The 56,678-nt window shown below is 68.2% G+C and carries 53 protein-coding genes and 2 pseudogenes (1 of these 55 running past the window's edge); 20 read left to right on the forward strand and 35 right to left on the reverse strand.

The genetic code is table 11. The features are described from left to right. From ACFXHE_RS19295 to ACFXHE_RS19305, 3 genes and pseudogenes are all read left to right on the forward strand, one after another. Positions 1-842 (forward strand): annotated as a pseudogene (locus tag ACFXHE_RS19295) (DNA-directed RNA polymerase subunit beta); the annotation flags it as partial. A gap of 100 nt (positions 843-942) precedes the next feature. After that, positions 943-1,857, forward strand: a complete 915-nt coding sequence (locus ACFXHE_RS19300) for an ADP-ribosylglycohydrolase family protein (protein WP_379384781.1) — start codon at positions 943-945, stop codon at positions 1,855-1,857. 280 nt (positions 1,858-2,137) lie between these two features. After that, positions 2,138-2,395 (forward strand): hypothetical protein, encoded by a 258-nt coding sequence (locus tag ACFXHE_RS19305; protein WP_379384783.1) that lies wholly within the window; start codon positions 2,138-2,140, stop codon positions 2,393-2,395. Positions 2,396-2,460: 65 nt separating this feature from the next. Here ACFXHE_RS19305 and ACFXHE_RS19310 read toward each other — a convergent pair whose 3' ends face one another. The 3 genes from ACFXHE_RS19310 to ACFXHE_RS19320 form a co-directional block, all read right to left on the reverse strand. Continuing rightward, positions 2,461-3,057, reverse strand: coding sequence for an alpha/beta fold hydrolase (locus ACFXHE_RS19310; protein ID WP_379384785.1), 597 nt, complete (start codon positions 3,055-3,057; stop codon positions 2,461-2,463). Positions 3,058-3,257: 200 nt separating this feature from the next. Continuing rightward, the gene (locus ACFXHE_RS19315) at positions 3,258-3,641 is read right to left on the reverse strand and encodes a response regulator transcription factor (protein WP_379385371.1); all 384 of its coding nucleotides are present in this window, start codon (positions 3,639-3,641) and stop codon (positions 3,258-3,260) included. Continuing rightward, on the reverse strand, positions 3,604-6,003 hold the full coding sequence (locus ACFXHE_RS19320; RefSeq protein ID WP_379384787.1) for an AAA family ATPase: 2,400 nt from the start codon (positions 6,001-6,003) through the stop codon (positions 3,604-3,606). The genes ACFXHE_RS19315 and ACFXHE_RS19320 overlap by 38 nt, the downstream gene beginning before the upstream one ends. A 542-nt stretch (positions 6,004-6,545) precedes the next feature. Here ACFXHE_RS19320 and ACFXHE_RS19325 point away from each other — a divergent pair. Continuing rightward, on the forward strand, positions 6,546-8,615 hold the full coding sequence (locus tag ACFXHE_RS19325; protein ID WP_379384789.1) for an SDR family oxidoreductase: 2,070 nt from the start codon (positions 6,546-6,548) through the stop codon (positions 8,613-8,615). 209 nt (positions 8,616-8,824) lie between these two features. Here the strand turns inward: ACFXHE_RS19325 and ACFXHE_RS19330 are convergent, their stop codons facing one another. Continuing rightward, entirely contained in the window at positions 8,825-9,475 is a 651-nt protein-coding gene (locus tag ACFXHE_RS19330; RefSeq protein ID WP_379384791.1) for a cutinase family protein, read from the reverse strand. A 268-nt stretch (positions 9,476-9,743) separates the two neighbouring features. Between ACFXHE_RS19330 and ACFXHE_RS19335 the strand changes: the two genes are divergently transcribed. Next, positions 9,744-11,144 carry a wax ester/triacylglycerol synthase family O-acyltransferase gene (locus tag ACFXHE_RS19335; protein WP_379384793.1) on the forward strand — a complete coding sequence of 467 codons (1,401 nt, stop codon included), beginning with the start codon at positions 9,744-9,746 and terminating at the stop codon, positions 11,142-11,144. Positions 11,145-11,160: 16 nt separating this feature from the next. On the opposite strand, the gene ACFXHE_RS19340 is transcribed toward ACFXHE_RS19335, so the two are convergent. Together ACFXHE_RS19340 and ACFXHE_RS19345 are read right to left on the reverse strand one after the other, a co-directional pair. Continuing rightward, complete coding sequence (locus tag ACFXHE_RS19340; protein ID WP_379384795.1) at positions 11,161-12,084, reverse strand: alpha/beta fold hydrolase; 924 nt, start codon at positions 12,082-12,084, stop codon at positions 11,161-11,163. A gap of 84 nt (positions 12,085-12,168) precedes the next feature. Beyond that, a complete protein-coding gene (locus ACFXHE_RS19345) occupies positions 12,169-13,014 on the reverse strand; it encodes an expansin EXLX1 family cellulose-binding protein (protein WP_379384797.1) in 846 nt (281 codons plus the stop codon). 281 nt (positions 13,015-13,295) lie between these two features. On the opposite strand from ACFXHE_RS19345, the gene ACFXHE_RS19350 reads away from it, so the two are divergent. Beyond that, a complete protein-coding gene (locus tag ACFXHE_RS19350) occupies positions 13,296-14,153 on the forward strand; it encodes a cyclopropane mycolic acid synthase family methyltransferase (protein WP_379385373.1) in 858 nt (285 codons plus the stop codon). On the opposite strand, the gene ACFXHE_RS19355 is transcribed toward ACFXHE_RS19350, so the two are convergent. Next, positions 14,137-15,150, reverse strand: a complete 1,014-nt coding sequence (locus ACFXHE_RS19355; RefSeq protein ID WP_379385375.1) for a zinc-binding alcohol dehydrogenase family protein — start codon at positions 15,148-15,150, stop codon at positions 14,137-14,139. The genes ACFXHE_RS19350 and ACFXHE_RS19355 overlap by 17 nt on opposite strands. A gap of 264 nt (positions 15,151-15,414) precedes the next feature. Between ACFXHE_RS19355 and ACFXHE_RS19360 the strand changes: the two genes are divergently transcribed. Further along, positions 15,415-17,001, forward strand: a complete 1,587-nt coding sequence (locus ACFXHE_RS19360; RefSeq protein ID WP_379384799.1) for a glycosyltransferase family 39 protein — start codon at positions 15,415-15,417, stop codon at positions 16,999-17,001. A 102-nt stretch (positions 17,002-17,103) separates the two neighbouring features. Here the strand turns inward: ACFXHE_RS19360 and ACFXHE_RS19365 are convergent, their stop codons facing one another. The 18 genes and pseudogenes from ACFXHE_RS19365 to ACFXHE_RS19450 form a co-directional block, all read right to left on the reverse strand. After that, positions 17,104-17,856, reverse strand: coding sequence for an SDR family NAD(P)-dependent oxidoreductase (locus ACFXHE_RS19365; protein WP_379384801.1), 753 nt, complete (start codon positions 17,854-17,856; stop codon positions 17,104-17,106). A 92-nt stretch (positions 17,857-17,948) separates the two neighbouring features. Next, positions 17,949-18,563: a class I SAM-dependent methyltransferase gene (locus ACFXHE_RS19370; RefSeq protein WP_379384803.1), complete on the reverse strand. Its 615-nt coding sequence runs from the start codon at positions 18,561-18,563 to the stop codon at positions 17,949-17,951. 118 nt (positions 18,564-18,681) lie between these two features. Then, positions 18,682-19,320 carry a TetR/AcrR family transcriptional regulator gene (locus ACFXHE_RS19375; RefSeq protein WP_379384805.1) on the reverse strand — a complete coding sequence of 213 codons (639 nt, stop codon included), beginning with the start codon at positions 19,318-19,320 and terminating at the stop codon, positions 18,682-18,684. After that, positions 19,317-19,727 carry a hypothetical protein gene (locus ACFXHE_RS19380; protein WP_379384807.1) on the reverse strand — a complete coding sequence of 137 codons (411 nt, stop codon included), beginning with the start codon at positions 19,725-19,727 and terminating at the stop codon, positions 19,317-19,319. Before ACFXHE_RS19380 ends, ACFXHE_RS19375 begins: the two co-directional genes overlap by 4 nt. Positions 19,728-19,775: 48 nt before the next feature. Continuing rightward, positions 19,776-20,021 (reverse strand): annotated as a pseudogene (locus ACFXHE_RS19385) (helix-turn-helix domain-containing protein); the annotation flags it as partial. Continuing rightward, a complete protein-coding gene (locus tag ACFXHE_RS19390; RefSeq protein WP_379384809.1) occupies positions 19,961-20,650 on the reverse strand; it encodes a hypothetical protein in 690 nt (229 codons plus the stop codon). The gene ACFXHE_RS19390 and the pseudogene ACFXHE_RS19385, both read right to left, overlap by 61 nt. A gap of 14 nt (positions 20,651-20,664) precedes the next feature. Continuing rightward, positions 20,665-21,615, reverse strand: coding sequence for an MlaD family protein (locus ACFXHE_RS19395; protein WP_379384811.1), 951 nt, complete (start codon positions 21,613-21,615; stop codon positions 20,665-20,667). Next, entirely contained in the window at positions 21,616-22,641 is a 1,026-nt protein-coding gene (locus ACFXHE_RS19400) for an MlaD family protein (RefSeq protein ID WP_379384813.1), read from the reverse strand. After that, entirely contained in the window at positions 22,638-23,567 is a 930-nt protein-coding gene (locus ACFXHE_RS19405) for an MCE family protein (protein WP_379384814.1), read from the reverse strand. Before ACFXHE_RS19405 ends, ACFXHE_RS19400 begins: the two co-directional genes overlap by 4 nt. Next, positions 23,568-24,581 carry an MlaD family protein gene (locus ACFXHE_RS19410; RefSeq protein WP_379384816.1) on the reverse strand — a complete coding sequence of 338 codons (1,014 nt, stop codon included), beginning with the start codon at positions 24,579-24,581 and terminating at the stop codon, positions 23,568-23,570. Further along, positions 24,581-25,588 carry an MlaD family protein gene (locus ACFXHE_RS19415; protein WP_379384818.1) on the reverse strand — a complete coding sequence of 336 codons (1,008 nt, stop codon included), beginning with the start codon at positions 25,586-25,588 and terminating at the stop codon, positions 24,581-24,583. The genes ACFXHE_RS19410 and ACFXHE_RS19415 overlap by 1 nt, the downstream gene beginning before the upstream one ends. Continuing rightward, positions 25,585-26,613, reverse strand: coding sequence for an MlaD family protein (locus ACFXHE_RS19420; RefSeq protein WP_379384820.1), 1,029 nt, complete (start codon positions 26,611-26,613; stop codon positions 25,585-25,587). Before ACFXHE_RS19420 ends, ACFXHE_RS19415 begins: the two co-directional genes overlap by 4 nt. A 3-nt stretch (positions 26,614-26,616) precedes the next feature. Further along, the gene (locus tag ACFXHE_RS19425; protein WP_379384822.1) at positions 26,617-27,486 is read right to left on the reverse strand and encodes an MlaE family ABC transporter permease; all 870 of its coding nucleotides are present in this window, start codon (positions 27,484-27,486) and stop codon (positions 26,617-26,619) included. Further along, positions 27,486-28,316: an MlaE family ABC transporter permease gene (locus tag ACFXHE_RS19430; protein WP_379384824.1), complete on the reverse strand. Its 831-nt coding sequence runs from the start codon at positions 28,314-28,316 to the stop codon at positions 27,486-27,488. The genes ACFXHE_RS19425 and ACFXHE_RS19430 overlap by 1 nt, the downstream gene beginning before the upstream one ends. Positions 28,317-28,615: 299 nt before the next feature. Further along, on the reverse strand, positions 28,616-29,905 hold the full coding sequence (locus tag ACFXHE_RS19435; protein ID WP_379384826.1) for an NAD(P)/FAD-dependent oxidoreductase: 1,290 nt from the start codon (positions 29,903-29,905) through the stop codon (positions 28,616-28,618). Beyond that, positions 29,902-30,084, reverse strand: coding sequence for a rubredoxin (locus ACFXHE_RS19440; RefSeq protein WP_354849896.1), 183 nt, complete (start codon positions 30,082-30,084; stop codon positions 29,902-29,904). Before ACFXHE_RS19440 ends, ACFXHE_RS19435 begins: the two co-directional genes overlap by 4 nt. Then, positions 30,081-30,266: a rubredoxin gene (locus ACFXHE_RS19445; RefSeq protein WP_379384828.1), complete on the reverse strand. Its 186-nt coding sequence runs from the start codon at positions 30,264-30,266 to the stop codon at positions 30,081-30,083. Before ACFXHE_RS19445 ends, ACFXHE_RS19440 begins: the two co-directional genes overlap by 4 nt. After that, a complete protein-coding gene (locus ACFXHE_RS19450) occupies positions 30,266-31,504 on the reverse strand; it encodes an alkane 1-monooxygenase (RefSeq protein ID WP_379384830.1) in 1,239 nt (412 codons plus the stop codon). The genes ACFXHE_RS19445 and ACFXHE_RS19450 overlap by 1 nt, the downstream gene beginning before the upstream one ends. 108 nt (positions 31,505-31,612) lie before the next feature. On the opposite strand from ACFXHE_RS19450, the gene ACFXHE_RS19455 reads away from it, so the two are divergent. Continuing rightward, complete coding sequence (locus tag ACFXHE_RS19455; protein ID WP_379384832.1) at positions 31,613-32,221, forward strand: TetR family transcriptional regulator; 609 nt, start codon at positions 31,613-31,615, stop codon at positions 32,219-32,221. A gap of 46 nt (positions 32,222-32,267) precedes the next feature. Here the strand turns inward: ACFXHE_RS19455 and ACFXHE_RS19460 are convergent, their stop codons facing one another. Continuing rightward, complete coding sequence (locus ACFXHE_RS19460) at positions 32,268-34,217, reverse strand: GMC family oxidoreductase (RefSeq protein ID WP_379384834.1); 1,950 nt, start codon at positions 34,215-34,217, stop codon at positions 32,268-32,270. Positions 34,218-34,341: 124 nt separating this feature from the next. Between ACFXHE_RS19460 and ACFXHE_RS19465 the strand changes: the two genes are divergently transcribed. The 5 genes from ACFXHE_RS19465 to ACFXHE_RS19485 all read left to right on the forward strand — a co-directional run bounded on the left by ACFXHE_RS19465 (position 34,342) and on the right by ACFXHE_RS19485 (position 44,012). Continuing rightward, positions 34,342-34,821 (forward strand): pyridoxamine 5'-phosphate oxidase family protein, encoded by a 480-nt coding sequence (locus tag ACFXHE_RS19465; RefSeq protein WP_379384836.1) that lies wholly within the window; start codon positions 34,342-34,344, stop codon positions 34,819-34,821. A gap of 114 nt (positions 34,822-34,935) precedes the next feature. After that, positions 34,936-35,601 carry a respiratory nitrate reductase subunit gamma gene (locus ACFXHE_RS19470; RefSeq protein ID WP_379384838.1) on the forward strand — a complete coding sequence of 222 codons (666 nt, stop codon included), beginning with the start codon at positions 34,936-34,938 and terminating at the stop codon, positions 35,599-35,601. A 103-nt stretch (positions 35,602-35,704) separates the two neighbouring features. Further along, a complete protein-coding gene (locus tag ACFXHE_RS19475; RefSeq protein WP_379384840.1) occupies positions 35,705-40,009 on the forward strand; it encodes a TIR domain-containing protein in 4,305 nt (1,434 codons plus the stop codon). Then, positions 40,006-40,890, forward strand: coding sequence for a DUF4231 domain-containing protein (locus ACFXHE_RS19480; RefSeq protein WP_379384842.1), 885 nt, complete (start codon positions 40,006-40,008; stop codon positions 40,888-40,890). Before ACFXHE_RS19475 ends, ACFXHE_RS19480 begins: the two co-directional genes overlap by 4 nt. A 110-nt stretch (positions 40,891-41,000) precedes the next feature. Beyond that, a complete protein-coding gene (locus tag ACFXHE_RS19485) occupies positions 41,001-44,012 on the forward strand; it encodes an alpha-mannosidase (RefSeq protein WP_379384843.1) in 3,012 nt (1,003 codons plus the stop codon). 54 nt (positions 44,013-44,066) lie between these two features. Here ACFXHE_RS19485 and ACFXHE_RS19490 read toward each other — a convergent pair whose 3' ends face one another. The 4 genes from ACFXHE_RS19490 to ACFXHE_RS19505 all read right to left on the reverse strand — a co-directional run bounded on the left by ACFXHE_RS19490 (position 44,067) and on the right by ACFXHE_RS19505 (position 47,345). Then, on the reverse strand, positions 44,067-44,498 hold the full coding sequence (locus tag ACFXHE_RS19490) for a hypothetical protein (RefSeq protein ID WP_379384845.1): 432 nt from the start codon (positions 44,496-44,498) through the stop codon (positions 44,067-44,069). A gap of 652 nt (positions 44,499-45,150) precedes the next feature. Then, on the reverse strand, positions 45,151-45,501 hold the full coding sequence (locus ACFXHE_RS19495) for a hypothetical protein (RefSeq protein WP_379384847.1): 351 nt from the start codon (positions 45,499-45,501) through the stop codon (positions 45,151-45,153). A 91-nt stretch (positions 45,502-45,592) separates the two neighbouring features. After that, on the reverse strand, positions 45,593-45,850 hold the full coding sequence (locus tag ACFXHE_RS19500) for a hypothetical protein (protein ID WP_379384849.1): 258 nt from the start codon (positions 45,848-45,850) through the stop codon (positions 45,593-45,595). 115 nt (positions 45,851-45,965) lie between these two features. After that, positions 45,966-47,345, reverse strand: a complete 1,380-nt coding sequence (locus ACFXHE_RS19505; protein WP_379384851.1) for an ABC1 kinase family protein — start codon at positions 47,343-47,345, stop codon at positions 45,966-45,968. Positions 47,346-47,515: 170 nt separating this feature from the next. Between ACFXHE_RS19505 and ACFXHE_RS19510 the strand changes: the two genes are divergently transcribed. Then, positions 47,516-49,066 carry an acyl-CoA carboxylase subunit beta gene (locus ACFXHE_RS19510; RefSeq protein WP_379384853.1) on the forward strand — a complete coding sequence of 517 codons (1,551 nt, stop codon included), beginning with the start codon at positions 47,516-47,518 and terminating at the stop codon, positions 49,064-49,066. Between the two features lie 16 nt (positions 49,067-49,082). Here the strand turns inward: ACFXHE_RS19510 and ACFXHE_RS19515 are convergent, their stop codons facing one another. Both ACFXHE_RS19515 and ACFXHE_RS19520 read right to left on the reverse strand, forming a co-directional pair. Next, entirely contained in the window at positions 49,083-50,462 is a 1,380-nt protein-coding gene (locus ACFXHE_RS19515) for a lipase family protein (RefSeq protein ID WP_379385377.1), read from the reverse strand. Between the two features lie 182 nt (positions 50,463-50,644). Next, complete coding sequence (locus tag ACFXHE_RS19520) at positions 50,645-51,478, reverse strand: acyl-CoA thioesterase domain-containing protein (protein WP_379384855.1); 834 nt, start codon at positions 51,476-51,478, stop codon at positions 50,645-50,647. 145 nt (positions 51,479-51,623) lie between these two features. Between ACFXHE_RS19520 and ACFXHE_RS19525 the strand changes: the two genes are divergently transcribed. The 3 genes from ACFXHE_RS19525 to ACFXHE_RS19535 all read left to right on the forward strand — a co-directional run bounded on the left by ACFXHE_RS19525 (position 51,624) and on the right by ACFXHE_RS19535 (position 53,109). Beyond that, the gene (locus tag ACFXHE_RS19525; protein ID WP_379384857.1) at positions 51,624-52,211 is read left to right on the forward strand and encodes a hypothetical protein; all 588 of its coding nucleotides are present in this window, start codon (positions 51,624-51,626) and stop codon (positions 52,209-52,211) included. Positions 52,212-52,281: 70 nt separating this feature from the next. Then, positions 52,282-52,527 (forward strand): hypothetical protein, encoded by a 246-nt coding sequence (locus ACFXHE_RS19530; protein ID WP_379384859.1) that lies wholly within the window; start codon positions 52,282-52,284, stop codon positions 52,525-52,527. 333 nt (positions 52,528-52,860) lie between these two features. After that, on the forward strand, positions 52,861-53,109 hold the full coding sequence (locus tag ACFXHE_RS19535) for a hypothetical protein (RefSeq protein ID WP_354849849.1): 249 nt from the start codon (positions 52,861-52,863) through the stop codon (positions 53,107-53,109). Between the two features lie 123 nt (positions 53,110-53,232). Here ACFXHE_RS19535 and ACFXHE_RS19540 read toward each other — a convergent pair whose 3' ends face one another. Together ACFXHE_RS19540 and ACFXHE_RS19545 are read right to left on the reverse strand one after the other, a co-directional pair. Continuing rightward, a complete protein-coding gene (locus ACFXHE_RS19540; RefSeq protein ID WP_379384861.1) occupies positions 53,233-54,120 on the reverse strand; it encodes a helix-turn-helix domain-containing protein in 888 nt (295 codons plus the stop codon). An 86-nt stretch (positions 54,121-54,206) separates the two neighbouring features. Then, the gene (locus ACFXHE_RS19545) at positions 54,207-54,437 is read right to left on the reverse strand and encodes a DUF397 domain-containing protein (RefSeq protein WP_357002634.1); all 231 of its coding nucleotides are present in this window, start codon (positions 54,435-54,437) and stop codon (positions 54,207-54,209) included. A 496-nt stretch (positions 54,438-54,933) separates the two neighbouring features. Between ACFXHE_RS19545 and ACFXHE_RS19550 the strand changes: the two genes are divergently transcribed. Continuing rightward, positions 54,934-55,125 carry a hypothetical protein gene (locus ACFXHE_RS19550; protein ID WP_379384863.1) on the forward strand — a complete coding sequence of 64 codons (192 nt, stop codon included), beginning with the start codon at positions 54,934-54,936 and terminating at the stop codon, positions 55,123-55,125. 135 nt (positions 55,126-55,260) lie between these two features. After that, positions 55,261-55,554 carry a hypothetical protein gene (locus tag ACFXHE_RS19555; RefSeq protein ID WP_379384865.1) on the forward strand — a complete coding sequence of 98 codons (294 nt, stop codon included), beginning with the start codon at positions 55,261-55,263 and terminating at the stop codon, positions 55,552-55,554. Between the two features lie 79 nt (positions 55,555-55,633). Here ACFXHE_RS19555 and ACFXHE_RS19560 read toward each other — a convergent pair whose 3' ends face one another. Then, positions 55,634-56,410, reverse strand: coding sequence for a GntR family transcriptional regulator (locus ACFXHE_RS19560; RefSeq protein ID WP_379384867.1), 777 nt, complete (start codon positions 56,408-56,410; stop codon positions 55,634-55,636). Between the two features lie 174 nt (positions 56,411-56,584). On the opposite strand from ACFXHE_RS19560, the gene ACFXHE_RS19565 reads away from it, so the two are divergent. Continuing rightward, on the forward strand, positions 56,585-56,678 hold the 5' end (the start) of the coding sequence (locus tag ACFXHE_RS19565) for an APC family permease (RefSeq protein WP_379384869.1). Its footprint extends 1,913 nt past the window's final position; the window shows 94 of its 2,007 coding nt (coding positions 1-94); its start codon is at positions 56,585-56,587; the stop codon falls past the right edge of the window.

Genomic DNA, 56,678 nt, shown 5'->3' on the forward strand with positions numbered 1-56,678 from the left:
TCCCGCAGGAGGACATGCCGTTCCTGCCCGACGGCACGCCGGTCGACATCATCCTGAACACCCACGGTGTGCCGCGTCGTATGAACATCGGCCAGATCCTCGAAACCCACCTCGGGTGGATCGGCAAGGCGGGCTGGAACATTCGGCTCACCGACGGCATCCGCCCCGACTGGGCGCAGCGTCTGCCCGCGGAACTGCTGTCCGCACAACCGGATACCAACCTCGCCACCCCGGTCTTCGACGGCGCCCGCACCGAGGAGCTGACCGGTCTGCTCGGCTCGACTCTGCCCAACCGCGACGGCGAGGTCATGGTCGGCGAGGACGGCAAGGCCACCCTCTTCGACGGCCGCACCGGCGAGCCGTTCCCCTACCCCATCGCCGTCGGCTACATGTACATCCTCAAACTCCACCACCTGGTCGACGACAAGATCCACGCGCGTTCGACCGGTCCGTACTCGATGATCACGCAGCAGCCGCTCGGAGGTAAGGCGCAGTTCGGTGGTCAGCGCTTCGGTGAAATGGAATGTTGGGCCATGCAGGCGTACGGCGCGGCCTACACCCTGCAGGAACTCCTCACCATCAAGTCGGACGACGTTGTCGGCCGCGTGAAGGTGTACGAGGCGATCGTCAAGGGCGAGAACATCCCCGAACCGGGCGTCCCCGAATCCTTCAAGGTCCTGCTCAAAGAACTCCAATCCCTCTGCCTCAATGTCGAAGTCCTCTCCGCCGGCTCCGCCATCGAACTCCAGCAACCCGACGACGACTTCGACCGTGCGGCCACCAATCTCGGAATCACCCTCACCCACAACGAATCCGCCACCATCGCCGACCTGACCAGCTGATCCGCCCTGCCGTGTGCCGCGTCCCGGCTCCCCGGGACGCGGCACACGCGCTGCTTCCAGCATTGCGACGGCTCAACGCGGTTGGCAGGATGTCCGCCGTATGTCTTTTCATTCGAATAGTGCCCGGGACAGTCTCGAAGGGCTGTCCGTCGGGGATGCGTTGGGGGCGCAGTTCTTCGTGCCCGGGCGTTCGGTGCCCGAATTGATCGCCGGTCGGCCACCGGCCCCGCCGTGGGAATGGACCGATGACACCGAGATGGCCTGCACGGTTTTCGATGAGATCCGGGCGCGGGGCCGAATCGACCGCGATGCGCTGGCGGCGGCGTTCGCCGATCGGTGTGAGCCCTATCGGGGATACAGCGGCGGTACCGTCGCTCTGCTGCACCAGATTCGCGATGGCCGGCCGTGGGCCGAGGCGGCGGGTGCGCTGTTCGACGGGCGCGGGTCCTGGGGCAATGGCGCGGCGATGCGGGTTGCCCCGCTCGGGGCGGCGTTCCCCGGGGAACTGGACCGGGTGGCGGCGCAGGCCGCGTCCTCGGCCGAGGTGACGCATCGGCACCCGGAGGCGATCATCGGCGCGATGGCCGTTGCCGTCGCGGCGAGCCACGCGGCGGCCACGCGCGGAACACACTGTGCGCCACACGAATTGCTCGACGCTGTCGAGCCGTATCTGGTCGACGGCCGTACCGCCGACGGCGTGCGCCGGGCGCGCAAGCTGCTGGGCCGATCGGTTGCCGAGGCGGCGTACGACCTCGGCAACGGCGCACAGGTCACCGCCCACGACACGGTGCCGTTCACACTCTGGACCGCCGCGACCTTCCTCCGGGACTACCCGGCCGCGATCACCGCGTGTGTCGAGGCAGGCGGCGACGCCGACACCACGGCCGCCATCGTCGGCGGAATCGTGGCCGCCCACACCGGCATCGGCACCGACGGCGACCTGCGCGGAGTGCCCCGCGAATGGCTGTCGGCGCGGGAACCCCTGCCCTCCTGGGTGACGACACCCGCACGGTAGTCGTCGAGAGGCACGGATCACACGGACCGGGGCCGCGAGCATTCGTCGATCCGGAAGTCGTCGGCGGCCGCGCGGTGTGACCGGGCTCATGCCGGCGCGGGGGCGAGTTCCCGGTCGCGGCAAGTGTGATGCTTGTCGGATTCCCTCGGCGGTAGACCGATCGTCATACTTGATCGTGGTTTCGTGGCGAGTCGTTGCTCGCCGTATCGATCAGATGCTGGGGACCGCCCAGGGGTGCGGTTCGAAGAGTTCCCGGCAGTTCTGGAGATCAGGAGGGTTGATGGATAGCCGTCGAGTGGCAATCGGGATTGTTGTCACCGGTCTCGCGTTGAGTGCTCCCATTGTGGCGGTGGGCGCGGGCTCGGCCGGGGCGGCACCGGTGACGGAGGGATGCCACAGCGGTACCCGGGTTCCCACCGAGGACCCGCACGAGTACGACTCGTGCATCGCGGGTGAGTGGGGCAATGTGCGGCGGTGTCCGCCGTTCACGATCGTCGATCAGACCGTGGACGGCGACGTCCGCTGCGTGGACGAGTGACGTTCGCGCCTGCGGCACACGGGTTCCGGGGATCGGCCTCGGGCGCCGTGCACACCTGACGGGCGCTAGCCGGCGGGGACCGCGCGGGGCGCGGCAAGGCATTCCTCGACGAGTCGGACCGCCTCGGGCAATTCGATGTGGTCTTCCGGGTAGGCCCCCAGATGTCCGCCGTCGGGGAGGACGGTGGCGACCGCGCCGAGCTCGCGAATCAGAACGCCCACGTGTTCGAGTGGGTCGGGCGCGTTGACCGGGTCGTCGATGGCCTGGAGCACCCGGAACTGCTTGGCGGCGGCGCGGATTCGCGTCCAGTCGAAGTCACCCGCGAAGAAGCCGGCGAGCAGGTCGTAGCCGACCTCGTGGACCGACGCCGAGACCAGGACGACACCGGCGAAGACCCCCGCGGCCGGATCGTGCGCCTCGAGCACGCGCAGCACATTGACCGCGCCGATGCTGTGGCCGACCAGCACGGTGTCCTCGGGCCGGCTCGCGGCGGCGGCCGCCGCCAAGGCCTCGCGCCACGGATCACGCTGCGGCGCATCCGTATTCGGCAGGTTGGGGATGACGACCTGATGCCCCCGGCCGGTCAGCTCGGCGCGGAAGGGGGGAAACCAGACGCTGTCCGCGCGGGCTTGCAGTCCGTGCGAGACCACGATGGTGCTCACTGCTCGATAGTCCTCTCGTTGTCGTTCCGACCATCGAGCCTGCACGACGACACTGGCATTCGACTGGCAAGGCCCCCGCCGCCGGTGTCGGGCCAGTAAGGCGGCGTCGGCGTCGGACAGGTCGCCGGCGAGGGAGGCGTGGAAGCCGGGTGGAAGCCGGGCGAGGGAGGCGTGTAAGCCGGGCGAGCGCCGGGAATCCGTCAGATGACGTACGTATGGCGTTGCAGGGCATCACGCAGCGCACCGCGGCGGGTGATCCCGAGTTTGTGGAAGACGCGCTGGAGGTGGGTGGAGACCGTTCTGGACGACAGGAACAGCTGCTCGCCGACCTGCTTGTTGGTCAGCCCGGCGGCGGCGAGTTCGGCAACGGCCAGCTCGCGCGCGGTCAGCGGATTCGGCCCGCCCGCAGTGGAATTCGCGCGGGCGGCGCTGAGCTCGGTGCGGGTGCGCTGCGACCATGGTTCGGCACCGAGTTCGGCGAAAATCCTTGCGGCCGTGTCGAGATGCGTCTTGGCCGCGACGGTGGCGCGATCGCGGCGGAGCTGCTCACCATAGAGCAGTTCGATGCGCGCACGATCGAACACCCACCGCTCGGCGCCGGGCGTGGCCAGCGCCTGTTCGAACAGCGCGCTGCCGTCCTCGGGATGCGCGACCGCCAGCGCGGCGGTGGTGATCATCGCCAGTCGTGGCGAAAGCTCGCCCAGCCCGGCCGCTTTCGCCGCCCGCATGCGCCCGCGCCTCGTCCGCGCGTCCGATGCGGGCCGCGGCTTCGGTCAGGTCGAGCACCAGCCACAGAGCGTGGGGTGTGTGCGGCAGGAAGGCGCCGGGCGGGTTGATCGAGGCGGCGTGCCGGTAGGCATCGGTGAAGGCCGAGGTGGCGAGGGCGTGCATGCAGCGGATGTGGGAGGCGTAGTGGGCCAGCGCCAGCAGGTTGCGCGGAGCCGCCCACATGAGCAGTTGCTCGCTGAGCTGTTCGAGGGTCGCGACCTCCCCGCGGGCGGCCGCGACCAGGCCGCGCAGGAACTTCCCGGGCCCGGCGGTGGTCAGATAGCCGAGCTGGGCACACAGCCGCAGCCCCTCCGCGGTGACCTCGATCAGGTGATCCCAAGCGCCACTGAAGAAGTCGTCGTTCCCGAGCAGGAACAACGCGTCGATGGCCCGCGCCACCGCGCCACCGTCGCGGCCGTCGTCGATCACCCGCTGCAGCGGTTCCCGGACCCGTCCGGCCCGATCCAGATACGCGCCGGCGGTCGCGACGCGCACGATGTGCACCGGATCGGCGCAGAACCGCAGCTGGTCCAGAGCCGCATCGAGATCCGCCAGGGCCTTGGCCCCGGCGTGCGCGGGATCGACGAACGGCCCGGCGAGCAGTGACAGGGCATCGGACGGGTCCGGCAGCACGCGGTCGAGCGCGGCCCGGATCTCGGGCCACAGCTCCTGGCGGCCGCTGTAGAAGCCGATGTACAGCAGGGTGTGCAGGGCCTCCACCACGGTGTCCGGGTCGGCGGGTGCGTCGTCTGCGGTACGTAGCGCGGCCAGCAGCAGCCGGCTCGCGGTCGCGACATCACCCTCGCTGTTGAGCAGTTGGAAGGCCGCGGCGAGCGCCACCTCCAGCGAATGACCGCCGGTCGCGGATTCGCGGGCGCCACGCAGCAGGCGGCCGGTGTCGGAGAGGTCGCCGGTGACGAGGGAGCCCAGGTAGGCCGCCCGCGCGGTCCGGCGGGCCCGGTCGCCCGCGGCCGGGCTGAGTTCCGCCGCGCGCAGCATGGTCGCGGTGGCCCGCGCACTGTCGCCGTCGTGCAACATGCGCTGGGCGACCGCCTCGAGCAGGCCCGCCACATCCTCGTCGGGGCCGGTCGCGGCCTGGCCGAGGTGCCAGGCCGCGCGCTGCGGCGAGTCCGCGGAGGCGTCGGCGAGGGTGCGGTGCACGGCCCGGCGTTCGCCGCTCGTCGACAGCTCCACCACGGCCGACCGAATCAGCGGATGCCGGAATTCGAGGCGGCCGGTCCGCGGATTCGCCCGCACGATTCCCGCCCGCTCGGCCGCCGCCAGATCCCCCGCACCCCGCGGGAGCGCGACGCCGTCGGCGAGGCTCATACCCTGGTCCGCGCCCCCGAGCACGACGACCAGCAGCGAGCGCCGGGTCTCCGGCGGCAAGGCCTCGATCCGGGCGGTGAACACGCGCTGCAGGCGCCGGGTCAACGGCAGCACCTCCGGCAAACACCCTGTGGCACTGTGGGTTTCGAGGGCGATGGGCAACTCCAGCAGTGCCAGCGGATTGCCTCGGGCATCGGTGCGCAGCCGGCGCCGCACCGGGGTCGGGAGGGCTGGAAACTCCGATTCCAGCAGTTCCTCGGCGCTGTGATCGTCCAGCGGCGCGACCTCCCGGATCCGAAACCCGCTGCGCGTGAACGCATCACCGGCATCGGAGCGCACCGCCGCCAGCAGCCGGATATCGGTGTCTCCCACGCGGCGCAGGGCGTAGATCAGCACCATACTGCTGGCCAGGTCCAGCCATTGCACGTCGTCGATCACCAGCAGCACCGGACCGCCCGCGGCTCCGGCCCAGACCCGCAGCAGCGCAAGGGTTGCCGAGCCGGCGAGCAGGGTCGTGGGCAGGCTCCCCGGCTCCAGCCCCATGATCACGCGCATGGCATCCCGGTGCGATGCCTCGAGCCGATCGACGTATCCGGCCATCGGTTGCAGTAGCTGGTTCAAGGCGCCGAACCGCATGCCCGCCTCGAATTCCAGGGCGGCCGCACGCAGCACCCGGGTCCCGTTCCAGGCCGCGATCCCGGCGGCCGCGTCCAACAACGCGGTCTTGCCGACCCCGGCTTCACCGCTGAGCACCAGCACGGTGTCATCGCCCGGAACGCCGGTGACGAACGCGGAGAGAACCTCGATATCGACCGCCCGCCCGACCAGCATCCGCCACCACTCTCCCACCGCACCACACCGTCCCGATCATTCTGACTACGCGGCATTCCAGGCCCCGCGCATTTCGGGGAATACCCGCCGAATCCGCCCACTCAGTGGGCGCAGGTGCGAGCCGGGTGCGGCCCGCGAATTGCACGGCGGGCTGGGCGGCGATGGTTCGGCGGGTGAGGCGGCAGAGGCGGGCAATTCCGACCGCCGTAACCGGGCGCTGACCGGGCAAACCCCCAGAAATCCAACAAGTGAGCGCACGCTCAGGACATTTGACCAGTTGCCTGCGAATTGCCAAGGGGGCCGATAAGTTACATCAAACCCTTTGTTACACACATCAACTCGAATAGCCCCGAGGTGACCATCCCCACAGCACCGAAACGGCGATTCCGGTTGAACGCCCAACCTGGAATCCGTAAAGTTACTCACTAGTTAGGCACGAAGGTGTTCCTACCTCGGCCCAACATTCTGCTAGGGGGCCAATCGCATACCGTCCGCATCCACCGACGCATGTCGGACGAACACCGTTGGATACCAACAGGTTCGTATTTAAGGAGGGGACGATGGTTTCCTACATCGTCACGGGCGGTACCGGATTCCTGGGCCGGCGCGTTGTCGCCGCGCTGCTGGAGCGCGACCCGGAGGCCGTGGTCCACGCACTGACGCGTGAGGCCTCGGTGGCCAAACTGCGCGAGCTGGCGGCGGGCTGGGGCGCCGAGGATCGGGTGTTCCCACTGGTCGGAGACCTGGCCGCGCCGGGACTGGGCCTGCCGGAGGGCGCCGACAGCCGCTTCTCGGAGGCCCCGCGGGCCGATCACATCATCCACCTCGGCGCGGTCTACGACATGACCGCCGACGCCGAGGTCACCTACGCGGCCAATGTGCAGGGCACCCGGTCGGTCATCGATCTGGCCCTGGAACTGGGCGCGGTGCTGCACCACGTCTCGTCGGTCGCGGTCGCGGGCGATCACAAGGGCAAGTTCTTCGAGGACGACTTCGACCTCGGCCAGGGCCTGCACTCCCCCTATCACCGCACCAAGTTCGAAGCCGAGAAGATGGTCCGCGAGGCCGCGGGCCTGCGCTGGCGGGTCTACCGCCCGGCCATCGTGGCCGGCGACTCCCGCACCGGCGAGATGGACAAGATCGACGGGCCGTACTATTTCTTCCCCGCCATCGCGGGGCTGGCGGCACTGCCCTCGGAGCTGCCCATGCCAATCCCCGACCTGGGCGCCACCAATATCGTTCCGGTGGACTACGTGGTCGACGCCATGGTCGAGCTGATCGGCAAGCCCGGGCTCATCGGCCGCACCTTCCACCTCACCAACCCGGAACCGCAGCCGTTCACCGAGATCTACAACGCGCTCGCCCGCGCCGCCGGCGCGCCGACCGCCATCGGCACCGTGCCGGGCTCGCACACCGCGCTCAACGCCCTCGGCGGGCTACCGGGCGTGCCCGCGATGCGGGACTTCCTGCTGGAGCGCTTCGGCATTCCCGCCGAGGTGGCCCCGCACACGTCCTTCGAGTCGACCTTCGTCTCCGAATCCACCCGTGCGCAGCTGCGTGGCAGCGGCATCGAGGTGCCGGCGTTCGAGGACTATGCCGCCGCCCTGTGGAAGTACTGGCGCGCCAATCTGGATCCCGATCGCGCCCGCCGCATCGCGGGCGATCGTCTCGCGGGCCGCATCGTGCTGATCACCGGCGCGTCCACCGGCATCGGCCTGGCGACCGCGCACGCGGTGGCCAAGCGGGGCGCGACCGTGCTCATGGTGGCGCGCACCGAGGAGGACCTGAACGCCGCGGCCGCCGAGGTGCGGGCGGAAAGCGGTGCGGCGCAGGCGTACATCTGCGACATCACCGACGAGAAGTCGGTGGAGCTGCTGGTCAAGCAGGTGCTGGCCGATCACGGGCACGTCGACTACGTGGTGAACAACGCGGGCCGCTCGATCCGCCGCTCGGTGCTCAACTCCACCGATCGCATGCACGATTTCGAACGGACCATGGCGGTCAACTACTTCGGCGCGGTGCGGCTCATCCTGGCGCTGCTGCCGTCCATGCGGGAGCGCCGCTTCGGGCACTTCGTGAACATCTCCTCGATCGCGGTGCAGACCAAGGTGCCGCGCTTCGCGGCGTACGTGGCCAGCAAGTCGGCGCTGGACAACTTCAGCGAGATCGCGGCGGTCGAGAACGCCGACGCCGGAATCACGTTCACCTCGGTGCGCATGCCGCTGGTGCGCACCGCCATGATCGCGCCGACCGACCTGTACAAGTCCATCCCGGTGCACAGCCCGGATCAGGCGGCCGACATCGTGGTGCGGGCGCTCGAGCACCGGCCCAGCCGGATCGACACCCCCATCGGCACCTTCGCCCAGGTCGTCGACACGGTCATGCCCTCGGTGAAGCGCGCCATCCTGCACCAGGGCTTCCGGATGTTCGGCGAGTCCAAGGCGGCACGCACGCCCGCGCCGGTCGCCCCGGTGACAGCCGAAACCGCCACGGTGGACACCGAAACCGCCACGGAGAAGCCGGAATCGCGCAGCCCGCTGCTCGCGCTGGCCCCGATCGTGCAGCCGCTCATGGGCCTGCCCGCCCCGGCCGCGCGCATCACCAACCGCATTCCGGGCCTGCACTGGTAAACAGCCCGTCCCCCAACATGGTTCGGCCCGGTGTGGAACAGCACACCGGGCCGGCCGTTGTTCGGTATCCGCGGGCCGGTGGTGGGCGAGGCCCCAAGTGCCGTGACACCTGACGCCCCCCGAACCGCGGATACCCGGACCCCGCTCCGGGGTCTCGTCAGCAAGTCCACGAGACCGCCCGGGAGCCGGGCCCTTTCCCCTCCCCGGGGTCAGATGCGGTCCGCGGCGAAGTTCGCCGCGTCCACCAGATCGCTGCCGTAGGCGACGTGCGCGTTGGCGTCGATGCCGGAACCGCAGATGGGATCGCCGCCGGTGCACCAGTCCCCGGTACGGAACTGGTACGCGCCGGGCACATTCCAGCCCAGGCCGCGCATGGGGTCACCGAACAGCAGCACCGCGGCGACGCGCTCGCCGAGGTAGCCCGGCAGCTGCACCCGGCCCGGATACCAGGACACCACGCCGGTGCCCAGTGCCGCGTGCACGACCGCCGCGCCCTGCGAGTAGCCGACCAGGACGAACTCCTGGCCCGGGCAGGCCGCGGCCGCAGCGGCCAAGTGCCCCACCAGATCCGCGCTCCCCGCGCCCACAGCGAACGAGTAGTCGGCGGGGTAGTTCACGCGATAGGAACTCGTCGAAACGGGCAACCGGTCCTGCAGCATGCCGTAGAGCGGATCGCCGATCTCGTCGCCGAGCCACCCGGGTTCGCCTGTGCCCCTTGCCACTACGACATCCACTGCGGCGCATCCCGCGTCCGCGTGGGCCCTCGATGGTGGAACGAACACGGTCGCGATCGTCAGCATGATCGCGAGCCCCCAAGCCGTACGCCACTTTCCGGGCAGCAATACCTTCCGGTCGCCCATTGTTCTCACCTCTCACGTCGTTGTGAGAAGCCCAGTGACTCTTGTCATTGACTAGAGACCGATCACCGGGCCATGTGACCCAAGGTAGGAATGGTCCAGGAGGGCGGCAACGAATTCTACTGGAGAGACACCTGATTGGTACCCAAACGTTTCATCATGAAACTTGTTATCTACGTGCTACTTTGGGGCTACGAATCGGCCACGGACGGGATCCGGACCACACCGCGAACCGCGCGCAAAATGGAACTAGTTCTCATAGTGTGTTGGTATGGAACGACTTACCGGGCTCGATGCGAGCTTCCTCTATCTCGAAACAGACACCCAACTACTGCACGTCTGCGCAATGCTGATACTCGATCCCGCCGCCGACGGGGTGAGCTACGAGCACGAGGCCTTCAAGGCCGAGCTCGGACGGCGGCTGCACCTCATCCCGGCCATGACCCGGCGGCTGCACGCGGTGCCGCTGAACCTCGATCATCCGGTCTGGGTGCGGGATTCGAACTTCGACCTGGACTACCACGTGCGCCGGCTCGCGCTGCCCGCCGGGGCCGGGGATCGGGGACTGGCCGAACTCGCCGCCGACATCGCCGGGCGCCCCCTCGACCGCGCCCGGCCGCTGTGGGAGATGTGGGTGGTCGAGGGCCTGCCGCACGGCAAGGTGGCGGTCATCTCGAAGTATCACCACGCCATCGTGGACGGCATCACCGGCACCAACATGATGATGCACCTGTGCGATGTGCAGCCGGGTGTGTCCTACACCCCGCCCGCCGAGATCGGCCCGGCCGAAACGGAACCCAATGATCTGCAGCTGGCCGGGGAGGCGCTGCTGAAGCTCCCGGGCCGGCTCGGGATGGTCGGGATGGTGCCCAAGACCGTTGGCATTCTGGGCGGTCTGGTGCAGCGGCGGCGCGGCAACGGAAGCCGCGGCATGCCCTTGCCCTTCACCGCGCCGCGCACGCCGTTCAATCGGGCAATCACCCAGCATCGCGCCATCTCCTTCGTGCAGACCGAGCTGTCGGATATCAAGGAGATAAAGACCGCCTTCGGGGTGAAGGTCAACGACGTGGTACTGGCGGTGGTCGGCGGCGCGCTGCGCAGTTACCTCGAGGTGCACGACGAACTGCCCGAAACCTCGCTCATGGCCTCGGTTCCGGTGTCCACGCACGAGACCTCACGCCACGAGGAGGGCACCAACAAGGTGTCGACCATCTTCGCGCGGCTCTACACCGAGATCGAGGATCCGGTGGCGCGGGTGCTGGCCATCGCCGAGGACAATCGCGGAGCCAAGGAGGAGCACAATCTGATCGGCGCCGACTTCCTCCAGGACTGGGCGAAGTACGCGCCGCCCAACACCTTCCAGCTGGCCGCACGGGCGTACTCGTCGCTCAAGCTGGCCGAGCACCACCCGGTGGTGCACAACCTGGTGGTGTCGAATGTGCCCGGGCCCAACTTTCCCATGTACTTCCTGGGGGTCCGGGTGGCGTCGATGTATCCGTTCGGGCCGGTGTTCCACGGCGCGGGACTCACCGCCACCGTGATCTCCAACAACGGGCACCTGGATTTCGGGTTCATCGCCTGCAAGGAACTGGTGCCGGACGTGGACGCCATCGCCGACGCCGTCCCCGAGGTGATCACCGCGCTGCTCAAGGCCGCGCGCGAAAAGGCCTGACCCGGGCCCGAATTCGCTACACCCGATCCACCACCGATTGAACGGCCTCGAGGAACACCGGGACAAAGACGTCCGCCTCGAGTGCACAGGCCGCGTGACCGGCCTTGGCGAGGAAGATCTCCGCTCCCGGAATCGCCTTCGCCATCTCCAGCTGACGGAAGACGGGCAGCGCCCGATCCCGCGTGGTGATCACCACCGCCGTCGGCACTTTCAGCGTCGGTAGCCAGTCCGACGCATCGAAACGCCCCAGCACCGCGAGCGCCTGTGCGAGCGCCCAGCCGCTGGTGGCCCGCAGTTCCGCCATTGCCCAGCGATCCATCCGGCCCACCGGCCACGAGGATTCCGGCAGCGTGGGCAGTTTGTCGCGGCGCAGTTCGGCGCGGCGGAAGGACCATTCGGAGAACAGTGTGGCGGTGGCCGACCAGCCGCGGTGGAAGGCCCGCTCGCGCCACTTCTCCTGGAAGCGGTACGTGGTGGCGGCCAGTACCAGCCCGCCCACGCGATCCGGGTGCCGGTGCGCGGTCAGCTGGGCGACCACGCCACCCATGGAATAGCCTGCGAGAATGGGGCGTTCGACGCCCACCGCATCGGCGACGGCGACGACGTCATCGGCGAGATCGTCGAGATCGAAACGCTCGGAACGGATTCCGTGACCGTGCCAGCGCTGATCGAACAGGACCACGCGGTAGCGCTCGTTGAGTTCGCGCAGGCACGGGAACCAGTTGAGCATGGCGGTGGTGGCCATGCCGTGCAGCAGCAGCACGGTCGGCGAATCCGCGGCCGGGCCCGGCAGGTCCACCACGTAGGTCGAGCCGCGGCCGGGCAGCTCCACCATCGCGCCCTGCGGCACCTCGGTCAGCCGGGAGATGCGCGGCGAGAGCCGCCGGCCACGGCGGGGCGCGGCGGCGGGCGTGGTCAGGTCCGAGCTGGGGTTCGTCATCGAAGGCCTCCCGGCGCACCGCCTCGGCGGTCGAAATGGAACACGTTCCACTTTATGATGCCATACCGGGGACGGACCTGCGGGTTACGGCTCGCAGACGTCCGGGGCGGCGACGACCGTGGTCACGACCACCGGAGCGTCCGGCGCGGGCGGGGTGGTGGGCGGGTCGGCGGGAATCTCATAGAGGTGAATTCCGGTGCGGCGCACCTGCCCCGGCTCCAGGGTGACATCCGAGACGAAGGCGGCGTGACCGTAGATATCGATCACCTCGGCCGTGAACGGGCCCGGGCCCAGACCGGAGAGGTTCCAGTAGTTGTCGTTGCCGCGCCGCAGGGGCCGGTAGTCACCGCCCGAGGCGGGGCGCAGCGCGACCTGGCGGATGGGATTTCCGGTGCCGGAGAACAGGATTCCGATCCAGCTGGGCGAGGAGCTCGGCTGCACGCGGTAGAAGAGCTCGGGCGCCGGATCGGGGTCGCGCACCTGGCTGATCCGGATCGGCGCGACACCGTCGGTGGCCTCGGCGATGACTTCGAAAGCCGAACGGCTCAAATCGTATTGGTCCGGGCCGCAACCGGGGCAGCGGTCCACGACCAGGGCGCGGACGCTGCCGAGCGGGCCGTCGATGTCGACGTAGGAGCCGCAGGGGGCGGAACCGTCGTACTGACCGGTCGGGACCCCGACGTAGTAGCCGTCCAGCGGCAGACCGGGCAGCGAGCACGCCGCCACGCCCTGATCGAAGACGTAGAACCGGGCCTCACCCGGTTCCGGGGCCGGTTCCGACTCCTCGATTTGAATCTGCTGCGGAGTAACCGAACTCAGTGCAGCAGCCGCGGGAAGCGTGATGACGGTTGTGGTGGGTGAGGCCGTACTACAGCTGAGGGACTGCGGTCTTATCCACCACGTGGCCAGTCCCACCACCACCGCTCCCACCAGAATCGTCCACAACCATGGCCTGCCAGAATGGACCTCTTCGTGCCCGGTGCGGTGCATGGCCGGTCCCCAACCCTCCGTATTGTGTTTGCTGAAGCGATGCTGCACTCCATATCAGGAAAACAGCCGACGCCGTTTCGCCGGGCTCGAATCGGAAAGTCGGCGGGAAAACGGCGGCGTGTTGTCGGTGTGTCCTGGAGTTAGAACCGCAGGCCACGGCGCTTCGTATGTCCGGGTATCCCGCATCTCCGGATGCCCGCTCGCCTCAGGAGACCGCCGCCATGGCCCAGCTCGCGCCCTTCTACCGGCAGGTGCAGTCCCACTACGACCTGTCGGACGCCTTCTACGCGCTTTTCCTCGACCCGACCATGACCTACAGCTGCGCCTACTTCGACCGCGCGGGCATGAACCTGGAGGAGGCCCAACTGGCCAAGATCGATCTGGCCCTGGGCAAGCTGGGACTCGAGCCCGGGATGACACTGCTCGACGTCGGCTGCGGGTGGGGGTCGACCATGATCCGGGCGGTGCTGACCTACGGGGTACGGGTGATCGGACTGACCCTGAGCCGCAATCAATTCGAGTCGGTCCAGACCCGGCTGCGGGAACTCGGCATCTCCGAAGCCGAAGTGCGGCTGCAGGGTTGGGAGGAATTCGAGGGCACCGCCGATCGGATCGTCAGCATCGGGGCCTTCGAACACTTCCGCAAGGAGCGGTACGCGGAATTCTTCACCCGGTGCCATCGGATGCTGCCCCCGGACGGCCGCATGCTGCTGCACACCATCATCGGCCGCACCCTGGCCGAGCTGCGGTCCGCCGAGATCCCGGTCACCCGCGAGGATGCGCTGTTCCACATCTTCGTCAAGCGGGAGATCTTCCCCGGAGGCCAACTGCCGCAACCCGATACGGTCCCGCGGGAGGCGGAGGCGGTGGGCTTCCGGACCTCGCGGATCCAGTCGCTGCGGCCGCACTACGCCAAGACCCTCGACCTGTGGGCGGCGGCGCTGGAGTCGCATCACGACGAGGCGGTCCGGATCACCTCCGAGGAGGTCTACCAGCGGTATATCCGGTACCTGACCGGGAGTGCGCACTACTTCCGGGCGGGCCACCTGGACGTCGTGCAGTTCACCCTCCAGAAGTAGGCACCAGGACCGCTGCGCCCGCGAATCGCCCGTGGGCCAGATCCCGGAGAGCCTGATCGGCGGCCTCGAGAGGGTAGGGATGGACGGTCACCTCGAGGCGATGGCCGCCCGCGAAGGCGAGGAAATCCCTGGCGTCCCGCCGGGTATTGGCGGTGACGGATCGAATCTCCCGCTCCTGGAACAAATGCCGCTGGTAGTTCAGCGGCGGAATGTCGCTGAGGTGGATTCCGGCGATCGACAGCACCCCACCGCGATCCAGCGCCGCCAGGGCGGGCAGCACCAGATCACCCACGGGCGCAAAGAGAATCGCCGAATCGAGCGGCTCGGGAGGTGGGTCGGCGGCACCCTGCGCCGAGGCCGCGCCCAGCTCCAGCGCGAGCTCACGGGCCTCCTTGTCGCGGGTCATCACATGGACTTCCGCGCCCTGCGCCAGCGCCACCTGCGCAGCCAGATGGGCGCTCCCGCCGAATCCGTAGATACCGAGACGTCCGCCCTGCGGCAGCGCCGCCCGTCGCAACGCCCGGTACCCGATGATGCCCGCACACAGTAGCGGCGCGAGCTCGGCATCGGTGTATCCGCCGGGCAGGGGTAGCGCGTAATCCGCTGGCACGGTGGCGAATTCGGCGTATCCGCCGTCGGCGTCCCAGCCGGTGTAGCGCGACTCGGGACACAGGTTCTCGTCGCCCCTTCGGCAGAACCTGCACACTCCACACGTGTGCCGCAGCCAGGCGATCCCGACCCGATCGCCCACCCGGATCTCGCCGTCCACCCCCTCCCCCACCTGCACGACCTCACCGACGACCTCGTGTCCGGGGACCACCCCGGGCCGATGCACCGCCAGATCCCCCTCGGCGACGTGCAGATCGGTCCGGCACACCCCGCATGCCAGCACCCGGACGAGCAACTCCCCGGCGGCGGGTTCGGGTACGGACATCTGTTCGAAGATCACCGGCCGCTCATCGACCGGGCCCGGCCGCTCGACCCGCCACGCTCTCATCGTCGCCATTCCCCCAGTTTCCTCCCGCCGGGCTCGCGGTCGGGAGAAACCGCCCTGATTCCAGGGCGTCGCCAGGGCCGCCATCAGAGGTTGACCCGGGGTTTCGGCGTGGACATCGTGGGCGACCGGTAGCGCCCGGGCAAGCCCCGGAAAAGAATGGGGCGACCAAACCGGCGGAAACCAGTTATTCTGCAGCCTGATCGACGCCCGGCCTCGCCGAAAATTCGGTGTTGCCGGGCGTTTTTTCGTGGTCCGGGAGGATGGATGTCAACGATCGACGCGGCGCCCGAGGTGGACGCCGCCGAAGCGGCAGCCGATCCGGTGCCGTTCGCCTGGCGCGGCGTGCTCGCCGTGTCCCTGGGCTTCGCCATCGTGCTCGGAGTACCCGCAGCGCGGGTCAATTACTTCGGCGATGAGCTGTACTTCCTGGCGGCCGGTCGGCGGCTGGCGTGGGCCTATCCGGATCAGGGGCCGCTGGCGCCGTTCGTCGCGCACCTCATGGATGTGATCGCGCCGGGTTCGGTGCTGGCGCTGCGGATTCCGGCGCTGTTGCTGATGGCGGCCGCGGCGGTGGTGGCGGCCGCTACCGCGCGAGAGCTGGGGGCGGGGGCGCGGTATCAGGTGCTCGCCGCGGCGGCCTACGCGGTCTCGCCGCTGGCGTTCAACCAGATGCAACTGATCACGCTGACCTTCGACATTCCCCTGCAGGCGGCGATCGTCTGGCTGCTGATTCGCTGGGTGCGGACCCGGCAGGACTGGCTGCTGATCGTCGCCGGCGTGGTAGCGGCGGTGGCGTTCCAGGCGAAGTGGATGATGCCGGGTGTGTGGGCGCTGCTGGGTCTGGGCGTGCTGATCGCCGGACCGCGCGAGTTGCTGCGCCGCCCGGCGCTGTACGTCGGCACGCTGATCCTCACGGTCTCGATGATTCCCGGCATCCTGTGGCAGATGGATCACGACTGGGTGGAATCCAAGATGACCGAGATCATCGCCCAGGAGCAGTACGCCGCCCACACCGGACCGCTGGTCTGCGCGGTGGAGATCGCCGTCCAGTGCGGCCTGCTCGGCGGCCTGCTGAGCATCCTGGGCCTGTGGGGCCTGGTGCGGCTGGAGTCGTTGCGGCCCTACCGTTTCGCTCTGATCGCGGGCGTGGGACTGCTGGTGATCGTCCTCGTCGAGAACGGCCGCTCGTACTACGTCGCGGGCTTCTGGCCGGCCCTGATCGGCGCGGGCGCGTTCGCGCTGAGCACGGTCGAGGCGCGGCGTCAGGTGCGCAAGGCGGTGAACGCCGTGGCGGTGCTGTCGGCCGTCCTGTTCACGGTGTGGATGTGCGCGATCCCGGTGCCGTACAGCTGGGCGTGGGCCCGGGACTTCACCGGGATCGATCGCCCGATCACCGACCAGGCCCAGTACTGGCAGCGCGAGTCGCTGACCGGCCCGGCCGGCTACGAAACCTTCACCAAGGCGGTCGCCGACGCGGTGGCCGGACTACCCGAATCCGAGCGCCGCGACACCGCGGTGGTCGCGACCGCGTACGTGCAGGCCAGCGCGCTGGAGGAATTCGGCCGCGCCTACCACATGCCGCCGGTCTACAGCCCCAACCGTGGCTTCGGCTACTTCGGCCCGCCGCCGGACTCGGCCCGCACCATCGTCTACCTCTCCGTGGACGGCGTGGGCGACAAGGAGTTCCTCGCCAAGTTCGCCTCCACCACCCGGGTCACCCGCCTCGACGACCCCAACGGCCTCCCCGGCCTGGAACGCCTGGTCACCGTCTACGTCTGCCACGACCCCCTGCAACCCTGGTCCGGGGTCTGGCCGGGCCTGATGACCCTCACCTTCCCCAGCGGAATCTGAGCTACCCGAGCCGGTGTGCGGCCGCGGCGTCACCCGCCGCGGCCGTACTCGTTTCGCTGCCGGACGGCTTGCGGCGACTGATTCCGGGGTCGCGGGGTGGGGTCAGAGGGACATCTTGCCGTTGTCGACGGTGTAGATGGCGCCGTGGACCGCGGAGGCTTCCTCGGAGCAGAGGAAGGTGATGACGTTGGACACCTGGGCCGGGTCCATGAGGCCGCGGGCGGACGCGGTTTTCATGATAAGGGTGTAGTCGGGGTCCGTGGGGAAGGTGAAGTTCTCCAGGAGGGGCGTGGTCATGCCGCCCGGGCAGACGGCGTTGATCCGGATTGCGCTGCTGTCGAATTCGAGGGCCATGGCCCGGGTGAGCCCGATGAGGCCGTGTTTGGCGGCGCAGTAGCCGGCCGAGTAGGCCTGGCCCTCGAGGCCGGCGATCGAGGCGACGTTGACAATGCAGCCGCCGCGCTCGAGCAGGTGCGGGAGCGCGGCGCGGGAGAGGAAGAACGGCGCGCTGAGGTTGACGGCCAGGTCGTACTGCCACTCCTCGTCACTGACCTCGGCGGTGTGCCGCATGGTGTGCGCCCCTGCCGCATTGACCAGAATGTCGATCCCGCCGAATCGCTCCGTACACGCCCGCACCACCTCCGCGGACGCACCCGGATCAGTGAGATCCGCTGCCAGCCAGCTTGTTTCGTCCCCTTCGAGTGCCGCCTGCAACCGTGCCTCGTCGCGCCCCGCCCCGAACACCCGGGCCCCGCCGTCCCGCAGCGACTGCGCCACGGCCCGCCCCAACCCGGAGGATGCCCCGGTCACCACCGCGACCCGGCCCTCGAACCGCCCGGCACCATTGCCTGCCATACCGTCTCCATTCCATCCCCGGGCAGCCACGAAACCGCCACCCGCTCGAGCGGCCTCCAAAGTAGCTCAGTCGGCAGCGAGGACCGACTGCCTCATCGCGACCTGTCGAAGACGAACAGGTCGCGCCCGCCGAAGGGCGCCGGCCGGCGGTCCGGGCCGAAAGCGATCTCCCGTAACCCGGCCGCCCGCGCTGCGGCTCGGACATCGTCGCGGGACAGCACGCGCCGCACCTGGAGGGCGATACCGGCCGCCATACCGGAATCCACGCAGCCGACCAGCCGGGAGAGTTGAAAGGCCAAGCGGCCGAAGAAGAATCCGCGCACCACCAGCGACGCGCGGCCCAGCCGGCCGCCGGAGGTGGACTGGAGCACGATCACGCGCGACGCCACCCGGGCCGTCTCACCGAGCACGGCCGCGGGATCGGCGGGGAACTGCAAGACGTGCAGGACCAGCGCTGTCTCGAAGGCGTCACTGGGAAACGGCAGCACGCCGTCCGCGCACAGCACCGGCCCGTGCCCCACGACATGCATGTCCACGACATCGGTTTCGATCACGTCGAGCCCGGTGATCGTGCGCAGCAGGTCCGCATTGTGGCCGGTCCCGGAGCCGACATCGAGCACCCGCCCGGCCGCGGGCAGATAGGGTGCGATCCGTTCGGCGATGCGCGCCGCCCGCTCGCCGGCCGCCCGCTCGAGCCGGGCCTTCACGCCACCCGCCCCGGATCGTAAAACAACCCGGTCACCTCGACGCCCACGGTTGATCTCCTCCCCACCCGGCGAACATAGCACCGTCCCCGGACGGCCCTGGGCAACCGCGCGAGCGAGGTCATTCCGGGTCGCCGGCGAGTGCAATCCGAAGGAAGGAGACCAGTTGGTTGCGAACGCGGTCCTGGGTGAGCCCGTCGGATCCGGCGCGTAGGGCCGCCAGCAGCGCCGAGACCAGGATCGAGAGCAGGACCTCCCCCGCGATCTCCGGATCGAGCGAAGGATCCAGGTACCCGTGGGCAATCCCGCGCCGCACCACCTCGACCGATTGCGCCCCATAGGCGCGCGCATGGTGCAGGCAGCGGTCCAGGACTCGATCGTCGATCGAAGAGGCCTCCAGCAGAAAGAAATTCACCAGCCCGCGTTCGGTCTCGACCAGGTCGTAGCAGCGGTCGACGACGCGGGCGTAGCGCGCGCAGAAGGCGTCGAGGGTGGCGGGGATGTCGTCCCCCTCGGGCCCCAGCAGGCGGGCGCGAATGAGGGTGAAGCAGTGGTCGATGACGGCGTCGAGAATGTCGCGCTTGTTGGCGAAGTAGTTGTAGAAGGTGCCGTGGCTGACCCCGGCGGCCGTGGCGATGTCGTCCACGCCGATGCCGCGGAAGCCGCGCGTGAGCACCAATTCGTAGGCGGCGCCGACCAATTCGGCCCGGCGCTGTGCGGCGCGCGGGTGGCGGCCGCGCTCTGCCCGGCCGGCTGTCACGGCGGGGCGCTCCGGGGGCGCAGGGTCTTGTCGAGGACGTCGATCACCGCGGTCATGCTGCGCTCCCGGATGCCCGGATTGCCCGCGCCCAGCAGTTCCCGCATGAGCCACGGCCCGACCATGGTGAGGATGGTGTGCCCCAGCACGTCCGGGTCGATATCGGGACGAATCCACCCTTCCTCCCTGCCGCGTGTCAGTTCCCCCGCGATGAGCGAGGCGGTCAGCGCCTCCAGCCCGAGCAGCCGGTGCGCCAGCTCCGGATCGATGGCCCCGGCCTCCACCACCAGCAGCCGCAGCACCTGCGGCTCCCGTTCGAGCAGGTCCCAGAGCCGGTCGAGGGCCGCTCGCACCGCCGCGACCAGCTCGCCGACCTCGCCCGCGGCGCCGAGGACGGTGTCGAGTTCCATGGCGTCGGTCACCTTCTCGATGCCGAGATCGAGGACGTGGTCGAGGATTTCGCGCTTGCTGCCGAAGTAGCGGTAGACGGTGCCCTGTCCGATCCCGGCCCGGGCGGCGACCTCGGAGATGGCGGTGGCCTCATAGCCGTTGGCGGTGAAGACCTCGAAGGCGGCCTCGATGATCTGCCGGCGGCGCCGCGACGGCAGTTCGGGCTGCGGCGGCCGCCCGATGCGTCGCGAGGTTATTTCGCGGCCCCGCCCTTCTGGCCGAGATCCTTGGGGCCGTAATCGGTGACCAGCCAGTCGCCGCCGCTCTTGGCCACGGTCAGCACCAGCAGGTTCGGCACGGTCGCCGGGTCGGTCTGCTGCACGTTCTGGGTCTTCTGGGTGGCGTAGACGGTGACGGTGTACTGGTCGTTGCCCTTGCCCTCCACCGAGCTGCCGACCACATCGCCGGTCGCCACTACCTGGGCGTCGGTCATGATCTTGGCCAGGGTGTCGTGCACCTGGGTGTACCTGTCGCGCAGCGCATCCGAGGTGCCGCGCTCCACGCCGTCGAAGAAGGCGGGCAGGTTGCGGTAGTCGTAGGTGAGCGAGCGCAGGGTGTAGTCCTTGGCCACCTGCGCGGCGCGGTCGCGGTCGGCCTGGCCGTTCCGCAGCGCGCGGTAGTCACCGGAGGAGTTGTGCCAGAGCACGCCGAGGACCACGGCCACCACCGCGAGCACGGCGGCGGCGACGGTCACCGCCGGGTAGGCGCGTTCGCCGAAACTCTTGGCGGGCACGGCTTCCGAGGGCGCCGGGACCGGAATCGAGATCGGTTCCGCCGCGCCGGTCGGCTCGGTTGCGCCCGTCTGCTCGGTTGCGCTGGTCTGCCCGGTTGCGCTGGTCTGCTCGGTCTCGTCGTTGTGCGCGGTGTTCTCGTTCTCACTCACGAATTGCCTTCTCTCTAGCGAGGAATGTCGATGGCCACATGGGCGGCGCCGTCGCCGGGGAACACCGTGGACAGCAGATCCACGATCGAGCCGGCGTCGACGCGCAGCGGTTTGATCGCGCTGGTCGCGGGTTTCAGGACGGTGGCGATATGACTCAGGTCGGGCCCGATCAGCTGCAAATAGTCATTGATCTTGGTGACCAGCGGCCCGATCGGATCGTCGTAGATCTTCTCGCCGATGTAGGAGTAGTTCTGGAAAGCGGCGATGATGTGCAGCAGCTCCGGCAGCGCGGTGTCGATGTCCCCGGCGGCCGCGCTCAGGGTGGGGGCGCGCCCGTCGAACTTGTCGCCGAGGTTCTGCACGTTCGCGTACAGCCGCGCGATGGCATCGTGCTTGTCCCGCAACAGGTTCGCGGTGCCGACCAGCGCCCTGGTCAGGTTGGCGACATCGGCGTCGCGGCCCTCGAAGCCGGCGGCGACCGTGGTGGCCAGGTTCTGCAGCTTGGCCGGATCCAGTTGCGCGGTCAGTGCATCCAGCTCGGCGAGCGCGTCACCGACGGTGGTCGCGATCTTCACCTGCCGGTTCGGCACCACGCTGCCGTCGTGGAGGAACGGCCCCTGGGTGCCGCTCGGCCGGAAGTCCAGGAATTGCTCCCCCGCCGCCGACAGGTTGGCGATCTGCACCACGCTGTCCACGGGAATCCGGTATTTCGAGTCGTATTCGAGAGTGACGGCCAATCCGCGTCCGGTGGCGCCGATATCGCGGACCTTGCCGATGGGCAGGCCGCGCAGCGTCACCTCGGAGGTCTTCATCAGGCCGCCGGAACTGTCCAGCAGCACGGTGACGGTGTTGTGCTGGCGGCGCGGGTCCAGATTCAGCACGCCGACGGCCATGTAGCTGCCGCAGACCAGGGTGAGCACCAGCAGCATGACCAGCGAAACCGGCCCGGAGAGTGAGAGTTTCATCTAGGGAACCATCCCGATCGAGCGCAGTGTGGTGATCAGCTGGTCGGCCTGCACATCGGCGGACACCCTCTGCACCTTCACATCCGGGGTGCTGAGGAAGGGAATGATCTTCTCCTTCAGCAGGGTGTGGAAGGTGTCGAGATCGGCCGCCAGGGTCAGGTCGGCGTATCCGGCCGTGACCGCGGTCGGTGCGAGGATCGACACGATCGAGCGGAAGTCGCCGACGTGCGGCAGCAGCAGGTCGCCGGCGTTCTTGGCCAGCGGGCCGCCGCTGATGATCAGGTTGACCACCGCCAGCAGCACATCCGACAATCCGGCGGCCCGGTCGGGCCCGAGCGTGAGGATCTGGTCCACCGCCCCGCGGCCGGATTCCAGCTTGGCGGTGATCTGCTGGGCCGAAGTGAGGATGCGATTCAGATCGTCGGTGTGCGAGGCCATGTCGTGCAGCGCCGCGCGGCCCGCCGCATTGATCCGGTCCAGCTCGGCCGGATCCGACGGGAACGCCGCGTTCACGTCGGTCACCAGCTTCTGGATATCGGACCAGCGTCCACCGGTGATGATGTTGGACAATGCCCGCAGAATGTCCTCCACATTCGTGGCGGGAATGGTCTGCGACATCGGGATCACATCACCATTGGCGAGGAACGAGCTGTCCGCGTGCTGGGGCGCTTCCAGCGCGATGTGGATATCGCCCAGAATCGTGGACTGCCGCAATTCCGCGGTCGTGTTCTTCGGCAGTTTGGCGTCGGTGTGCAGTTTCACCGTCGCCACGGCGGCGGTGCCGATCAGATCGATGTGATCGAGCATGCCGACCTCGACGCCGTCGGCGATCACCTTGGCGCGGTCGGGCAGGTTCAGCACCGAGCCGAATTCGATTCGCACGGTATAGGTGTCGCCGGAGGGATAGGTGCCCGGAATCGGGATGTCGGTGGCCTTCACCCCGCAGCCGGTCAGGACCAGCGTGGCCGCCGTGATGAGCGGCGCCAGCCGGATCGCGGTGCGTCTCAGGACCGGTGCGCGCCTCATTTCGCACTCACCTGCGGGAGTTGCGCGGCCAGTGGCGGCAGGGCGGCCAGCAGCGAATTGATATCACCCTCGTGCTGCTGGACGAAGGTGTGCGCCTGCGGCAGTACCGCATCCAGCAGGCCGTAGATCTGCTGATCGTATTTGCCCACATTGCGGGCGATCACCGGGAGGAACTCCACCGCGATATCCACCGCGCCGGAGAATTCGGCCGAGAACTGCCCGATCAGCTGGAGCCCGGCGCGCAGATTGTTCAGCACCTCCGCCATATCCGGCCAGTTGGTCACGAACATGGTGGTGAGCTGGTCCAGATTGTCGACCAGCCGCCGGAAGACGGCATCCTTCTGGGTGGGATCGCCGATCACCGCGGACAGCCGCTGCAGCAATTGGTTCCACTGCTGCCCGGTGCCGTCGATGGCATTGTTCGCCGCGGTGAGGGTGTCGTCGAGCAATGTGTCGGGTTTGCCGCCGGTACCGCCGCCCCCGGTCAGGTCACCAGCGAGCTTTCCCATGGCGTCGAGCGCCTCGCTGATGCCGATCGGCGTCCTGGTCCGCTCCAGCGGAATGCATTGTGAGGTGTCGAATCGGGTGCCGCCGGTATACGGCTTGGTGAGTTCCACATGCCGGTCGGTCACAATGGAACTCGACATGGTGACGGCCTGGATATCGGCCGGGAGTTTCACCGAATCCTTGACACTCATGGTGACCCGCACGCGGTCGCCCATGGCCTCGATCCTGGCGACGGTGCCGACCTCGACGCCGAGCATGGTCACGCTATTGCCCTGGTACAGGCCGACGGTATCGGTGAATTCCGCGCACACGCTCTGTTTCGGATCGCGTTTCGAATTCGCCCACGACACCCCGGTCACCCCGGCGGCCACCACCGCGACGGCGACCCCGGCGGCGAGTGCTGCTCTGCCCCATTTCATTCAGCACGCCTTGCCTTCGTAGGGAATGCACAGCTGGACTCCGGCGGCCGGCTGATCCACTTTCAGCTGGGTGCCCAGCATCCCGTTGAGCCGGTTGATGACATCGCGCATCCCGTTGACGACGGTGTCGATCCGATCCGGGTCCGCGGTCACCTTGGACACCAGCTGCTCGAATTGCGTCACCGACGGCTCGATGCTGTCGCTGTAGGCCATGATCGGCCGGTGCAGGATGACCAGCAGCCTTTTGAGCAGGTTGAACATGCTCACGATGTCGTCCTTGCGATTGCCCAGCTGGTCGGCCACGGCGCCCAGCTGTTTCACGAAATCCGCGAGCAGCGCCTTGTCGTCGGCAATGGCGGCGATGTACTCGTCGGACACATCGAGCGCGCTGTTGAGCTGGTCGGTGCGTTCGGCGAGCAGCCCGGTCAGCTCATCGGCATTCCCGATGACCCCGCGCAGCGCGTCGGGCTGTTGCGCCAGCGCCGAATTCAGCTGCCCGAGGGTGCCGCGCATGGTGGCGGCGTCGACCTTGCCGAAGATCGGGGTGCCCTGGTCGAGAATGTCGCTCAGCTCGAACGGGGTGGCGGTTCGCTCCGGCGGAATGTGCTTCGCGGCAAGCTCCTTGTCCCCGGCCGGGGACAGCGCCAGGTAGTGGCCGCCGATCGGGGTCAGCATCTTGACCTCGACCGCGGACCGATCCCCCACGCGCACACCGTGATTCACCGTGAAGCTGACCTCGACATGGTCGCCGACCAGGTCCACGGCGCGGATCTTGCCGACATTGATGCCGGCCACCCGCACCTCGTCCCCCGAGCGCGCACCACCGGAGATTCTGAAGTCGGCCACGTAGGTGCGCTGCCCGAACGGGATCACATACAGCGCCCCGGCGATGGCCAGCGCGATCACGCACACCACGACACCGGCCATCCCCCAGCGCAATTGGGTGTTCTGGTCCCCGCGCCCGGTGAGCACGTCCCGAATCAGCTCGCCGGCATAGGCGATCAGTGCTCTCATCAGTTGCACACCACCAGTTTCTGGTTGGACAGGATGACGCCGACCACGGCCGGGAGCGCGGCCTCACCGTGCGAGCACGTGATGCGCGGCTGGTAGCCCTGACCCGGCACCGATTGGTTCAGCCCGGTCACCAATTGCGGCGTGAGGGCCAGGATCCGGGTGAGCTGATCGGTCTGCGGCACCAGCCGCCGTAACAGCCCGTCGACCGGTCCGTAGCCGGTGTCGTAGGCGTCGCGACCCTCCTCCAGGATCGGAACCATCGGCCCCAGCACGCCTTTCGCGGTGTCGACCGCGCTCAGCATGGTCCGGGTCTTGGCCGTGAACTGGTGCAGGATGCCCGAGAGCTGCTGCACCAGATCGCCCACCGCCTTGGATTTGCCGCCCAGGGAATCGGCGACCATCCCAAGATTCCGGATGAGCAGCACGATCACGGCCTCGCTGTTGCGGGCGTGCCTGGTGAGTGTGTCCAGATCCGCCAGCACCGGCCCGATACCCGAGCCGTCGCCCTGGATGACCCGCAGCAGGTTGGTGCCGAACTGGTTGAGCTGCGCCGGATCCAAGGTGTCGAACATCGGCTCGAAGCCGTTGAACAGCTTCGACACATCGAAGCTCGGGATCGTCCGCTCGACCGGAATTGTCGCTCCGGCAGCCAGTTTCGCTCCACCCTGCCCCTCGGTGAGCAGCTCGACATACCGCTGTCCGATGAGGTTCTGGTAGCGCACCGCGGCCTTGGTGTTGTCGTACACCGGCCGCGTCCGATCCACCGTGAAGCGGACGCGCGCCCGAGTACCGTCCAGCGACACCGACTCCACCTTGCCGACGGCGACGCCGGACATGCGCACCGAGTCGCCGGCGAAAAGCCCGGAGACATCGGTGAACACGGCATCGTAGGTGACCTTGTCACCGGGAATCGGGGTGCGCAGCGCCGTCACGATGAAGGTGGTGCAGGCGGCCACGACCACCAGGAAGACCGTGAGCTTGAGCGCCGATTTGGTGATGTCGCTCATTTCGACCCTCCCGCCAGCGAATCGGCCAGGTACGGCATGGTTTTCGCGATCAGCTCGAGCTGCAGCTGGACCCGGCCGTCCACCACCGGGAAGGCGCCGTCCATGGCCTGCAGCAGATTCGGCACGCGGTTGTAGGCCGGGGCCACCGACCCCACCGACACACTGATCGGCACCGCCAGGTCCAGAATGCTGTCGAGGATCTTCTCCAGATCCGGGTTGTTCTGCTGCAGCAGATTCGAAAGCCCCACCAGCACCGCGTCGTTCACGCCATTGGTGGACTTGTTGGTGCGCGCCTGGTTCTCCGGATCGCCGAAGTAGGCGCTCTGCTCGAGCACGGCCAGGATGGCGTGCCCGGCCGAGGGGGTCAGGTCCCGAAACGCCCCGGTCATGTCCCCGCCGATGCGCAGGTAGTGGGCCAGGGTGTTCTGCTGACCGTCGGCCAGCAGCTTCGCGGTCGCGAAGAACGACTGCAGTACCGGGCCCATGCTCGAGGCATTGTCGAGCAGCAGGTCGAACAGCCGGTGCATCGCCGCCGAATCCAGCACCTGGGTCAGGCGCGCGGCGCGCCGGAAGACCCCGGCCACGGTGGCATTGGTGGCGTTCGCCCCGATCTGCAACACCGTGTGCTCGCGCAGCTTCCTGCCGTCGGTGCCCGGCACCAATTCGATGGCGCTGGAACCGAACACGTTCGACGAGGTGAAGCGTGCGCTGACGTCGTCGGTGAGGGCGTCGGCCTGGCGGCGCTCGATCGCGAGATCGATGCGCTGATGCCCGTAGCCGACGGTCTCGACCTTCTCGACGGTGCCGATGGCGTAGCCGCGGAACTTCACCTCCGCGCCCGGGGCCAGGCCCTCACCCAGCGTCGCGGCATCGATGGTGACCTCGAACCGGTCCGAGAAACCGCCCCGCGCATAGGAACTCACGACAATCGTCACAGTGACGAGCACGATGGCGACCACCAGGCCGCGCGCCCGCAATATCCAGGGACCGGCGCTACGGCCGGAATAGTCCTTGAACACGGCCATGTTTCACCCCGAGATCCGGATGCCGACATCCAGGCCCCAGATCACGATCGTGAGGATCATGTCCAGGATGACCACCAGCACCAGGCTGGCGCGAATGGCCCGGCCCGAGGCCCGGCCCACGCCCTCCGGGCCGCCCGAGGCGTAGAAGCCCTGGTAGCCGTGGATGAGAATGATGACGACCACGAAGATCGTCGCCTTGACCAGCGAGGCCAGCACATCGCCGGGCTGCAGGAAGGCGTCGAAATAGTGGTAGTAGGTGCCCGAGGACTGCCCGTGCAGCACGTTCACCACGGTCGCGCACGAGAGGTACGACAGGATCAGCGTGAGCAGGTGCAACGGCACGATGGTGATCACGCCCGCGATCACACGGGTGGTCACCACGAAGGGCATGGGCCGGATGCCGATGGCCTCCAGCGCGTCGATCTCCTCGGAGATGCGCATGGCCCCGATCTCGGCCGTCATGCGGCAACCCGCCTGGGCCGCAAAGCCGATGGCCGCCACCATGGGCGCCATCTCGCGGGTATTGGCATAGGCGGAGACGAACCCGGTGAGCGGGCCCATGCCGACCATGTTCAGCGCGGTGAAACCCTCCACCCCGATGGAGCCGCCGACCGCGATGCCCAGGAATGCCAGCACCGCGACGGTACCGCCGCCGACGATGATCGCCCCGGAGCCCCAGGTGATGTCGGACAGGATGAGCATGGTCTGGCGCCGGTAGATCCGCAGCGTGTGCGGGATGGCGGCGAGCACCTCGTAGACGAAAGTCGCCTGGTGGCCCAGAGATTCGAAAACGGACAGGGGCGCCTGCGCGCTCGCGCCGATGACCCGGCCCGCCGTCCCGAGCGGCGCGTATCTGGCTGGCACCTGTGTCATCAGCCCACCTGCGTCGGGATGAACATCGAAACCAGCTGGGTGATCACCAGATTCACGCCGAAGGCGGCGATCACGCCGATCACCACCGCGGCGTTCACGGCATTGGCCACCCCGCGCGGGCCGGCCGTGGCCTCGAGTCCGCGCTGACAGGACACCACCAGCACGATCACCCCGAAGACGATCGACTTCGCGATGGCCACCCACAGGTCGGTCAGCTTGGCGAAGGCCGCGAACGCGGACAGGTAGGAGCCGGGCGTCACGCCCTGGAAACCGACGGCGATCACATAGCCGGTGAACACGCCCATGAAGATGATCAGCATGCACAGCAGCGGCGTGAGTGCGATCATGGCCGCCAGCCGAGGCGCGACCAGCCGGCGCACCGGGTCGATTCCCATGACGCGCAAGGCATCCACTTCGTCGCGAATGGTGCGCGCACCCAGATCCGAGGCGATGGCCGAGCCGGCCGCGCCGCCCAGCAGCAGCGCGGTCACCATGGGCGCGCCCTGCCGGATCACGCCCAGGCCGCCGGCCGCGCCGGACACCGAACTCGCGCCCACCTGCTGGGTCAGGCTCCCCACCTGCACCGCCACGATGACGCCGAACGGAACCGACACCAGCACAGCGGGAATCGCCGTCACGCTGACGATGAACCAGCCCTGCTGTAGCGTGTCACGCCACGGATGGCGCAGTGTGACGATATCGACGACCAGAAACCGGAATGCTGCGATCGCCAGCTGAATGGTGCGTCCGAATGTCCGCAGCCCCGAGAGAACGAATTCGATTGCCTGCCGTACCAACGGTTCCGGCCCCCGAACAGCCTTGTCGACCAATGTTCACCACCCCACAGCCCCACTGTTGGTCGATGCCGACCGGTCCCTCTGCTGACCGGTTCGAACTGACCGAGACAGTAATACAGATTTCGGACTGACGTGTCAGTCTTCACGGAAATACTCGCGGGCTTGACAGGGGGCCACCGGTCGGGGAAAGATGCGCGCGCCGCGCGAATAGCATGTCCTACCAGCAGGTTTCAGCAATGAGTCGGCAAATGCGAAATGCCACTGAACCATTCGACTGGTCCAGCGGCATTTCGGATTTTGCGGGCGGTTAGCTCAACTGCGGGCGCATGCCCTCACGACTGTCCGGACAGTGCGACCGCCTCGGCCAGCGGCCGGGATTCGTCCACGCAGGCACCGGGATCCAGCACCGCGCCCCGCCCGATCAGGTCCCTTGCCGCCCGGAACTCCGCCGGCCGGGCAATGGCCACCGCACCGGTCGCGCGGCCCTCGCGCAGCGCGAGCACCGTCGCGTCCCCGGCCTCGACCCGGCCCCGCACCACCAGCTCGTCACCGGCGTGAATTACGCCCGCGAACTGCACGTTCCGGCCATACTGCATCGACCAGCCCCAGGGAACCTCGGCAGCCGCGGCGGGCAGTCCGAGCATCGATCGGGCCGCCGCCGCACCCTGGGACTGGGCGCTGTTCCAATGCTCCTCGCGTCGATACCCGCCCGACACTGGATCGAATCGGGCCACGGCGTCACCGGCCGCATAGACCCCCGGCTCGGATGTCCGATAGTGCTCGTCCACCCGAATCCCGTCACCAACCGCGAGCCCGGCAGCCTCGGCGAGCCGAGTGTCCGGGACAGATCCGATCGCGACCAGCATCGCGGCCGCTGTCCAGGTGCTGTCATCGGCGGCCACGGCGACCACCTCCGCACCGTCCTGGGCGAGATGCGTCAGCCGGACGTCGGTGTGGATCGCGACCCCGTTGTCCGCGTGCAGCTTCCGGAGATAATCGCCGATCGGGCGTGGCGCGACGCGCTCGAGCGGCACGGCCGCCGCGTCCAGCACCGTGACCTCCGCGCCGAGCCCCCGTGCGGTTGCCGCGACCTCGCACCCGATCAGCCCGGCCCCGATGATCAGCAGCGATCCACCCTGTGCGATCGCCTCCCGCAAGACCTCCGCATCCGCCCGGCCGCGCAGCGTGTGGATCCGCTCGCCCGTGTCGGGACGCCGTCCCCCGATCTCGACACCCCTGCGGTCGAGATCGGGGCGGACCGGCGTGGCAGCCGTCGACAATGCGCGCGGCCGGGCTCCGGTAGCCAGTAGAAGGGTGTCGTAGCCGATCGCCGTGCCGTCGCCCAGCCACACCAGCGCCGGGCCCGGGTCGATGGATTCGACCGTGGTGCCGGGGCGCAGGTCGATCCGGTGGGTGTGCCAGAAGTCCCTGGGCTGCAACAGGGTCCGGCGGTCCTCGACGGTTCCGGCAAGGAGTTCCTTCGACACCATGGGGCGGCGGTACGGGTGTCCGGGTTCCGCGCCGAGCAGCACGATCTCGCCGGTGTAGCCCTCGGTGCGCAGGGTGCGGGCGGCGGTGGCACCCGCGACGCCCGCGCCCACGATGACAATGCGGCCGCTCACGCGCGGCTGACCTCGACCATCTCGAAATCGCTCTTGGCAGCGCCGCAATCCGGGCAGGACCAGTCGTCGGGGATGTCGTCCCAGCGGGTGCCGGCGGCGATGCCGTCCTCGGGCCAGCCCAGGGCCTCGTCGTATTCGAAGCCGCACTGCAGGCAGCGGAAGAGTTTGTAGTCGCTCATGAGTGGTGTCCTGTCGAGGTGGAAGTGGGTTCGAAATCGACCTTTTCGCGCACCCCGCAGTCGGGGCAGCACCAGTCGTCGGGGACGGCGGACCAGGGTGTGCCGGCCGGGAAGCCTTCCCGCGGCGCGCCTTTCGCCTCGTCGTAGACGTAATCGCAGACCGGGCAACGGTAGGACGACATCACGCCACCCCGTACTTCGCCAGCACGCGCGCCCGCTTGCGGGGCTGGATGTTCACCTTGGTGATGTCGCCCGAATAGTGCTCGAGCACCCGGTGATCCATCACCCGCCGCCACAGTGGCGGGAAGTAAGCCAGCGAGATCATGCTGGCGTATCCGCTGGGCAGGTTCGGCGCGCCGTCCATACTGCGCAGTGTCTGGTAGCGGCGGGTGGGGTTCGCGTGATGATCGCTGTGCCGCTGCAGGTGGTACAGGAAGATATTCGTGACGATGTGGTCGGAGTTCCAGCTGTGCTCCGGGGTGCACCGCTCGTAGCGGCCGCTGGCGGTCTTCTGCCGCATGAGGCCGTAGTGCTCGAGGTAGTTGACGGTCTCGAGCAGGGTGAAACCGTAGATCGCCTGGATCACCAGCCAGGGCAGCACCGCCGGGCCGAAGACCGCGGCCAGCACGCCCCACAGCACCACCGACATCAGCCAGGCATTGAGCACGTCGTTGCGAATCGTCCACGGGCGCTTGCCCAGTCGCTCCAGTCGCTTGGCCTCCAGCTCCCACGACGAGCGCAGGCTGCCCCACACGCTGCGCGGCAGGAAGGACCAGAAGGTCTCGGCGAAGCGGGCGCTGGCCGGATCCTCGGGCGTGGCCACCCGCACGTGATGGCCGCGATTGTGCTCGATGTAGAAGTGGCCGTAGAAGGTCTGGGCGAGCGTGATCTTCGACAGCCAGCGCTCCAGTTCGTCCTTCTTGTGGCCGAGTTCGTGCGCGGTGTTGATGCCGACGCCGCCCATGACACCCATGCTCAGCGCCAGGCCGATCTTGGAGACCACGCCGAGGCCGCCGTCGATGCCCAGCCAGGACAGGTCGCTCGCGGTCCACAGGTAGCAGGCGACGGTCAGGCTCAGCAGCTGGAAGGGAATGTAGGTGTAGACGCAGTACCGGTAGTACTTGTCGTTCTCCAGGTACTCCATCACCTCGTCGGGCGGGTTCTGGCCGTCCGGGCCGAAGAAGCGGTCCAGCACCGGCAGCAGCCCGTACACCAGCAGCGGGCCGATCCACCACCAGACCGGGGCGACGACCGACCAGCCGAGCTCGTTGAACGCCCACACCAGCACCATCGCCACGAACAGGGCGGTCGGGGGTACGAGACCGAACAACCACAGATACCGCTTGCGGTCACGCCACTGGGGGCGGGCCGAAGCCTCCGACTCCCGGCTGCGTCCAACTCGAGAACGAGACGTCGTCATTGCCGTACTCCTTGCATTTACACTTTCCGAAGAACTGTATTCATTAGATACACTGTTATCCAGTCTGTCAACGACGGGACGAAAGTTGAGCTCATGTACCATCAGGACGTGGTTGAAGCGCCGAACTTCCAGACAGAGATGCGGCAGTTGCTGCGTGAGCGGATCATCGAGGCCGGGCGGCGCATAGTGATCACCGAGGGCTGGGGCGCGGTGAACATGTCACGGCTGGCCAAGGAGGTCGGCGTGAGCCGGCCGGTGCTCTACAAGGAATTCGCCAACAAGCACGAGCTGGCCGAAGTGGTGATCCAGCAGGAGGTCGACGTCTTCCTGGTCGGCATCGCCGAGAGCCTGGCCGCGCATCCCGCGGACGTGGCGGCCGGCATGACCCAGGCGGTCGACTACACGCTGCGCACGGGCGCCGACAACACCCTGCTCAAGGCGGTACTGGCCGGGCGGTCGGAGACCGACACCGCCCTGCTGCCGGTGCTGATGACCGAGACCGAGCCGGTCCTGGGCCGCGCGATCACCGCGGTGTCGGGCGCGCTTCGCACGCAGTACGGGCTCGACGATATGAGCGATGCCGAGCTGACCTCGATGTCGGAGGTCTTGGTCCGGCTCGCCCTGAGCCATCTGTTCCAGCCGACGGGCCCGATCGACCGGGCCGTCGGCCAGATCCATCGGGTGATCGTCGGCGCCTTCGGCGCGGCGCTGGAATAGGCTGCCGCGCAAGCGGATCGGGCTGTCTCGCCACGTCGGGAAGAAATCAGGCCAGGCGCGCGGCGAGCCTTGTGGCGTTCATGTGGGCGATGGCCTCGATGCTCACCATCGGGTTCACGCCGGAGGCGGTCGGGAAGCAGGAGCCGTCGGCCACCACGATATTCGGGACGTCCCAGGTGACACCGTCGGGATTGGTGGCCGAATCCGCGGGTGAGCCGCCCATGCGGGCCGAGCCCATGATGTGCAGCGCGCCCATCGAGCACCGGCCCGGCGCGTAGCCGGCCGCGGCGGCCTGCGCGGCGAACTCCTCGTGCGAGCCGCTCGCGCCGGGCTCGTAGCCGACGCCGGCCTGATGGCCGGAGAAGATCCGCTCCGCCCCGGCCGCCTCCAGAATGCGTGCGGCATTGACGATTCCGGTGTGCATGTGGGCGGCGTCGCGGGCGGAGATCCGGTAGCGCACCACCGCCTCACCGCGGCGGTCGGTCTCGACCGAGCCGTGGTCGCGGTCGCGGGTGATCACGCCGACGGCCACGGTATTGGCGAGCTTCAGCATGCGGTCGCGATGGGTGACCGCGCCGGTCCAGGCCTGGAAGCCGACCGACATGCCCGGGGTCATGGGGCCGGTCTCGTAGATCACGCCGTATCCGTTCCCGTCGAGGTCACGGTCCTGCTTGGAATACCGGGTCTGCATGCCGCCCTCCCAGGGGCGGATGTCCTCGTCGAAGACCCCGAAAACCGCTGTGGCCGGATGCAATCGGAGGAAGTCGCCGATATTGCGGTTGCCCAGTCCGGAACGTCGCAGCAGGGCGGGAGTCTGGATGGCCCCGGCGGCGACCACCACCGCGCGGGCCCGCACCCAGACCGAACGGCCCTCGGCCGTCACGGCTTCCACGCCGGTGGCGCTGCCATTGGCGACCACGATGCGCCGCACATCGGTGCCCACGAACAGGCGCGCACCCGCCTCGGCCGCGTCCGCCAGCCAGGTCTTGACCACCGACTGCTTCGCGCCGATCCGGCAGCCGAAACCGCAACGCCCGCATTCGATTCCGGCATCGCAGTGGGTGACATTGCGGGGCAGCGGCTCGACGTGCCAGTCCAGCTTGCGCAGGCCGCGCTCGAGAATCTCGTCGCGGTGCGAGGCGGGTGAGTGATCGAGGTTCACCCCGAGGCGCGACACCACGGCCTCCAGGGCGTCGGTGTACTCCTGCTCGGCGAATTGCCGTGCGCCCAGCTTGGCCCATTCCGCGCGGACGTCGTCCGGGGTGCGGAAGGAGGTGGTCCAGTTGACCACGGTGCCGCCGCCCAGCGCGGTCCCCGCCACCAGCCCGAGCTGACCTTCGGCGGTGGCGGCCGGGCCAGGGGCGTACAGCTTCAGGAAGCCTTCCTTCTCCCCGATGCCGAAATCCGGATCGTCGTAGTACTCACCGCGTTCCAGCACCACCACATCGAGCCCGGCCCGGGCCAGCACCGCCGCGGCCGTGCCGCCGCCCGCGCCCGACCCGATGACGACCACATCGCACACGACGGTGGTGTCGGCATCCGGACGCTGCGGGCTGAGCCCGCGCTGCGCGCCCTCGACCGGCCCGAAGGCGGGCGGAATGCCGATCCGATCCCACACCGGATTGATCCCGGAGGGCCCGGGCGTCAAGTAATAGGAGGTGACCGCCGCCCCCTTCAATGCCTGGAACAGCGCCCGCTTCTGTTCGAGCCGCGAATTGGCCATCCCCAGCAGCCATCGCTCCCGGTCCTCGGCGCTCAGCCGCGAGAACTTGCGCCAGCCCGCGCCGTTGAGCAACCCGAACAGCCGTGAATCCCATACGCGCATCAGCAGTTCGAACTGCCGACGTTCCGTGTCCCGCGGATTGCGCCCGAGTAGTTCGGTGACGGTGTCGACCACCCCCAGCTCGGAGGCCGCCGGCAGGTCACCCCCGGCCCCCGGCGCGAAGCTGTCACACACCATTCCGAGTACGGCACGCCGCGCCGCGTCTGAAGCCATGCCGCCATCATGCGCCACACCCCCGCCGCTGTCCCGGCAAATGCGGCACACCGCCCTCACTTGTCTCGCCGGAATCCGGTTACCCTCGAATCGCCCCATCCGTTCGAACCGGTCAGGACCACGCGTGACACTCGATCAGAACTGGGATCGCATCCGCGACACCGTATCCCGCGCCGGACACTGCGCGATCGCCTCGGTGAATGCGGACGGTTCGCCGAATGTCACGCCGATCGGCACGGTCTTCCTGGGCGACACCGGGACCGGGTTCTATTTCGACCAGTACACCGAGGCGCTGGCCCGCAATCTGGACGCCGATTCCCGGGTGTGCGTGCTGGCCGTGGACAGCAGTCCGCTGTTCTGGTTCCGGTCCTTGCTCACGGCGCGCTTCCCGGCCCCGCCCGGGGTCCGCCTCTACGGCACGGTGGGCGCGAAACGTCCCGCCACCGACGACGAACTGCGGCAGGTGCGGAATCGGGTGCGAATTCCCGTGCGCCTCAAAGGTGGCCGACTGCTGTGGTCGGATTTCAGCCACGTCCGGGATCTCACCTTCACCGACTATCGACCGGTTCGGTACCCGCACATGATGTCTCATCTCTGGCAGTAGTGGGGGCCGAGCCGGTTCGCCGGGTTGGCACGATTCGACACTTCTCTGCAGGCGTCGGGCGTGCGAAAGTTGCTCGGCGAGTGGTGCGGATACCGATCTCCGTGAGGTGAGGGCATGATGATCGCGTTGTGGGTGGCGCTGCCTTACGCCGCCATCCTGTCGTGCGCGGTCGGGCATGTCTGGCGGTATCGGCGCGACGGGTTCCGCGGGTATCTGTATGGGCCGCACATCGATCGAGCGCAGCGGGCCGGGATCGCGGCGGTACGCGCCGGCTTCCCGATCGTCTTCGTGGTGCGGGTCGTGGAAATGCTTGCGTCCGGGCCGCATTCGCGACCCGGCCACGGTATCCAGCTGGTGCTGGCGGCCATTCAGATCGTCGCCGTGCCGGTGACCATCGCGGGGGTGGCGCTCATCCTGATTCCGCCGCTGATCGACGCCGATGTCCGGCAGCGGGTGACACCGGTGGACCGAATCACGCTGCCGCTGCTGGCGGCGGCACTCATGTCGGCCGTGCTGGTGACCTTCGACGGCGGGTCCACCGACGGCCGATACCGCACCGCCGAAACGCTTTTCACCTGGGCACGCTCGCTGATCGCCCTGCATCCGGATCCGGCGGTCATGGACCACGCCCCGATCCTGTACCAGGCGCGCGGACTCATCGTGGTGCTGATCGTCGCGGTCTGGCCCTACACCCGCCTGGCCGGCATCCTCACCGTCCCCGCGGTGCGCGTCGTCCGCCAGGTCGCCGCCACCCCCTACCGGTCCGCGCCGTCGGTCTGATCCTCCCGGGACCGCGATTTCCGGGAGGTTGCTCCCATTCCCTGAGCAATTCGAGTAATGCGGTACTCAGGACGCGGCCGCCGGAGTTGGCAACACTCGGGCAATGGCGCGCATTTTCCTCAGCCATTCCAGCCGGGACAACCGGCAGGCTATCGCGCTGAAGGCCTGGCTCGTCGAGCAGGACCCGGCTCTGGTCGACGAGATCTTCCTCGACCTGGATCCCGACACGGGTATCGCGCCCGGGGTCCGCTGGAAGGATGCCCTGGTCCGGGCCACTTCCCGGTGCGAGGCCGTGATCTGCCTGATGTCGGAGACATGGGATTCGTCGGCGGAATGCCGCACCGAGGTCCGGACGGCGGAGAACCTCAACAAGCGAATTTTCGCCGTGCGTCTGGAACCGTTCGTGAGCCGCGAGTCCACCCGGGAGTGGCAGCAGAGCGATCTGTTCGGCCCCGGCCCCATGACAGCGATCCCGGTGCCCGGAGGTCCGCCCGTCGAATTCGCGAGCGAGGGCCTGCGGCGGCTGTGGCGCGGGTTGCGCGAAGCGGGTATCGGGGCCGAATACTTCGAGTGGCCGCCGCCGAATGATCCCGGGCGCGCGCCCTATCGCGGATGGGAGCCGTTCGAAGCGATCGACGCGGCCGTGTACTTCGGCCGGGACGCCCAGATCGTGCGCGGCCTGGACATGATGCGCGGCATGCGGGCCGCCCGCGTCGAGAACCTGTTCGTCATCCTCGGCCCTTCGGGCGCCGGCAAGTCGTCGTTCCTGCGAGCCGGACTACTCCCCCGGTTGCGCCGGGACGACCGGCATTTCCTGGTGCTCGACATCGTCCGGCCCGAACGTGCCGCGGTGACGGGTCCGATCGGCCTGGCCGCAGCACTGTTCGAGGTGCGGCAGCGGCTGGGGCTCACCCGCCCCACCCTCGGTGCGATCAAGGCGGCATGCGCGTCCGATCCGGGGCAGGTCACCACCTGGCTGCGGGAGGCGCAGGCGGCCGCGACGGACGGCCTCCCCGAGTCGAACGACATCGCGCCGCCGACCCTCGTGCTCCCGGTGGATCAGGCCGAGGAACTGTTCGGCGGTGAGGCCGGACCCGAGGCCGGGTTGTTCCAGTCGATTCTCGCCCGGCTCGTCGCCGACGGCCTGGATCTCATTGCCGCACTGACCATTCGGGCCGACCGCTACGAGCCGCTGCAGACCTCGCCCGCGCTGGCGGCCGTGAAGAGCGTGGTGTTCGACGAATTGCGGCCCTTGCGGCCCGCGCGGTTCGCCGAGGTCGTACAGGGCCCGGCGGAGCGCGCGACCGCGGCCGGCAATCCGCTCGTGGTGCGCGAGGACCTCGTGGAACGGCTGCTCGCCGACTGCGCGGACAGCGCGAATCCCCTGCCGCTGCTGTCCCTCACGCTGTGGCGGCTGTACCTCGACTACGCCGCCGCCGGAGAACTGACCGTCACCGACTACCAGGCGATGGGCGGGATGGCGCACGTGGTCGAGTCGGAGATCGATTCGATTCTCACCCAGGACGACTCGATGCGGCCGCGGCAACTGGCCGAGTTGCGCGACGCCTTCGTGCCCTGGCTGGCCACCATCGCCCCGGACCACGACCAGCCGCTGCGCCGCATCGCCCGCCTGAGCGACCTGCCCGCCACCAGCCGCCCGCTCATCGCCGCGTTCGTCGACCATCGGCTGGTGGTCCAGGACGAACGCGGCGGCGAGACCACCGTCGAGGTGGCGCTGGAAAGCCTGCTCAGCGAATGGCCCGCGCTCGCCCAATGGCTGCGTGAGGAGGCCACCGATCTGCGCACCGCCGACGGCCTCGACCGCGCCGCCGCCGAATGGGAGAACAGCGGACGCGACGACGCCTGGCTGATGGCGGGCGCCCGGCTCCACGAGGCCGAAAAAGTCGCCGCGACACCGAATTTCGCCGATCGACTGGCCTCCGCGCGCGAGTTCCTGACCGCCTCCCGGCAGCGGCAGGACGCCGAGACCGCAGCCGAACAGCGCCGCCACGACAAGGAACTGAACGACGCGCGCGCCTACGCCGACGGTCTACGCCGCCGGTCACACATCCTGCGGGCGGTGCTGGCGCTCACCGTCATCGCGGCCCTGGTGGCCGGATTCTTCGCCGTCCGAGCCACATTGGCGCAGAACGAGGCCGATCAGCGGCTCCACGAGGCGACCGCACTGCGCCTGGTCTCCGAGGGGCAGGCCATGCTCGCCGGGGCTCGGCCCGGCGGCGACACGCGAGCCATCGAGCAGATCCTCGCGGCACGCCAGATCGGCTCGCACCCCGACGAGGGCGCGGTCCTCGACGCGCTCTCGGTCACGCCCGACGAGGTGAAGATATTCGATACGCCCGCACATGATGATGTCACCGCATTCGCCGTCAGCCCCGACGGACGGCACGCGGCGGCCGCGAGCGCGGGAATCATCCAGCTGCGAGACGGCGCCACCGGTCAGTCCACCGGGGCACCGTTCAGTGCCCACAACAAGAGTGGCGTGAATGGTCTGGCATACAGCGCGGACGGCACCCGCCTCGCCTCTGCGGACAATGACGGAACGGTGCAGGTGTGGGATGCGCAGAGCGGTGCGCACGTCGCCGGTCCCTTCGACACCGGGCACGCGGCCGTCCTGTCGGTGGCGTTCAGCACGGATGGGCGACGCCTTGCCGCAAGCGTGTTCCCGGGCACGATCCAGATCTGGGATACCGTTGCCGGACAACAGCTTCGCCAGTGGCGGATCGCCGAATTGGCTTTCCAGCTCGCCTTCCTGCCCGATGGAAACCGCATCGTCGCCGCCGCGGTTTCCGGATTGCGACTCTGGGACATCGGATCCGGCGTGGCGATCGCGGAGGCCCCGGACCGGGAGTACGGAACCGCATTCGCGGTCGCGGTCGCTCCGGGCGGGGGCCTGATCGCGTCCGGTGGCTCCGACAAACTCGTGCACTTCTGGGACGCGACAACCCTGCAGTCGGCCGGGTCTGATCTCAGCGGTCACGACAGTGCCGTCGCAGCCGTCGCATTCAGCGCGGACGGGCGCGGTGTCGTGTCCGGCAGCTCGGACGGCACGATTCGGCTCTGGGATGCGGTATCCCGGCAGCCGGTCGGCAACCCGCTGATCGGGCATCACAGCGGCGTCAAAGGAGTTGGCTTCAATCCCGGCGGACGCGAGGTGCTCTCGGGCGGCGATGACACCGTGCGGGTGTGGAACGCCGACGCCGCCGGATCAGGCACGGTGATCGCCGCAGACGACTCCTCGGTCCTGTCGATTCACTACAGCGCGGACGGTACCCGCCTGGTGTCCGCCGGCGACCGGATGGATCCCACGGCGACGAGTGTGCCCGGCATCATTCGGATCTGGGATGCCACGACAGGAGCCGTCGTCTCCAGCATCCCGACGGACCCGTGGATGCCTGCCAATGCCGTGTTCAGCCCCGATGGCTCGCGCGTTATCGCCCTCGAGATGGGTTACAGGATGCCGGCCGATCGGATCGCCACATCGTTCGATGATTTGACCTTCTCCTACCGAATCGCGACTTTCGACGCGAAATCTGGTGCGCCCGAGGCCGCCTGGGATATCGAGGCGCAACCGGCGGTGAGTACCTCGGTGCTGAGCCCGGACGGAACTCGGCTGGCCACGGTCGGCGGAGTGGCACCGAAGAACTTTCCGACCGAAGGTTTCCGGGTCTACGACCCGGCGTCGCCCACGCTCGGAGTCGACTTCAGTGTGATGCTGTGGGATCCGAGCACCGGGCACCGTATCGGCACTCCGATCGACGAACACTCGGTGGTCACCGCGGTAGCGTTCAGCCCGGACGGCCGACGCATTGTCACCAACGGTGGCTTCGCCAAAGTCGAGGTCTGGGATGCGGACTCCCATCGTCAGGTCGGTGAGCCGCTCTCCGACACCGACACCTCGACCTTCCTCACGTTCAGTTCCGATGGCCGCCGATTCGCCTCGGCGAGTGCCGACTCCATCCGCATGTTCGACGTCGACTCCCGGAAGCTGATCAGTGATTCGATCCGAGATCCCATGCACGGCATCCACGCTGTCTCGTTCAGTGCTGATGGCCGCTATCTGATCGCCGCGGTCGGGAAGTCCGTTCGGATCTGGGATGCGGCATCGGGCCTCCCGGTCGGCAAACCGATGGTCGGCCCCGCCGATGACATCCACGCGTTGGCCGTCAGCCCCGACGACCACCAGATCGCGACCATCGGATCACCCTTCGGAGACGGCCGGCGCGTACCCATCCGCCTCTGGCCCGGTCCCGCCGTCTGGCCGGACCGGTTGTGCGACAAGCTCAGCGCGAATATGAGCCACAAGGAGTGGAACGAATGGGTGTCACCGAGCATCCCCTACCGCAAGGCCTGCCAGAACCTGCCGGTCGCCCCGGACGCGAGCACATGAGCACGAACGACGACGAGGTCGTCGCCGGACTCTGGGCCGAACGACTGCGCTGGTCACAGACCGCCGGGCGGCTGAAACACCGCCTCGACCGGGCGCGGATCACCGCGTTCGCGGCCGGCACCCTCGGAGCGTTGTGCACGACCACCACCGCGACCGTGCTGCATTCCGGCGGCCCGGCACGAACCTGCGCCGCGGCCCTCGGCGCGGTATTCCTGGCCCTCGCCGCCTTCGTCGGCATCCAGTTCCTCACCCCCGATACCGTCCGGGCATGGACGCGGGCGCGGGCGACATCGGAGGGCATCAAGCGGCTGATCTACGAATTTCGTGCCGGCGCCGTGATCGGCATCGACGCCCTGCGTCACAAGGCCGCCGAAATCGTCACCGCCGCGACGGATCTGCTGCCCTATGTCGACTCCGATGCGACGCCGGGGACCCCGCCGCCGGCCGCCATGACGCCGGAAACATATGTCCAGCAACGGATTCGGGGTCAAATCGATGACTACTACCGGCCGATGGCCCGCCGGTACACGCAGCGCACGGCGCGCTGGCGCCGCTTGACGATAGCCCTGGGCATGGCGACCGCGCTGATCGCGGCCGCCGCCGCCATCACCCCGGGCACCGGATCCACCGCCCTGGCGCCCTGGGTCGCGGTCCTCACCACGGCCACCGCCAATATCGCCGCCTACCTGACCACCCAGCGCTACGACTACCTGGCCATGACCTACCTGGCCGCCGCCCATCACCTCCAGAGCCTCGCCGACGACCGCGCCACGAGCGTCATCACCGACTGGCCCGCCTTCGTCTCCGCCTGCGAATCCGTCATCGCCACCGAGAACACCGCCTGGATGGCCAAGTGGTCCGAACAGGACAGCGCCCGTTGAGAATCGGCCCGCGCGGACGGTGCGATCTTCCCGGCCCGCGCACCCCGGGCCGCTAGAGTCGGGCTCGACACGGTTGCCGGTCCCGACCCACGCCCGAGGGAGCCACCGACATGCACGATGACCGCCGGTTGATCGAAGACAGGCTCGGGCGGGTGCTCGAACGCATCGTCCCCGCCGTGTATCCGGAGTCGGTGCCGCTGCGGGCCTCGATCTGGGCGGCGCCGGGCGAACCGGTGCCGGTCGCCGAGGGCCTGGCCGCGCCCCGGACGCCGACCGGGCCCGGCGCCCGCTGGGGTGCGCCGTGGGGCACCAGCTGGCTCACCGTCGAAGGGACGGTGCCGCCGAGCTGGGCGGGCCGGACCGTCGAGGCGATCATCGATCTCGGGTTCGACCAGGGCATGACCGGATTTCAATGCGAGGGCCTGGTGTATCGCGCCGACGGGACGCCGGTGAAGGGGCTGCATCCGCGGAATCGATGGGTACGCATAGCGGCGCCCGCGGCCGGGGGCGAGCAGGTGCTGCTGCACGTGGAGGCGGCGTCCAATCCGGTCATCCCGTTCTTCGGGCCGACCGCGCTCGGCGATCGGGAAACCGCCGGGACCGAGCCCCAATACCGTTTGGGCCGCATGGATCTCGCGGTGTTCGACGAGGAGGTCTGGCAGCTGGTGCAGGATCTCGAGGTGCTCGGGGAACTAATGCACGAGATGCCGGAGGATCCCGCGCGGCGCTACGACATCGTACGGGCCATCGAGCGCGCACTCGACGCCATCGACCTCCAGCACGTGAACGCGGGCGCGAGCGCCGCCCGCGCCTGCCTGGCCGAGGCGCTGGCCCAGCCCGCCATCCCCTCGGCACACCGCATCTCCGCGGTCGGGCACGCGCACATCGACACGGCCTGGCTGTGGCCGTTGCGCGAGACGGTGCGCAAGGTGGCGCGGACCGCCGCCTCCATGACCGCCCTGCTCGACGACGACCCCGACTTCATCTTCACCATGTCCCAAGCAGCGCAATACGACTTCCTCAAACAGCACCGGCCCGAGATCTACGCGCGGGTCAAGGCGGCGGTGACCGAGGGGCGGTTCGTGCCGGCCGGCGGCATGTGGGTGGAGTCGGATACCAACATGCCGGGCTCCGAGGCCATGGCGCGGCAGTTCGTGCACGGCAAACGGTTCTTCCTCGCGGAGTTCGGTATCGAGAACGAGGAGGCCTGGCTGCCCGACACCTTCGGCTTCGCGGCCGGGCTGCCGCAGATCATCAAGGCGGCGGGCTCCCGATGGCTGCTGACACAGAAGATCTCGTGGAGCCAGACCAACCAGTTCCCGCATCACACCTTCCTGTGGGAGGGCATCGACGGAACGCGCATCTTCACCCACTTCCCGCCCGTCGACACCTACAACTGCTCGATGCAGGGCCGCGAAATCGCCCATGCAGCACGGAATTTCAAGGAGAAGGGGCGGGCGACCCGGTCGCTCGCACCGACCGGGTGGGGTGACGGCGGCGGCGGAACCACCCGCGAGATGGTTGCCAAGGCCGCCCGCATGCGCGATCTCGAGGGCGCGCCCACGGTCCGGTGGGACCGGCCCGCCGACTTCTTCGCCGCGGCCGAGGCCGAATACCCGAATCCGGCGGTGTGGGTGGGCGAGCTGTACCTGGAGCTGCATCGCGCGACCCTGACCAGCCAGGCCAGGACCAAGCAGGGCAATCGGCGCAGTGAGCATCTGCTGCGCGAGGCCGAGCTGTGGGCCGCCACCGCGGCCGTGCGGACCGGGTTCGAGTACCCGGTCGCCGAGCTGGACCGGCTCTGGAAAACCGTACTGCTGCACCAGTTCCACGACATTCTGCCGGGCTCCTCGATCGCGTGGGTACATCGGGAGGCCGAGCGCACCTACACCGAGGTCGCCGCCGAGCTGTCGGCGATCATCGAACGCGCACAGTGGGCCCTGGGCGGTGAACGGTCGGGGCCGAACGTCTTCAATCCGGCGCCGCACGCCTGGCGCGGAATTCCCGCCGGTGGCGCGGCGGCCGAGGAGCCGGGCCGGGACTGCACCGTGGCCGAGCGGACCGGCGGCGGATTCGTGCTGGCGAACGGCCTGGTGCGGGCCGAGGTGGACGCGCGCGGACTGCTGGTGTCGCTGTACGACATCGAGCACGACCGAGAGACCCTGCCGCCCGGTGCGGCGGCGAATCTGCTGCAGCTGCACCAGGATTACCCCAACTCGTGGGACGCCTGGGATGTCGATCGCTTCTACCGCAACAGCGTCACCGACCTGGCCGGCATCGACTTCCTTGCGGCGGAGACGGATTCACCGGCGGCGGTCGTGATTCGCCTCGGGCGGTCCTTCGGGTCCTCGACCGTCGAGCAGACCCTCACCCTGCGATCGAACGACCCGGCCCTGGAGATCGCCACCTCCGTCGACTGGCACGAGACGGAGAAATTCCTCAAACTCGCCTTCCCCCTGGACATTCACGCCGACCGCTACGCGTCCGAAACCCAGTTCGGTCATCTCTTCCGCCCCACCCACACCAATACCAGCTGGGAGTACGCCAAGTTCGAGGCGTGCAATCACCGCTTCCTCCACCTGGCGGAACCCGGCTGGGGCGTGGCCCTGGTCAACGACTCCACCTACGGCCACGACCTCACCCGCACGGTCCGGCCGGACGGGGGCGCCACCGTCACCGTGCGCGCCTCCCTGCTGCGTGCGCCGCGGTTCCCCGACCCCCAGACCGACCAGGGCACCCACCATTTCCGGCACGCCCTGGTCCCGGGCGCCTCGATCACCGATGCGGTCCGGGCGGGATACCGAATCAACCTGCCGCCCTTCACACCCGGCGTCGCCGAGCCGGTCGCCCCGCTGGTCACCATCGACAACGACGATGTGGTGACCAGCGCCGTCAAACTCGCCGACGACGGATCCGGCGATGTGATCGTGCGCGTCTACGAGGCCGGTGGCGGCCGCGCATCGGCGCTGCTGACCCCCGAGTTCGCGACCACCGGCCACCACTGCTGCGACCTGCTGGAACGACCACTGCCCGGCGAGACAACCGCGACGCCGGAGGGCCGGGGAATTCGATTGCGACTGCGGCCTTTTCAGCTGGTGACTCTCCGCTTCGGCCGCCGGTGACGCCATTTCGTTCTCAACTCCGAAAACCCATGCCCCACAGCGGACATGACTTATTCAGGTCGATCGCACATAGTTGAATCGCCGACCGCTCTGATCGAGCGAACTGAAATTCCCGACCACAGTCCCGGGCCCCGGGCAGAGGAAGGCCGTACTCTTCACCATCGCCGTCTGATTGCCCGGCCACGCGACATCCTCGCCACTGTCGGTCAAACGTAGAGTGGCCGAGAATCCACCGGACGGAATGACCGTGTAGATGCCCTCACCGTTCCCGAGCCGGGTACTGCGGAGAGCAATGCCACCCATGCCGTCGAAACTCAGCACATTCGTGGAGTCCTCCGCCGCGGTGAACTCACCGCGATAGTCCCCGAGGCTCGCCCCGCACGATCCCGCGGCGACGCCGGAGGGCGCGGTGGCGGTCAGTGCGCCGGAAAGGGCCAGCGTGAGCGCCCCCGCGATGGCAATCCTCGAACCCGGCCCAGCGGTCATTCGGCTTCCTCCCGGTCGGACAACCCGGGTAGTGAACAATAGAATCGGGCAAATCTCCCGCAGACACGCCAGTTCGTCATCGAAACGTGCGCTGGTACAGCCCATAAACCAATAGTCTGAAAACGATCTATTCCGACCGATCAGTCTTTTTGCGCCGCAGGCGAATTCACAACCCTGAACACATGATCAGCAGGTCGGCGACATTCCGAGGCGACGTAGCCTCCCACGAATTGCATTGAGCTGGTTGTACCGTCGCATTCCATGACACGAAAGAAAGCCATCGGCCTGCTCGTGAGTGCATTCGTTTGTGCAGCCGTATTCACCATGAACCCCTCCGCGGCGTGGGGTTCGGGTGACATCGGGACCCCCGATCCCGGAGCCGGGGCTCCCCACTCCTCAGTTCCCGCCGGCAATGTCCCGGCGGCGCCGGCGCCGGAAAGGATCGTTCCGGTGCCGCCGCCCGCTGGTGGATTCCTCTGCCCGACTGCCTGACACATTCCCGCGTCCGTCCACCCGTCCACCCGTCCACTCCCGCTCGCCTCGTGCCGTAGCCACGCGAAAGGCTTCCGCCACGCGAGAAAGGCTTTCGGCACGAGCGGCATCGGCCCCGGGAATGCAGCCGCCGAGATCGAATCCGGCCGCAATCGCCCGATCAGGCCGCAATCGCCGAGGAGAGCTGCCGCAATGCGAGCTGCGGATCAGCGACATCCACGACCAGGCGGGTGATCTCCGACCCCGCCAGATCGATCAGCACGCCCTGACCGTCGAAACGCGTATCCCAGAACTCTTTCCGGCCCTTGCCCCGGAAGATGCCGGCGGCGATCACGCCCGGGAAGAACGTACCCGGCGCCCGCACCCACGGCGGGCGCAGATCCACCGGCGCGGGCGCGAGGGCGGTGACCTGCGACAGGTCGAAGCTCACGTGATCACGCAGCGCGAGCAGCCGGTGAGCGCCGGTGACCCGCACCGTCACAGTGGTTCCGGTGACCTCGATTTCGACCATTCCGCACCTCACGCGCTCGCCCGACACTGTTTCCGTCATCCACAGTGCCGGGCGATGCTGGTCGTAGCCTGAGCGTTTCCTGGCTCTTCTCTCAGGCTTTCACAGCGCGGTCGTACGCCGTCCCGGCCGGCCCGCACGCCTTTCCGGTCAGCTCCGCGACCATGCGCTTCGCCTGCGCCCGCGCCTCCGCGCGCACCTCTTTCACCTCGGACCTGCTGAACCGCGGGAACGGCTGCTGCCCGGCGCGCGCCCGGGCCACCGACGCGGCCCGCACACTCCGCTCGGCCCGGGTCCGGGCCTGGTCCAGCCGGCCGGCGATCATCTCGGCGAGGACGTTGTTATTCGACATCGTTGTTCTCCTTGTTCCGGTGCCGGAGCTGGTGTTTCCGGCTACGAGAAGAACAATGACGCCCGCCGCTGACGAGCCACCGACAGTGCGCTGACCACGCCCGCGGGGGCCGCTGTCAGTCGGTGGGGAGGATGACGCCGTCCTCGGCGGCCTTGGCGGCCACCTCCGCGGGGAAGATATTGCGGAACAGGTACAGGTCGCGGCCGAGCTTCCAGCCGGGGGCCAGGGCCACCGCGTAGCGCTCGAAGTAGCCGAGCTGCTTGCCCATCATGACCAGCTGCTGCGGGCCCGACGTGCCGCGGCGCTTGCCGAATTCCAGCAGGCGGGCCGAGACCACGCCGAGGTCGAGCTTGTCGAGGCTGCCCGAGAGCACCGGCCCCAGGGCCACGGCGAGCTGGCGGCCGATGGTGGCGTCGTCACCGCTGTCGTCGGCGACCAGATCCAGTGCGCGCAGGGCGCGGGCGACCGGACGGAAGTCGTTGTCGATGGAGCTGGCGTAGAACAGGGCGCGCACGAACTCGCGCCACTCGGACTCCATCCGGCCGACGATGCCGAAATCGAGCATGGCGACCCGGCCGTCGTCGAGCAGCCACAGGTTGCCGGCGTGCACGTCACCGTGGAAGAGACCATGCACCGCGACCGATTCCATCCACGCCTTCACCAGGCGGCGGATCAGCAGCTCCGGCTCGGGGTGCGCCGCGCGGATATCGTCGAAACGGTCCAGGGGCATGCCGCGCATGCGTTCCATGCACAGCACCCGGGGTGCGCAGTACTCCCAATACACCTCGGGCACGGCCACATTGGTGTTGTCGCCGAAGGCCGTCAGATGGTCGCGGGCGCGGGTCTGGTTGTCGGCCTCGATGAGGAAGTTCAGCTCGGCGACCGTCGCCTCGTACAGATCCCGCACCACGGCCTGGGCATTGGCGACACGGGCGTTCTCCGACCGCTTCTCCAGGGTGCGGGCCAGCCGCATGGCCGCGCGCAGATCCACGATCATGCGCCGGGCGATCTCGGGCCGCTGCACCTTCACCACGGCGGGCCGGCCATCGGCGAGCACGCACGCGTGCACCTGTGCGATGGAGGCCGCCGACAGCGGCTCGTCGTCGAACTCGCGGAACAGCTCCGAGATCGGCTTGCCCAGATCGGCCTCGATGATGGCGCGGGCATCCGCGGCCGGAAAGGGCGGGACGTCGTCGAGACAGCGTAGGCAGGCATCGGCCAGCTCGCGCGGGAACGCGCCCGGCGAGGACGCGATGAGCTGGCCCAGCTTCACGAACATCGGGCCGAGCGTCTCGAAACCGTTCACCAGGCCCTCGGCCGCGGCACGCTTGCGCTTGGCGGGCCGCAGGCCGCCGCGCAGCACGCTGCCCACGACCGAGCCGCCCAGCACCACACCGACCACGGCGGTTCGCCGCCATTCCGAGAACCCGAAGGTGTCGAGGTCGGGCCGGATCACCTCGGGCGTCCCCGCTCGCACAGTCATAGGTGAGCTCACGCGCCGCAGTGTATCGCTGACATTGCTAACACCGCGGCACAGGTTACCGACACGTTCAGTAGTTTCTGGTCCACACCGCACGGTACCGTGGTCGGTCGAGTCGCGATCCGGCTCGACACGGGCGCGATCGGGCCCACTCTGACTGTTGGCGGAAAGGCAAGACAGAGGTAATGACGGGTACAGCGGAAAAGCTGGCAGAACTGCGCAAGCTCCTGGAGATCGCCGAAGAACCCACCGGTGAGAAGGGCATCCAGAAGCGTCTTGCCAAAGGCGTCGCCAGCGCCCGAGAACGCGTCACGATGCTGCTGGACCCGGGCAGCTTCGTCGAGATGGGCGCGCTCATGCGCTCGCCCGGCCAGCCGAATGCCCTCTACGGCGACGGCGTGGTCACCGGGCGCGGCACCGTCGACGGCCGCCCGGTCGTGGTGATCTCGCACGACTCCGGAGTGCAGGGCGGCTCGGTCGGCGAGACCTTCGGCCGCCGCGTCCGGATCGCCATGGAATTCGCGTACAACAACGCGTGCCCGGTGGTCGTGATCAACGACTCCGGCGGCGCGCGCATCCAGGAGGGCGTCACGGCGCTGGCCTGGTACGCCACCATGTGCCGGCTGCAGGAGGACCTGTCCGGCTACGTGCCGATGGTCGCGGTCATGTTCGGCAAGTGCGCGGCCGGTTCGGTGTACGGGCCGGTGAACATGGACGTGCTGGTCGCCACCGACGACTCGTACATGTTCGTGACCGGGCCCGAGGTCATCAAGGGCATCACCGGCGAGGAGATCTCCGCTGAGGAGCTGGGCGGCGCGGCCGTCCAGGCCCGCAACGGACTGCTGCACCACGTGGCCAGGACCGAGGCCGACGCCCTGCAGTGGGCGCGCGAATACCTGAGCTACCTGCCGAGCAGCTGCCTCGAGCAGCCGCCGATCATCAACCCCGGCCTGGAGCCCGAGCTCACCGACTCCGATCGCGAACTGGACCGGATCATCCCGGATTCCGATCGCCAGGGCTACGACATGCACGAGGTGCTGCTGCGCATCTTCGACGACGGCGGGTTCCTCGAGATCGGCGAGGCCGCCGCGCAGAACCTCATCACCGGATTCGCCCGCGTGGACGGCCGGCCGGTCGGTGTCATCGCCAATCAGCCGATGGTGCTGGGCGGTGCGCTGGACGCGGCATGCTCGGACAAGGGCGCGTACTTCATCCGGCTGTGCGACGCCTTCAACATCCCGCTCGTCTACGTGGTCGACACCCCCGGCGTGCTGCCGGGTCTCGAGGAGGAGCGCAACGGCGTCATCAAGCGCGGCGGCCGTATGTTCCGCGCGCTCATCGAGGCCACGGTGCCGATCGTCACCATCGTGACCCGCAAGGCGTACGGCGGCGGGTACGCGGTCATGGGCTGCAAGCAGCTCGGCGTCGACATCAACCTGGCGTGGCCGACCGCCCGCATCGCGGTCATCGGCGCGGACGGCATGGTCACCGTCACCGGAAAGAAGACCCTCGCCGCCACCCCGCCCGAGCAGCGCGAGACCGTGCGCCAGCAGATGGTGGACTTCTACAACGCGCTCATCGACAACCCGTGGGTGGCGGCCGAGCGCGGCTACATCGACGCGGTCATCGAGCCGTCGGCCACCCGCCTCGAGATCCGCAAGGCGCTGCGCCTGCTGCGCGAGAAGGACGCCGTCCGCAAGCACAACCCGCGCAAGCACAACCTGTTCCCGATCTGAGAACCGTTGCCCGCGGTCAACATTCGTTGGGCGCGGGCACACCCTGCAGGCGCTGGTCCAGCCAGCTCAGCGATTCCGGATAGCCGGTGGCCCCGGCGATGAAGTGTTCGCCGAACACGCTGCGGTAGACCGCCGGCACGCCGAGTGCGCACTGTTCCTGGTAGAGGTTCTTCGCGCCCACGGCGGGTACCCAGAACTCCTGCTCGCCGTTGTAGATGAACAACGGCACAGGCGATTTCCTACCGTCCATGCGGGTGATGCTGTAGATCTCGTGCGCCAGATCGCTGTCCAGCGGGTCCGGGATGTTCGCCGCGACGTCGATGGGCAGCTGCAGCACGCCCGGCACCGCGAAGACCTCACTGCACTGGCTGTTGAGCGCCGACACCGCCGCCCACTGCCCCAGATGGTTCATGCGGGCCAGGATTTCGGGCCGCTCGCGGCCGATCCCGAAGACCGCGCTCAGGAACACCCCCGAGGCCAGATTGGCGTTCATGGAGTGCGCCAGCAGGCTGAAGTCCGCGGGCACCCCGCCCAGGGCCGCGCCGACCACCACGTCGGCCAGCTCGGGCGCGTACTCGGACATGAGCTTCACCGCGCCATTGGTGGCGATGGCCCCGCCGGAGTAGCCGATCATCCCGAACCTGCTGTCGCCCAGCTCATCCGGCAGCTGATTGCGGACCGCTCGAATGGCATCGAGGATGGCATGCCCGGCCACGATGGGCTCGGCGTAGGCCATGCGCGGGCCCTCGTGGTCGGTGATCAGCACCGCGTAGCCGCGCAGCAGCGCCAGCTGGGTGGTGGGCAGGATGTACCCGGTGAAGTTGGAGGCCCGGGAGAAGCCGTGTGCGAGCGTGTAACTGGGGTTGCAGTCGCGGCCCAGCGCGTCGATGGGCAGGTTGTTGACCACCACCGGCCGCTCCCCCGGCTCGGTCCAATCACCCACCGGCAGCACCAGACTGGCGATGCCGTAGGAGGGCTCGTCGTGAGAGTCGTTGGTGCGGTACTTCAGCTGCAGCACCTGCCGCACGGGCACGATCAGTGTGGGTGCGGCCGTGGCGGTTACGTCGCGGACCGCGACGATGCCGCCCGGGTCCATGTCGTCGAGCCCATCGGGCCAGTCGTCGACGAAGGAGTCGCCGATGGCGGCGGGCATGGCCGCGGCCCGCAGCGCCGCCAAATCCGGTGGCAGCTGGGCGGTGTCGACCAGCGGCGAGTCCGCCGGGGCCGGTGCCAGTCGCGGCGCGGGGATCACCTCGTCGATCCAGTGCTGGATGTCGGGCAGTGAGGGCAGGGCGATTCCGGGCGGACCGGGTGGGATCGCCGGTGCTCCGGTGTCGGGTGTTTGCGCGAATCCCGGTGCGGCACCGTAACCGACGATCGTGCACCATCCGATCATCAAGACACCGGCGATATTTCGCAGGCGACGCAGCACAACACCCCCACGGATCAGAACTGTCTTCGAACGGGTCGGCCCCGGGTCTCCCGCGCGCCCGAGCCTACTGGGACACTCTGATCCGCACTCCGGACTTGTCCGTTCGACGCCACATCGAGACCGGCCCGTGCCCGGAGGGTCGTGTTTCACATCCTCCGGCGCATCACCATGTCCAGCTGCGCATTGCTGATCTGGCGACCGGCATTGGACACCGAGGTGACCATGCAGCTGCCGAAGGAGCCGATCCGGTCGAACAGCGTCGCGACGCCGACCGCCAGGCCGAGCTCGCTGAAATGGCTGTCGGCCTGCACGCCGATCTCGGTGCCCTCGGGCTGACGGGAAAGGCCCAGCGTCATATCGGTATTGATGAACCCGATGCCCTTGTCACCCCAGTTGGTCATCATGCTGGTGGCCTCGGCCACCACCCCGACCCGCACGAACGGGGTCAGCTCCTCGCCGGTCACCACCCGGATCGGGTTCTGCCAGGTGCGTTTCCGGAGGTTGTTCTCATGCTCGGTGGGTATCGAGCTCCACACCGGCGAGTCCTCCCCGCTGTTGAACAGCGGCGTCTGCGGCAGCGGCGAGGGCGGCGCGATCTCCAGTGACGGCGGCTGCGGCTCCCGCTCCCGGTGCCACAGCTCCCCCGGCGGCTGCTCGGCGGGCTGCAGCAGCACCGCGGTGGCACGCGCGGCCACCGTGCCGCCCTGCACCACGCTCACGTCCGCGACCCGGATCCGGCGGCCGTCGCGCACCCGCACGGTCGGGGTGGTGGTGTGCTCGAAGCGCGCCGCGCTGAACAGGTCCACGGTCAGCCGCACCGGCACGAACCCGTCGGTGGCATGCGCGCGTTCGAGCTCGCGGGCCAGCAGGCCGGTCAGGGCCGGGCCGACCACCTGCGCCGAGGACCACTGGCTCGCCGCGAACGGCGTCGGGAAGAAACCGCCGTCCACCTCGTCGAAATACGCGGGCACATCCACCACGGCACCGGCTCCCGTCCACTCAGGTTGATCGATCCACTTCTTTTCAGAGCTAACACACGCGTGGAACCCGTATCAATCCAGGGCCCGCTGGCCGGGCCGGCGGCGGTTCCGGATTAGCCCGCGAGACCACGGGTACGCCATCGCTATGGTCCGCACCATCGACCGGCTGCTCGGCACCCTGACGCTCACCGTGCAGGTCCTGCAGGACAACGACATTCCCTGTGCGCTCACCGGCGACTGCGCGGTCTACGCGCGCGGCGGGCCGGTCACCGGCCCGCACTCCGAGATCGACGTGCTGCTGCTGCCCGCGGACGTGGCCCGCGGGCAGCGCCTGCTGGCCGCCGCGGGACTGCGGCCGCCGCTGCCGGCCGCCGACGCCGAGCGGACCACGCTGTACGACCGCGATATTCGCGTCGATCTGGTGTTCCGCCCCAACTACCGTCCCGTCACCGATGAACTGCTGGCGCGGGCGGAGCGGCTGCTCATCGGGTCGATCGCCGCGCCCGTGGTGACCGTCGCGGACTTCCTGGTGGACGAGCTCACCGTGCCCGATCCACAGCGGCTGGATTTCACCCGGCTGTTGCACATCGCGCGGGATTTGCGCGCCCAGGTCGATTGGGGGCGGGTGCGGGCCGAAACCGCGGCCTCGCCCTATGCGCGCGCGTTCCTCGGCCTGCTGGACGATCTGGGTATCACCGACGGCCGGTGTGAACACGGGTCTACAGCGGTGTGATTCGCCCGAACCGGCCCGGGTATCCAGTTGTTATCGGCTCTGCAATACCCCCGGAGAAAGGACAGTGTTGATGCCTGTCACTCCGCCCGCCTACGACGACACCCGTAATCTCCCGGGACCGATTCTGGCCGCGGCCGGAATCGTCGCGATCGCTTTGACTTTGACGACCGCCGGCTACGGTGCGCTCACCTGGAGTGCGCTGTGCGGGCTCGCCGGCGCGGTGTGTCTGCGTTTCGGAATCGGCCTGATGATCATCGAACATCGCCGGCTCAAAGCCGCGATGCGGCGAGGCGCCGCGCGTCAGGGAAGAGTTTGAGCACCTCGAGGGCCGAGTTTGATCTTCCGCTAATTCCTGGATAAATCGGAACAGTCCATTCTCGCCGGAACTTTCGATCGGAAGTACTGGAAAAGCCCTGCTCGGGGGCGATTGCAACCTTTTGCCAACCCTCGTATCGCAAACTCATAGCACACCGAAAAATGCTCTGGCGCTGCGAATTCGATGTTGCAGATGTACTTGCATCTGCGCAATGCACGGTCATAGACTCATCGTGCAAGGCACCAATAAGGGGACAACCAGAGAGCCGAGCGGTGAATCACCGGCGATTCTTCGCCCACGGTTAGCCGTCGGCCTGGCGTCAGGGGCGTTCGAATGAATCAGCCAATCAACCTCAGCCGACTCGGGTTTGCCGACAGAAGTCAGCCGGAGCAAACCTATTCACGTGAGACGGCAACCGCTTTCGTCATCCGCCAGGTCGAATCCACTGGAGCGGCCACTCGGTATGATTTCGACATCGAGCGGATCGTCACCACGGCGCACGCCATGGTGAACGACTGGGATCTGCACTGCATGCAACCGGAGGCGTTCTGGCGCATCGCCTCCAGTTTCATCAGGCAGTAATCCGAATCCGGCCGTGCCGCAGGCCGACTCGTCAGGTCGACGGCACGCTGATAGGGGCCCCGCGAGGGGCCCCTTATCCATGTGTACGGACCTTCCGTCCGCGGCTGGGGACCAGCCCGGAGCTCAGCCGAGCTCCGCAGCAATCCGCGCCAGCTCTTTGCGGGAGCGCTCCGGCGGCTCCGCCTGCACGCTCAGCTGATCCATGACCTGACGGTAGAGCTCCAGATCCTGGCGGCGATCCAGGTACAGCGCGCTGGTCAACTGCTCGAGGTAGACGATGTCGGGGAGTTCGGTCTCAGCGAAGCGGAGCATGGTGAACGAACTTCCCGCAGCCGCATGGCCACCCGCCGCGTAGGGCAGCACCTGGATGGTCACATTGGGCAATTTGGACATGTCGATGAGGTGCTCGATCTGGCCGCGCAGCACGCCGGGACCGCCCACGGGACGGTGCAGCACCGCCTCGTCCAGCACGGCCCAGAAACTCGGCGCGCCGTCGCGGGTGAGTAGCTCCTGGCGGCGCCGGCGCAGCGAGACGCGGCGCTCTCCATCCGCATCGTGCCCGAGGGCGACGATCGAGCGAGCGTAGTCCGGGGTCTGCAGCAGACCCGGGACCAGCTGACCCTCATAGGTACGAATGGATTTCGCCGCGTGCTCGAGGCCGAGATAGGTTTCGAACCAGGGCGGCAGCAGGTCGCTGTAGCGATGCCACCACCCCGGCTGATTCGCCTTACGAACCAGTTCGAGGAACTGTTCGCGCTCACCGGGATCGTCAACGCCGTACAGCGCCAACAGATCCCGGATATCGCGCTCCTTGAATCCGGTCCGCCCCAGTTCCAGACGACTGATCTTCGCGTGCGAACCGCGGATGTGGTCACCCGCGGCCTCGCGTGTAATTCCACTGAGTTCCCTCAGCTTCCGTAGCTGGCTGCCGACCGCGATACGCAGTGCAGTCGGGCCACGTTCGGCGACAGCGGAATCCGCCCGATCGTGGGCAACGGGTTCTGCGATCATGGGGTCCACTCCGATGCTCGGGTTTGCCGGCAGTGGACTCACAACCGCTTGTCGCGAACCACCGCGCCGATTGCCAATGCTACCGCTCAGCGCGCGAGGTCGTCGAATTCTCCACTCTTCGCGCCGCGCAGGAACGCGTCGATCTCGGGCCGCGTGTACACGATCAGCGAGCCCTCGGGGTCTCGGGAGTTGCGTACGGCCACTTGCCCATCGGCCATGGGAGCCATCTCCACGCAGTTTCCACTGGGATTGCTGAAGGTGCTCTTGCGCCACAACAGGTTCGAGCGATCGATCGGGGTTGCCGAGATGTCCGTCATTTCAGACTCCTTGCCAGTACCGCCCGCAGACGGTGGTCCCAGTACTTGCAAATGTTCGATCAGGTGTACTTACAGTTGCAACCGCAAACACGACGATAGCACGCAGATTGCTCGCTATCGATGCCTCGGAGCGGCACATCCTTTGCAACACAACAGGTTTGATCTTGGTTCACCGAAAAGCCGAGCGAAGTTGCGAAGGATTTCAGACAATCCCGGCTAGTTGGTCCCGTTCGTCCGATTACTCCGGGAACCATGCGTCCGAAAAGTCACGTGACGCGGACATCCTGCGAGGGCAGTGGATTATCCTGCGGGGACAGCGGATTCGAGACCCGTGGCGACATCGGGTCGCATCCGCAGAGATACCGGGTCGCGGCCGTGGAGAAACCCGGTCGCGCCCAGGGAGACACCGGATTCGAGCGTGCAGATGTGCTTGCATCTGCACGATCCGAGCTCCTAAACTCGGTGGATCATCCCCCCAATCGGCCAGAGGCATCCCATGACGCAGATGCTCGCCCGTTCCACCGATGTCGCAGCTCGCTGCGATAGTCCCGGTGATTGTGCGGTCGAACCACGCACCCTCACCTATCGTCAGGCCCGCACCATCCTGCGCGCGCACGATCAGCACTTCGCGTGCCGGCAGTATCTGGCGGCCATCGCCTATCTGTCCGCGGACAACGACGTGGACTGAGTGCGCCGGGCGCGCGCACTATTGCATTCGCGTGTCCACGCCCGATGACCGATCAGAGCGCGACTTCCCTTGCGCGGCACCGTCTCCGGCGAGTACCCCGGAGGTGGACATGCCATCACGTGGAAGAGCGCCGCGATGTTTCTTACTGCCGCCCACGAGTTGCTGACTCAGCTTCAGCACGCGCAGATCTTCGATCCGACTCCCGAGACGCCGCCGGTGGCCGACAAGCTGCTGCGCCTGGTCCGGTATTTCACCTGGTTCGTGCTGCTCTCCGGGGTGCTGGCCATCACCTACGCGGGTGGCCGCTTCGCCTGGGAGAAGTGGAGCGGCGGCGGGGTGCAGGCGCCCAAGCAGGTCGCGGGCGCGCTCATCGGCGGCATTGTCGCGACGAGCGCGGGCACCATCATGAACGCCGTGATCGGGCAATAATTTCTGCCAAGCGGGGTTGTCTGAGACGAAACCGACCCGTCGGATTTGAAACGGGCGTGATCGGGTCGGTCCAGCCCCTTCAGGCCGTCGCGGCCACCTCGCCGGCCGACTCGGCCCCGGCCGCGCCGACCAGTTCCTCGAAGCGCGCCACCACCTTCCGGTGGTACATGCCGAACAGATCCTCGAACAGCGCCAGTTGCGCCTGACTCGGCCCGCTGTCGGACTCCCACACCGCGACCAGCGCCCGCCACACCAGCACGTGCAGATCCGGCGAGACCGCGAAGTAGGCCTCGACCGCCTCCGGCACCTCCAGCACCATCTCGCCGATGGAGTTGAGCACCGCGCGCTGCACCGTGTGCCCGAGCGCGGTGAGCAGCCGGCGCAGCAGCCCGAGCTCGATGCTCAGCATGCGGTGCGGATCCGGGTCCGCGCCGCGCGCAAGGGTTTCCAGTTCGTCGATCTCGTCCTTGAGGACCGCCGGATCGAGGGCGCGCTCGCCGCCGGTGTACGTGAGCAGCGCCTCGAGCGCGATGCCGCGTTCCTCGTCGACGATATTGCCGAACATGTCGGCGGCGATCTCCGGATCCGGCATGGACAGCCGGAACAGCCGGCGATACACATCGACGCCGCCCTCGGCGCGCACATCGCGGATGACGAACCCCTTGCCGCGGTACGCGTCCACGAATCCATAGGATTCGAGGCGGCCCAGAATCAATTGCGCCGTCGCACGATTCAGGTCGAATTCGTCGGCGACCTGGCGGACGGACGGCATCAGACCACCGGGCTCGTACTCCCCGGATGCCACGCGGCGTGCCAACTCGTCGGCAACGTCGGCGACGACCGTCCGGTCTCCCATCGTGTCACCTCTCCATAAATCCTCGACTACGTCCCAGACAGTCTAGGTGGTTGTTCGATCAACTGCACAAGTCTCGAAACTCGCAAGAGAAAGCACCGGACTGTTCAGTATCTTTACGAAATCCATACGGCATGGGGTTCCGATTCATGCGGTTTTCCGCCCTAGGCTCCGAGCGTGGTTTCACCGATCGACGTAGCCAAACGACTCGTGCTCGGACGCCCGTTTCGCAGCGATCGGCTCGGGGAGACCCTGCTGCCCAAACGACTCG

The organism is Nocardia sp. NPDC059229 (assembly GCF_042754165.1).
GTDB lineage: Bacteria > Actinomycetota > Actinomycetes > Mycobacteriales > Mycobacteriaceae > Nocardia.

Excerpts from the sequence above, each read along its gene's own strand:
- ACFXHE_RS19340 (WP_379384795.1), bottom strand. The coding sequence starts at position 12,084 with ATGACGAACCCCAGCTCGGACCTGACCACGCCCGCCGCCGCGCCCCGC.
- ACFXHE_RS19425 (WP_379384822.1), bottom strand. The coding sequence starts at position 27,486 with ATGACACAGGTGCCAGCCAGATACGCGCCGCTCGGGACGGCGGGCCGG.
- ACFXHE_RS19480 (WP_379384842.1), top strand. The coding sequence starts at position 40,006 with ATGAGCACGAACGACGACGAGGTCGTCGCCGGACTCTGGGCCGAACGA.
- ACFXHE_RS19510 (WP_379384853.1), top strand. The coding sequence starts at position 47,516 with ATGACGGGTACAGCGGAAAAGCTGGCAGAACTGCGCAAGCTCCTGGAG.
- ACFXHE_RS19410 (WP_379384816.1), bottom strand. The coding sequence starts at position 24,581 with ATGAGAGCACTGATCGCCTATGCCGGCGAGCTGATTCGGGACGTGCTC.
- ACFXHE_RS19420 (WP_379384820.1), bottom strand. The coding sequence starts at position 26,613 with ATGGCCGTGTTCAAGGACTATTCCGGCCGTAGCGCCGGTCCCTGGATA.
- ACFXHE_RS19335 (WP_379384793.1), top strand. The coding sequence starts at position 9,744 with ATGGAACGACTTACCGGGCTCGATGCGAGCTTCCTCTATCTCGAAACA.
- ACFXHE_RS19475 (WP_379384840.1), top strand. The coding sequence starts at position 35,705 with ATGGCGCGCATTTTCCTCAGCCATTCCAGCCGGGACAACCGGCAGGCT.
- ACFXHE_RS19530 (WP_379384859.1), top strand. The coding sequence starts at position 52,282 with ATGCCTGTCACTCCGCCCGCCTACGACGACACCCGTAATCTCCCGGGA.
- ACFXHE_RS19515 (WP_379385377.1), bottom strand. The coding sequence starts at position 50,462 with ATGATCGGATGGTGCACGATCGTCGGTTACGGTGCCGCACCGGGATTC.
- ACFXHE_RS19545 (WP_357002634.1), bottom strand. The coding sequence starts at position 54,437 with ATGACGGACATCTCGGCAACCCCGATCGATCGCTCGAACCTGTTGTGG.
- ACFXHE_RS19495 (WP_379384847.1), bottom strand. The coding sequence starts at position 45,501 with ATGGTCGAAATCGAGGTCACCGGAACCACTGTGACGGTGCGGGTCACC.
- ACFXHE_RS19405 (WP_379384814.1), bottom strand. The coding sequence starts at position 23,567 with ATGAAATGGGGCAGAGCAGCACTCGCCGCCGGGGTCGCCGTCGCGGTG.
- ACFXHE_RS19460 (WP_379384834.1), bottom strand. The coding sequence starts at position 34,217 with ATGGCTTCAGACGCGGCGCGGCGTGCCGTACTCGGAATGGTGTGTGAC.
- ACFXHE_RS19330 (WP_379384791.1), bottom strand. The coding sequence starts at position 9,475 with ATGGGCGACCGGAAGGTATTGCTGCCCGGAAAGTGGCGTACGGCTTGG.
- ACFXHE_RS19500 (WP_379384849.1), bottom strand. The coding sequence starts at position 45,850 with ATGTCGAATAACAACGTCCTCGCCGAGATGATCGCCGGCCGGCTGGAC.
- ACFXHE_RS19485 (WP_379384843.1), top strand. The coding sequence starts at position 41,001 with ATGCACGATGACCGCCGGTTGATCGAAGACAGGCTCGGGCGGGTGCTC.
- ACFXHE_RS19355 (WP_379385375.1), bottom strand. The coding sequence starts at position 15,150 with ATGAGAGCGTGGCGGGTCGAGCGGCCGGGCCCGGTCGATGAGCGGCCG.
- ACFXHE_RS19350 (WP_379385373.1), top strand. The coding sequence starts at position 13,296 with ATGGCCCAGCTCGCGCCCTTCTACCGGCAGGTGCAGTCCCACTACGAC.
- ACFXHE_RS19400 (WP_379384813.1), bottom strand. The coding sequence starts at position 22,641 with ATGAGGCGCGCACCGGTCCTGAGACGCACCGCGATCCGGCTGGCGCCG.
- ACFXHE_RS19360 (WP_379384799.1), top strand. The coding sequence starts at position 15,415 with ATGTCAACGATCGACGCGGCGCCCGAGGTGGACGCCGCCGAAGCGGCA.
- ACFXHE_RS19490 (WP_379384845.1), bottom strand. The coding sequence starts at position 44,498 with ATGACCGCTGGGCCGGGTTCGAGGATTGCCATCGCGGGGGCGCTCACG.
- ACFXHE_RS19445 (WP_379384828.1), bottom strand. The coding sequence starts at position 30,266 with ATGTCGTCCTACCGTTGCCCGGTCTGCGATTACGTCTACGACGAGGCG.
- ACFXHE_RS19550 (WP_379384863.1), top strand. The coding sequence starts at position 54,934 with ATGACGCAGATGCTCGCCCGTTCCACCGATGTCGCAGCTCGCTGCGAT.
- ACFXHE_RS19525 (WP_379384857.1), top strand. The coding sequence starts at position 51,624 with ATGGTCCGCACCATCGACCGGCTGCTCGGCACCCTGACGCTCACCGTG.
- ACFXHE_RS19540 (WP_379384861.1), bottom strand. The coding sequence starts at position 54,120 with ATGATCGCAGAACCCGTTGCCCACGATCGGGCGGATTCCGCTGTCGCC.
- ACFXHE_RS19305 (WP_379384783.1), top strand. The coding sequence starts at position 2,138 with ATGGATAGCCGTCGAGTGGCAATCGGGATTGTTGTCACCGGTCTCGCG.
- ACFXHE_RS19415 (WP_379384818.1), bottom strand. The coding sequence starts at position 25,588 with ATGAGCGACATCACCAAATCGGCGCTCAAGCTCACGGTCTTCCTGGTG.
- ACFXHE_RS19325 (WP_379384789.1), top strand. The coding sequence starts at position 6,546 with ATGGTTTCCTACATCGTCACGGGCGGTACCGGATTCCTGGGCCGGCGC.
- ACFXHE_RS19440 (WP_354849896.1), bottom strand. The coding sequence starts at position 30,084 with ATGAGCGACTACAAACTCTTCCGCTGCCTGCAGTGCGGCTTCGAATAC.
- ACFXHE_RS19450 (WP_379384830.1), bottom strand. The coding sequence starts at position 31,504 with ATGACGACGTCTCGTTCTCGAGTTGGACGCAGCCGGGAGTCGGAGGCT.
- ACFXHE_RS19555 (WP_379384865.1), top strand. The coding sequence starts at position 55,261 with ATGTTTCTTACTGCCGCCCACGAGTTGCTGACTCAGCTTCAGCACGCG.
- ACFXHE_RS19380 (WP_379384807.1), bottom strand. The coding sequence starts at position 19,727 with ATGGAACTCGACACCGTCCTCGGCGCCGCGGGCGAGGTCGGCGAGCTG.
- ACFXHE_RS19535 (WP_354849849.1), top strand. The coding sequence starts at position 52,861 with ATGAATCAGCCAATCAACCTCAGCCGACTCGGGTTTGCCGACAGAAGT.
- ACFXHE_RS19470 (WP_379384838.1), top strand. The coding sequence starts at position 34,936 with ATGATGATCGCGTTGTGGGTGGCGCTGCCTTACGCCGCCATCCTGTCG.
- ACFXHE_RS19365 (WP_379384801.1), bottom strand. The coding sequence starts at position 17,856 with ATGGCAGGCAATGGTGCCGGGCGGTTCGAGGGCCGGGTCGCGGTGGTG.
- ACFXHE_RS19300 (WP_379384781.1), top strand. The coding sequence starts at position 943 with ATGTCTTTTCATTCGAATAGTGCCCGGGACAGTCTCGAAGGGCTGTCC.
- ACFXHE_RS19395 (WP_379384811.1), bottom strand. The coding sequence starts at position 21,615 with ATGAAACTCTCACTCTCCGGGCCGGTTTCGCTGGTCATGCTGCTGGTG.
- ACFXHE_RS19560 (WP_379384867.1), bottom strand. The coding sequence starts at position 56,410 with ATGGGAGACCGGACGGTCGTCGCCGACGTTGCCGACGAGTTGGCACGC.